This window comes from Streptosporangium canum (assembly GCF_900113865.1).
Lineage (GTDB): Bacteria > Actinomycetota > Actinomycetes > Streptosporangiales > Streptosporangiaceae > Streptosporangium > Streptosporangium canum.
This window is the reverse complement of the sequence record NZ_FOQY01000019.1, coordinates 55,236-112,743: the sequence shown is the minus strand read 5'-3', so window position 1 is coordinate 112,743 and position 57,508 is coordinate 55,236. Positions and strand designations below refer to the sequence as shown.

Below are 57,508 nucleotides of genomic sequence, written 5' to 3'. Positions count from 1 at the left end.
CCGGGAGGTCCGCCAGCGGGGCCGGCAGCGGGTGCAGCCGCCGCGGGCCGACGAGCCGCGAGGGCGAGGCGCGCTCGCTCCACACGGGGTCGAACAGGACGCGGCGTCCCTCGATCTCCACCAGCGTGGTGGCGTGGCCGTACCAGACGACGCTCAGCCCGCCCGCGGACGGCGGGGTGGCGGGGGAGGTCACCAGCGGGATCGGCCCGCCCGGCTTCCGCCCGTCACGATTGAAGATCAGCTCCCGGAGCGTCTCCGGGAGGCTGCTCACCGGCGGCGCGTGGGAGCCGGGCACGGAGTTGTGGAAGACGCCGTCGTGGAAGCGCGGGGAGCGCAGCATCCGGGCCAGCCGCTCTCCTGTGGCCCGGCCGCCCAGTTCCGCCGGGATGTCCCGCACTGCCCATCCCACCGCGGCCAGCGCCAGCCCGCCCGCGACGAGACGTCCCAGCGATTCTTTTCCCGCCATCCAGCAACACTCCTTGAAAGTCGGCCCGTTCCTGCAAACTGATCACCAGCCGCCGGAGTTCCCACCCATGGATCACGGGCCCTCCGGCGTTCCCGGCCGCCGCAGTACGCGCCGGAGGGCGACGCGGGCGACGCTCCTACGCCAGATGGCGCTCGATGGTGGCCACCTTGGCGTCCATGCGACCGCCCTGCCCTTCGCGGATGTCCGCCTTCAGCACCAGGCCGACCCTCCCGCACCGGGCTTCGACCGCCGCCACCGCATCCTTGACGACGCCCATCACCTGATCCCAATCGTCCCCCTCAACCGTGGTGAACATCGCATCCGTACGGTTCGGCAGACCCGAGGTGCGCACCACCCGCACGGCCTCGGCGACCAGCTCGCCGACGTCTTCCCCCGCGCCGATCGGCGTCACGCTGAACGCCACGAGCACCGACATGATTCTCCTTTCGGACCTTCTTGGCTGGCACCTACAGTAAGGGCCACCGCCGTGGGGCCGGAAGATCGTCGGGTTCACCGACGGCACTTACGGGTCCACCAAGGACATCAAGCCCGGCACTTACCACACGGGCCGGACCGTCGACTGCTACTGGGAGCGCTCGACCGGCGCAGGCGCCACGATCGCCAACGACTTCGTGAGGAACGCGCTCCACGGCGTGCGGGTCACGCTCCAACGGGGTGGGGGGTTCATGAGCGAGAGCTGTGGCATCTAGGTGCGCACGTAGCCCAGACGCGTAAGGGCCTCGTCTCCCGACCGGGAGATGAGCCCTTCGTCATCCCTCAGATGGCGTGCTGGCCGGTTCCATGATTCTCTGACGGGAGACGACGACGGCCGGTATGAGCTCGCTCGCGGGGACGAGCGCCCGGCTCATTCGCCCTTCGCCAGTTCCGCGGCCAGGACCATCACCTGCCCGGTGGTGGCGTCCGCCCCAAGCCGCTGGCGGGCCGCGTTCATCCACACGTCGAAGTCGTCGCGTCCGGTCAGGTAGTGGTGAGCGGCCTGGACCTGCGGTGAGGGCCCTGCCTCGCCGGGAGGGCGGATGGTCAGGGCGGGCCGTCGCAGCCCCGGCCGGGACGACAGGCTCGCGAGTGTCTCCCGCAGCGTGGCCAAGTCCCTGGCGGCATCCAAGGTGCGCTGGTGCATCTGCGGGGTAGTTGGAGGCGCCGAGGCGGTGGCATGGCGGCACTGCGGGCAGGCCGGGGTGTCGGTGCCGGGCCGTGGCAGGTGGCCGCCGGGAACGCCATGCGGGCAGGGCGGCCGGGCGACCTGCCTGGCGTAGCCGGGCGGGATCGGCGTCGACGACGGTCCAGCGGCGCGGGCTCCGGAGCGGACACGATTCATCAGCAGCGCCAGGTCTCCGTTGTCTGCCAGCCGCGCGACGTAGGCGGCCAGGCTGCGGATACCGGGGTTCTCACTTTTGATGATCGCAATGATCTCTCTCGTCTCGTCGGCCGTCGCTCCGACGGTGTCGGCAATCTTCTGCTCGGCCGCGCTGAGAGAGGGAGATTTTACGGTACGGAACGGAGAGGGCGGGACTGTGGTCCCGCCTGGCGTCCCTGCAGTCCCGCCTGGCCGCCCTGTGATCCCGCCTTCGGGGACTGTGGTCCCGCCTTCACCGGAAGGCGGGACTGGAGTCTCGCCTTCTGCCACCTGCGGTTCTTCCTTAAGGGGGGACGCTGCTCCCTTCTTGAAGTGGGACTGTGGTCCCGCCTTCGCCTGCTCGCATCGGTGGCACGCGCATCCGGGTGGTGGAGGGAACTGCGGCAACCGGTAGAGCGGCACCTGGCTCGGCACCGAGTAGTACGGCCGCCCGTCCCGGCCGATGCCGAGAGGCACCCTCGCCTCAATGCCGCGGTCCGCGAGACGCTCCAAGGCCTTGCGGACGCCGCTCGACGACATGCCGCGCGTGCGCCTGGTCATGGTGGCGGAGTCGATCTTCCGAACATCGCCGGGGAACCGGGTCTCCTCCGCGATGGCCATGAGGACGAGGCCCTCGGCCGCAGTCATGGCAGGCGCATGGTCGAAGACGTCAAGGATGTACTGGATGCCCAAGGGGCCGTTCCTCCTGCTGCGCTCAGGGGAGTCACTCCGGCCGGGCGGTGTTGGTAGCACCGGACAGCCGTACACGAGCGGCTAGCTCTCGGGGGGCGGGGTGTAGGTGTAGTCGGTGGGCAGCCGGCCAGTCGACTTGGCCCATTCGATGACGTCGGCCAGCCACCACCAAGCGCGGTTGGAGATCCGGCCTTCGGGGTCGGGGAACTTCTCGACGCGTATCCATTCGGCGGATCGCCGCCGCCACGTCATCACGGTGTTCTCCGAGACGTCAAGGGCGGTGGCGATGCCGTCGATTCCGACGGGGATCCAAGGCGGTTGAGGACGTGACATGCGATCACCCTAACGGGTGATCGATTCGCCTGCCTAGTGAAGGCGCATCGGTAAGTCATTCATCCTGGAGGAGGGAGGGACGAACCCAGACGCACCAATGAAAAACGGGCCCGCCCGGTGCTACCAACACCGGAGCAGGCCCTTGACCTGCCACCCGAGCACAGCGGGTGGCGGATCCGCAGCCACCCTACCTACTTGTCGATCAGCAATCCAACTGGTGAGAGGCTACCCGCGCTCCCGGCGCGCCCGGCGGCTACCAGTCCACCCAGACCGCGGTCGCGTCGTCGTGCGCCTTCGCCGCCGGGTACGGCGGGCCGTACTCGACCTCCGCTTCGCGCACCTGGGCGATAAGCTGGCCGGAGCCGTCCGCCGCCGCGGTGGCGACGAGCTGCTCCCAGCTATGGCCGTAGGCTTCGACCAGGCGAGTCACCCCGTCCGTGAGCAGCAGCGCGCCAGTCACCGTGGCCAGCGGAACCGACCCGGTGAGCGCTTCGTAGGCGGCCTGCGGGTTCGTGCTCGCCACCCAGAACCCATCGGAGTGGTTACGCAACGACCGGACCAGTTCCCGACTGTAGGGGCGGCCGCTCGGCAGGTGATCGGTGCGGTCGTCGTCGACCACCGTGAGGGTGCCGTCGGCGCGCTGAAGCGCGATGGGCGAGTCGCATAGGACCAGGTAATCCACCGTCTCGTCGCGCTGCCGCAGGACCGCCACCGTGGACGACGGCGAGTCAGGATTGGCCAGATCGCACGTGTCGGCGTGGACGGCCATTGTCATCTTGATCGCCTCGGCGAGAATGTCCGGCAGACTCACCGCAGGCTGAGTCACCAACCCGTGAGCGAGGGCAGCGGCCAGGCGCGCCACCAGCCACGGGACATCGTGGATGCAGCCGGAGTCGACGCCATGCGCGGCGGTGGCGCCGTCGAGAATGGCGACCCACGTGGGGCCGCCGATCACATGATCTTCGTTGTGCGGCCGGCCAGGGGCCGCGACCGTCTCGTAGGTGATCTGCACCAGGTGTCCTAGCCGGGGATCGACAAACGGTAGAAGCGAAAGCGGAAAGCGATTACTCCCCGCACGTGCGGGGAAGACGCTACACCGAGCTGACCCAGATCAGCGTGAAGCGGCTCACCTCCACAGGCGCCCGTGGGGGCGAGCCGCAAGATCACGGGCTTAGCGACCCGTACAGAGCGTCCTCCCCACGCACGTGGGGGGTGAGCCGGAATTCGCGATCCGGAGCAAGGACGGCTCGGCGTCCTCCCCACCACGTTCCGTGAACCTTCCACACAAATTGCGCCTGAGCCGATACCAGTCGAGACAGACCGGTGTGCCCCAGGCCTCGTTGTGGTGGAGCTGCTCGTCGCCGATCTGGAAGGCGAGCATCCCCGGCGACAGGCCGATGCCGAAGGCGTCCAGCCCCAGGCGGTGCAGCATGTCCGTCATTCAGCCGGGCCCGCGGCCCACATCGGCGACCGGACTGTTGGACCGGACAGGTGGCCTGGTCGATGAGAACGAGTTCATGGAATAGCCTGAGGACCCACCCTCGGTCGTGCAGAGCGGCTTCGCCGAGGTCACGCAGCTGGTAGACGGTGCTGGCGGTCCGCAGCGGCCAGTACAGCTCGCGGTCAGGTCGGCACGCAGGTGGCCGGGCAGCGCATGTTCCTGCGCCCAGGTGCGCAGGCTGGCCTCTTCGATGTCGGCATCGGTGGCATCGAAACAGTCAGGGGTGATCCGATTGCACCAGTACGACCCGCGCTGCACCGCCCCGGTATAGGTATCAGGGGCTCAGCCACAACGGGCCCGGTCTCCGAAGAGACCAGGCCCGTTCAGTTCTCAGGTACGACCGTAGGCGGAATGATCAGCCCGCCACGACCAGCGAACCCGGGGACGCCGACGCGGGGTCGCCTTGCGCCAGGTGGGGCTCAGGCTGCTGGGAGCGTAAGTGCTCGGCGAGAGCAGTGATGCGCCGCAACGGTGCCAGGTCCAGCGGCGGTACTTCCCCGGAGCCTGTGAGCGTTTCAGCGCCCGCCCGGATCGCTGTCTGCAGCGGCGAGTCCCCGAGGACCTGGTCATGAAGGACGTCGCCGTCGCGTTTCACGGTGACGCGATGCTGGTTGCGGTCCAACTGCCACCCGCCGGCGGTGGTGACCGGGTCGAGGTGGACGGTGACGATAGTGCGGCCGGCGTGGACGGTCAGGTACCGGTGCCGGTCGTCCGCGGGGCGGATACCCCGCCGCCACTCCCCCGCCGTGTCCTGCGGGGTAGGGCTGAGCACGACGGCGGGGCTGATGATGCTGGAGTGCAACTCCACGTGCACCGGGGCATCGTCTGCGGACGGAGTGGCGTGCTCGGTAAGAGCCGACACGAACAGGCGGGGGTCGTAGATGGCGCGTAGCGTCGCCTGCCGCGGACTGGTGGCGAGGTAAGCGGCGAAAGCGTCGGCTGGCAGGAAACGGCGCAGAACGGCAAGCATGTGCAGCCACTCGTAGCCGAGAACGCCGTAAGAGCGGTCAACGAAGCGGCCCGCGGCGATGTCTCCGGTGCGGTCCTTGGTGAAGGTGACCGCGATGTGATGCGGCGCCACGCCAGGCTCGTACTTTTCGAGGAGGTCGGCGGCGACGCCGAGCGCGTGGGCGTGCCGGTACTGGTCGATGACCAGGATGCGGGCGGCAGGGTGCGCTTTCAGCAGCCCGGCGAGGGCGGTGATCTCATGGCCTTGGCAGGCGGGTTTCTCCAGCAGGATCCGCGCGCCGGGGTCGTGGCTGAGGATCGACCCCAGTACCGGCAGATGGTCGGCGGTGGGGCAGCACACCGACCACAGGCCGACGCCGGTGGCGACGGCCTTCGGCAGGTCGTCGACGCCGTGGCGGAACGTCCGATACCCCTGCGGCAAGTCCTGATGCTTGGGGTCGACGATGCTGAGTTGGGCGCCGGCATCGGTGAAGAGCTGGGCGTGCATGCGGCCCGCGGTGCCGTAGCCGACGACGCACACCGTCATTCTGGCCAGCGGCGTGGACCCGGCGGAGGTGGGGCGGGCGGCCGCACCGGCGGCCAGGTAGATGTCGTAGTAGGCGTCGTACAGGCCGGAGCCGGTGATGACGTCGTCGACGACGCTGGTGTGCACGCCGGGCGGCAGCGTCGCGACTTGGGCGCAGAGGGCTTTCGCGGCAATGAGCGTCCCGGCCCGGTAGGCGTCGTAGCCCTGGTTGGGGATGGCGTCGGACTCGAACAGATTCAAGGATCGGCCGTCGCCGAGAACCGTCACCTCCGTCCCGGAGGGCAGACGGTAGCGGCGGCCGACGCCGGGAATCTCCTCCGCTGCGGCGGCGAACGCGGGGTCGGCGGCCAGCAGTGAGAAATCTTTGGTGGCGTACGGGGCGAGCACCGCCCCGTCGGGCAGGGCGTCCACCGCTTCCGGGGTGAGGGCGTCTTCACCGGTGGTGCCGACGAGGAGGATCGGCCGCACGCTGCGCAGCGCGTCACCGACGGTGCGGTAAGTGGGATGTCCGGCCTCGGCGGCGGCGATCAACGCGAGCGGGGCGGGGTCGACGACGTGGACCCGGCAGCCTTGGGCGCGCAGCGCGGCCGCCAGCCGGGAGCCGAGGGTGCCGTAGCCGAGGACGAGGACCGTCCGGCCGATGACCTTCACCGCAGGCAGCAGCTCGCGCAGCCGCCTCAGGCACGAGTCGGCGATCTCCGGGTAACCGAGGTTCGTCTTCAGCGCCGAGCGGGCCAGGTTGAACACAGGGATGCTCAGCGGTCCGGCGGCGGCGATGCGCTTGAGACCGGACACGGTGAGCTCCAAGGCGGCATCGACCTGGCGGGACGCGTCGGCGTGGCCGTACCCCTGGGCAATGAGGCCGCCGTCGTCGATGACGAGCACCTTCCGCCCGGCGGCGTGGGCGGCGTCGATGAACGCGTCCACTCCGGCGAGGGCCTGGGCGAGTTCGTCGGCGTGGCCAGCGGGCGCGTTGATCGCCGTGTTGTCGAGCAGGCCGCTGCGGCAGCCGCGCGCGAGCAGGGTGGCGTGGATACGGTCACGGTTGCGGGTGCGGTCGCCCTTGGCCAGCGCGTAGATCCATTCGGCGGGGACGCCAGCCTGCTGCAGCGCCAGCAGGAAAGCGAGGGTGTTCTCCACGTAGTGATCACGGAAGATGACCGCCCAGTCGGCGAGGTGCGGGTCGTGAGTGGCGTGGCGGGCCAGCAGCGGCATAGACGCGCCGATCTGCAGCAGCTCAGCCGGGTCGTAGCAGCGCAGCCGGTCGCGCAGCCACCCGTGCAGGGACGCCGCGGCTTCCCCTCCGCCGGGGTGGACGTCGAGGAGGATCTCCAGGTAGTCGGCGGGCAGGACGTGGCTGAGCGTGTCGGGCCGCTCCGGAGTGCGGGGGTGCCAGCGGACGGTGACGAGGGGCGCCCCACCGGGAGAGGTGGTGAGCGTCAGGGCGTGCGGGTCGACGTGGTCGACGTGGAGATCGTGGCGGGCGGCGATGTCGGCCGCGCCGTCGGCGAGGACGGCGGGTGGGATCGGCCCGCGAAGGACGTCCCAGGCAGCGGAGGCGCGTAAGGGAACGGTGTCCAAAGTCACGAAGATCTCCTTGCAGGATCGGGGAACGGAGTGGGGAAGGCGGAGGCCGGGTCAGTTGGCCGGTTCCGCCAGGAGGTCGTCGGTTTCGGCGAGCTGCGCCAGCAGCACACCGGCGGTGTGGTGGCGCAGCAGCCAGAACTCATCCAGATCGGCCTGGAACAGGCCCGGCTTCAGGTAGTGCTGTTTGACGCCGTAGAGGCTGGTGAGCAGTTGCAGCAGCGCGACCCGGCCGCAAGCCCGCACATCGACGGCGGGCACGGCCGAGTGAGCATCCCGATAGGCGCGGATGAAGGTGGCGGCGGAGTCCGCCCATCCCGGGTCGTCGGCGACGGTGTTGGGGTAGAACGCCATCCGCCCCAGGTCGTAGGAGAGGAGGAACGGCGGGTTCGGCGGCCGGTAGTCCAGCACCGCCGACAGCGTCTCGCCCTCGAACAGCAGGTTGACCGGCGAGTAGTCGCCGTGCAGAACCTGCACGGTCAGCTTCTCGGGCAGGTCGTCGAGCAGGCCGGGCACGCGGTCGAGCATGCTGCGGCGTTCCAACAGGGTGCGCTGTGCTTCCACGTCGAACGTGTCGGCGACGCCGTCGCGAACGCGCCCGGCGATGATCTTCAGGAGCTTGTCGATCGTCGCGGCCAGCCCGTCCACGTCGGGGGTCCGCCAAGCCTGCACTGCCGCGTCCGGGTCAGGACCGGTCGGCAGGGGTGCGAACAGGGCGTGGATGCGGCCCAGCGCGTCACCGGCAGCGGTCATCTGCGTTGCCGACAGACGCGTCTCGACGCGGCCGGGCATCCACTCCCACACCGACACCGGCAGTTCCCCGCTGGCGTCGATCACCTTCCCCTTTTCGTTGGGCAGGACCTGCGCGCCGGGGATGCCCGCTTCCACCGCCAGAGTGGACAGGCCGATCGCTTCCCGTTCGGCGCCCAGGTCGGTGCCGGCAGGATAGTTCTTGACGAACGCCTCCAGCCCGTCGTCGCAGGCGACGCGGAAGTTCACGGTGCCCTGCCCGATGGGCAGCTGCGTGATGGTGCGCACCTCCAACCCGTAGGAGGCGGCCAGGACGGCGGCGACCCGGCCGCCCAGGTCGGAGCCCGCAGGACTGGTCATGGCGTCGGACACGTTGATCCCCTTGTGATTGTGAGCTGGGTGAACATTCGCTGGTAGGTGTCGGTGATGGCCCGCCACCGGGCGTTGCCGTCGAGCATGGGACGGCGGCCACGGAAGCGAGGCATCGCCTCAGCGTCGGCTAGTGGCCCGTCTCCGAACGTTGACCGGGTATCGCCACCGGATGACCGGCTCCCGCCGGATCAGATTTCCCCGGCAAGGTTGTGTGACGGCCCACTAGCACCTGGCCGGGGCCCTCGCCGGCGAGGTACAGCCGCGCCGGATACCCGGCGGTCATCTCCACGACGGCCGGCAGATCCGGTGCGATGACCGGAGTGCCGAACGTCAGCGCGGTGCCGACCGAGCTGGGGTGCAGGACGTTGGTGAAGAACTGCCACGCCCCGTCAGCGCGGTAGGGGCACAGCGCCGCGTCAGCCGCCCGGTACAGCCGATGTGCGTGCTCGGGCAGGATCCGGTGCGGGTGGACATGAACCCGGCCGCCGCTGGCGTTCGCCGCCGCCATGACCTGCCTGGCGAGGGTGTCGTCCCGGCAGGGGCCGGCCACGACGAGGTGGGCACGCCGGGTGTGGGCGATGAACGCCTCCACCACGGCCGGCAGATCCTTGTAGGCGGTGATGTTGCCCATGACCAGCACCGCGTAGGGGGCGGACCGCAGGCGGCCAGTCAGAGCCTGCACCGGTTCGGGTACCGGTCCGAACCCGGGTGGGACGGTCAGCCCGGTCCAGCCGGTCACAACGACCGGTGCGCTGGTCAGCCGCGCCACGTATGCGGCGTCGGAGCAGGTGTGGGTGAGGAGTGCGTCCGCCACGCCCAGCACGCCGAGCGCGGCGTACCAGTCGGCGTCGCCCGGTGCGCCGCCGTCGATCGGCAGCAGGTTGTGCACCGTCCACACGATGCGCCACCCGCCGCCGTGCAGCTCTGACAACCGGTCCAGCATGGTCTTGGCCGCATTCAGGGTGCGTTGCCCTCCGGCCGCCAGGTAGAGGCGTTTCAACCGGTGCAGGTTGATCACCCCGGGCTGGGCGGGCCGGGTAGGGATGTCGTCGAGAGTGGGGACGAAGCCGAGCGGCAACCCGGACGGAGCGTGCCGGTGCAGCTCAGCGAAGTACGGGCTGGGCCAGGTGGGATAGTTCGTCACCACCACCCACCCGCTGTCGGGTACGGGGGTCATTGCGGCTCCAAGGCGAAGACGAGCTGCTGCCACCAGGCGACGGCTGCACGGTAGCGGGCCAGGCACACGGCCGGTGTCCGGTCGCCGCCCGTCCATTCCACGGCGACCTCCATACGCTGCCCGGTGATGATGCGGTCGGCGGCCAAGGCGGCGACCAGGGTGTGACCGGGCGCGTCCAGGCCCGCATCGTTGTCGGACAGGTGCACCACCTGTGTGCGGTCCAGCAACAGTCCAAGGCGAGCCGCCGTCGCATGCCCAGTGGGGGTAGCGGCGGCAAGCTGCGCGGTGTCGGCCAACAGCCGCATTCGCGGGCAGGAATCGATCAGGGCGGTCAGCGCGGCGAACGCGCCCGGTGCCAGCCAGCCCGGATGGTGCAGCTCCACCAGCAGCGGCATCGGGCCGCCGGCCAGCGCAGGCATCGCTGCGGCTTCAGCCAGTACCCGCACGGCCAGCGGGGTGCGCGCCAACAGCCGTACCCATCCGGCACCGAGGACGTACGCCGCTTTGGCCAGATGGGCGAGTTCCGTAGCCGCCCGCTGGCGGCGGCTCCTGTCGCCGGTGAGCAGGTCGGCCAAGTCGACGTCGGCGGTGACACCGGTGATCGGCACCGTGTCCGCAGCCGTCTTCGCCCACGCCAGCACCGTCCGCGTCGGCTGGGCGGACAGGTGCATGCCGCGCGGTCCGCCCCGCAGATGCAGAAACGGGACACCATGGGCGGCGGCCCAGCGGAGCATGTCCGGCACATCGAAGCCACGCACAGAAATGCTGTACAAGCCGACCGGGGCGATGATCATGACACCTCCCACGAGAAGATCACCACGGGTTCGGGTGATCGGGGCCCGTCCAGCCCGGCGTACAGGGCGGGCGCCTGCGTGCCCGGCACGAGGTGGCACCAGGAGTCGACCAGGTCCGGCGGCAGGCCGTTCAACCAGGTCGCCGCCGCGGTGTAGGCGTCCTGATAGCGGCGGGTCGCGGCCGCGCTGAGCTCGTGCATCCCCACAACCGTCCACCCCGACCGGTGAATCAGCAGCGATGACAACCTCCCACCCAGGGCAGGGGTGCCGAGCAGACCAAGAGTGCCACGTGGGGTGAGGAGCCGCGCCGCGCGGCGCGGAGTCCCAGCCGCGTCGATGACGAGCGCCGTCCGACCTCGGCTGATCACGGAAGCACACTCAACGCCCGGCGCGTAGCTGATCGGCGGCTGCCGCCGGCCCGTCAGCACCTGGATGCGAGCGGCGCCTCGGCGCCGCAACTCCAACGCGCAGCCCAACGCGACCGGGCCGGAGCCGACCACCACGGCGTCGTCCAAGCTGACGCCGGCGGGCACCTGGTCCAGGCCGAGGACCGCCATCTGCTGGAAACGCGCCACCGCCGCCGCTTGGATCCGGGTGCCGGGCGGGGCGGTGATGGTGCCGCCAGTCGACGGATCGAAGCAGGCGCCGTGCGGCACCGCCGCCAGCACCCATCCGGCGGAATGGTCACCGCCGAACGTCATGTAGCCGGCGTGGCGGGGCCCGTCAAAGCCAGTCGTGGCGTACAGGTGGCGGCGCTCGGTACCGGGGCTGAGCACGCTGAACCGTCCGCAGATCATGCCGGTCGGCGCCGGTACGGCGGGCAGCAGGTGAGCGTGGCCGTCGACCAGGCGGATCCGCGGTCCCGCGTATCGGCACACCAGGGGGCGGGCGGCGTCAACGCTCATGACAGCCCCTCCAGGTAAGCGGGCAGGTCACTCAGGTGGGTGATGACGCCGATGGCCGGGTCCAGTCCTTCGGGGCGGCCCGATGGGCTGATCAGGGTGGCGCGCATGCCGTAGGTGTACGGGGCGACGGCGTCCTTGGCGGGGGTGTCCCCCACAAACATGATCCGTTCCGGCGGGCAGCCGGAGGCGGCGATCACCGCGGCGTAGCACCGCGGATGCGGCTTACGGACGCCCAGCGTGCTGGACAGGACGAGCGCGTCGAAGCAGTCGCCGATGCCGGCGGCGTCCAGGGTGCGGCGGCGTACGCTCTCCGGGCGTTGCGTGTCGCACGCCAGCACGCACACCAGCCCCATCCGGCGCAGTTGCCGCAGCGCGTCGGCGGCCCGCGGGTCGACGTCGGCGTCCGGAACGGCGGTGAACACCGCTTCGGCGGCAGCCGCAGGGTTAGGCAGATGTACTCCGCTGCGGCGCAGTTGCTCAGCGAACGGTGTCTGCTCGCCCCGCTGCCGGTCGGCGGCCCGCACCTGGCGGGTCACGTCGTCGAACGCGGCGGCGAACCCGTCGGGGATCACTGTGCCAGGTAGGCCGTGCAGCGCCTCAGCTATGATCGCCGCGTCCGGGTTCGGGCCCGGCCGTGCCAGGGTGCCGCCGAAGTCCACCGCCAGCGCTTCCACTCTCATGGTCATGCCCGCCCCCACGGTGTGAACGATTGTTCGATGTGTGCGGCGATCTCTGCGGGGGCGCCCCGCGCCGCGTACAAGCCAACCCTCCCGGTCAGGGTGTGGACGTAGCGGATGCGCTGCCGCTGGGCGGGCCCGGTTTCCAGGAGCCGCAGCGGCTGCTCGCCGCTGTCGAGGACCCGATCCAGGAGATGCCCGCTGGCGTGCAGCCACACCGTGGCCGCGGTGTGCCGGTCCACCCGTTCCATCGTCCCTCCGGCGGCCAGAGGATCACCGTCGACGTCGACCAGCACCGCCCCGGCCACCGGCAACCGGGTAGGGGCCGCAAGCGGCAGCGGACCGCTGCGGCACAGGTCAACAACCTCGGCCCCCTCCTCGGGCAAGCCCAGTTCGGGGAACCAGCGACGCACCGAGGCTCGCCGTCCGAGGACCGCGCTGGTGCCGCCCCGCACGGTGGGTCCGCCATCACTGGCGACGTCGACCAGGGTCACGTCACCGGCCAGCCAGTTCCAGCCGCGTGCCGCGAGCGCCAGCCCGGTGAGGGTCTTGCCGGAGCCGTGGCCACCCAGCAGCAGTACCGCAGCACCGCCGGGGCGGCACATGGCGACGGCGTGCACGCACACGGTGCCACGCGTCAGGTGCAGCACATGCAGGTGAGCGTTGATCAACCGGCGAGCGTCTCCCACATCGTCCGGCACGACCACCCCGGCGATAGCGGCGTGGCTGCCTTCCTGCAGAGGTTCGCTGGACGTTCCGGGAACGTGCGGCGCGATTCGAGGCCACGCCGCGATCAGTTTGTCGCCGACGACGGCCGCCAGGACGCGGCCGGCGCTGCGCACCGCCACGATCCGCTGGGTTTCCGCTGTGGTCATCACCGGAGCTTCACCCCCGGTAGCCACACCGACAGCGCCTCCCACACCGGCGCGTCAGGCAGCGCCAGCGGGTCGCTCACGGCCAGCCGCACACCGGGCGCCCCGAGCGTGGAGCCCCAGTTGAGGTCTGGCCAGCCGACGCGGGCCGAAGGTGGGCCGCCGGTCAGACACAGCAGGTCGGTGGAGTACAGCCGCTGCCCCGGAATGTTCATCGCCTCCGCCACCACCGCCGTCAGATCAGCCGGGTTCAGCGGGGCGGCCCACGCGGCCGGACGATGCGCTCCCTGACCCGGCTTGGCCGCGGCGGTCACGTGCACCACAGCGCCCAGCCGGGTCGGCGGCGCGTACACGAAGACGGCACGATGCTCGGCAGGGGTGAACAAGATCCTCTGCCGTGTCCCCTTCACCAGCAGCGGCCGCCCCTGCGCTTCGCCTGGGGCGGCGAGTTCCGCAGGAAGCGCCGCGCGGGTCGGCCAGCCCGCCACGATTCCATCGGGCCCGACCAGCACCAGGTCGTCAGCCATGAACCGGGCGTTGAGCTCCGTGCACGCCCGATGCGCGAGCGTCGATTTCCCGCCGCCTTGGCCCGCGACGAACAGCACCGCCACCTCGTCGACCACGACCGCTGAGGCGTGCAGCATCCGCCATCCGCTGTCCAGCAGCCGACAGGAGAAGTACAGCCGGGCCACCCAGTCCGGCCAGTGACGGCCCGGCCCCATTCCGGGAACCACGACCCGGGTCATCCGCCGGGTCCGGTCGACCTCCAGCAGCGCCGCCGGAGTCCCGGGCCGGTAGCGGCCCAGCAGGCGAAGCAGCCCGTCCGCCGCGTCGACCACCGCCAATTGCGGCCCATCGCAGGGAGAGGCTAGGACAGGCCGGTCGGCGAACAACGCAGCAGCGGCGGCTTCGCCGGGAATCTCAACCCGCTCGTCTCGCTCGGCCCGCACCGTCCAGTCCGCATCCGGGCCAGCGGCGGCCACCACGCACGGAGGAGTCATCGTCGCCAGTACGCCCGCCACCAGGTCGACGTGTCCTGACACGCGCAGCCGCCACTCGCCCAACAGCAGGTCCGCAACCCGCACCGGGGCGGCCTCCACCATCGTTGTCATTGAGTCGTCCAGGTGTCGGAGGTGAGCACCTCCGCCAACGCCCGCACCATCCGGCCCGGGGTGGCCGTCCGGCTTTCCTCGCCCAGGTCGACGCCCAGCGCGGTGAGCATCTCGGCGGCGGCCGTCTCTGCCGCCGCCAGGTCTCTGGCCGGGATGGCGCACTCGGCCGGTGGCCGCGCCGGGGGAAGCTGGGTGATCGTCATCACGTGTTCCTTTCCGTGGTGAAGTCGGCGGGATGCATGGTCTGGGCCGCCAGCTCCGCGGTGGCCGCGCCAGCATCCCTCTTCCGCCTTCTCGTGGTCAGTGGCCAGCGGGTGTAACGGGATGTGGTCAACCGCGTGCAAACGCTGACCATCCGACTTACGCTCCGAACACCCACCTGTAGGGATGGTCGCTCGCGAACGGCCGCCAACCCAGAGGTCGGGTGTTGCCGCAACACGCCAGCAACACGGCAGGGAGCCGGTATCCATGCATGAACCTCACAGCGCGGCTCCGCGCATGTTCGGCTTGGTCCTGCATCATCTACGCGAGCAGGCAGGTCTGTCGCAGCGGGAGCTCGGCAAGCGGGCGCTGTACGACCACACCCGCATCTCCCGCGCCGAGAAAGGAGAGATCCTGCCCGCCGCCGAACAGGTCGAAGCGCTCGATGGGGCGCTCAGCGCGGGCGGGTTGCTATGCGCTCTCCGTCACGCCGCCGGGCCCAGCGGCGTGGCACCGTTCCTCGGCGTCGCTGGCGTATACGACAGCGAACCGGTCATGCTGGACATGCAGACACCGGATGGAAGGAGCGTGCGCGTGACCCTCTCACGACGCGAGTTCGCTCAGCTACTAGCCAGTGGAACACTCGCCTCGGTCCTGCCCGGCCTAGGTGACCCCGACCAGGCGCAGCGGATAGCGCGCGTGATCGACCGGCCATCCCGTATCGACGACGACGTCATCGACTACTTCCGACGGGTCCTGGCCGAGCACTACAGCGCCGACAAGATGATCGGCGCCCGCTCGCTGCTGCGACCGGTACTCGCGCAGATCGACGTTCTCGACGATTTGCGGCGCGGCGCCGGAGCCCGCCACGCCGAACCGCTGCTGCAGGTCCTCGCCCAGTACGCCGAAATGGCCGGCTGGCTACACCAAGACCTCGGGCAGTTGGAGACGGCCATGCACTGGTCGCGGCGGGCCGCCGAGTGGGCGCAGTGTGCCGGCGACACGCAGATGGCCGCCTACATGCTGGTGCGGCAGTCGAACATCGCGTGCCTGACCGACGACTACGCCGCGGTGGTGCATCTGGCCGCGGCGGCCCGCCGTAGCCCGTCTGGGCTGGAACCGAAGCTGTCGGCGCTGGCCGCCCAGCAGCAGGCGCGCGGCCTGGTGATGCTGGGCGAACACAACAAATGCTTCACCCTTCTTGATGAGGCCACCGATGTACTGCATGAGCACCCGCAGGTGTCTCACCCGCAGGTGCCGGTCTACCTGCACTATTACGACCTGGACACGCTGCAGGAGCAGTCCGCGGCCTGCTACCGGGCCGCCGGCCGCGCTGACACAGCGGCGACCATCCTTGAGGAACAGATCGGGAAGCTGCCGAAGAACCTGACCCGCGACCGTGGGCACCTGACGGCGAAGCTCGCCGTCGCCGTCTCCCAATCCGAACCGGATCCGGGCCGGGCCACCCATCTGGGGCAGGAAGCGCTTAATGTCGCCCAGAGCACCGGGTCGGCGCGCATACGCCGCGAGTTGCGCGCCTTGGATACAGAGCTGACACAGCGGTGGCCGGACCACGCCAACACCCGAAGCTTCCACGAGATGCTGGTTGCAGTGTGACTCAGGCGGTGAACGGCTCCTTGAGGTCGATGGACGCCGGATGGACGGGCCGCGATCGGCCGAGTTGTCACCGCGTCCGGAGCGGCCGGGGAGTGTGAGGGGCTGGAAGGCCTCTCACCTGAGGTTTGGGGCGAAGCCCCAAACGAACACAGCCCGAGCATGAACCGCGCGCAGCGCGAAGACCCGGCGAGGTCCACGGGCGCGGGCCGCGCTACTCGATGTTCAGTGATCCACAGAACAGGCCCTAGATTCCCCCGGTCACGGGCACCGATTCGGGCACGGTGACGGCCGACCGGTCCCCGCGCCGGGCGATCCCGGGCCGGGTCACCCGCATGATCACTCCGAACTTGTTCCCGTGCTCCCCGATCAACCACTTCTGCAGCTCGGGCCAGCGCTCCCGCCCGTCCGGATCCCAGCTGGGCACGGCACAGCGGATGCACGGTCCGGTGTGGTCGCCGACCACCGCGAGTTCCACCTCGCCCACGGTGAGCGTGGTGCCGGGGCCCCAGCCCTCCTCGGCGAACGCGGGCGCGTCGAGTCCGAGGTGCAGGTTGGGGCGGAACCTGCGCAGGTCGACCGGTCGGCCGAGCTCCGCCTCCAGCGCCACCAGGGAGGCCTCGAAGGTGACCAGCACGGTCGGGCCGCGGTCCTGCTGCCCGTCGGCCGCGCGCAGGCGCAGCGGCGTCCCGAGCGACCGCGCCAGCGCGCCGGCCAGGCCGGGGTCGTGCCACTGCCAGACCGTCCCGTCCGGAGCGGTCAGCTCCGGTGTGTCACCGCTGCCGTAGCCGGCGCGCCAGTGAAGCATCCCGGACCGCCGGCGCACGGTCAGCACCTTGCCGGCGTGGTCGTCCCGGTCGTCGACGAGCGAGTAGGCCCGGTCGCCCGCCATCCCCCGGTCATCGAACAGCGCCTCCTGGAGTTCCTCACCCCGCAGCGACTTCACCGGCCACCTCAGCAAACGCCGCAAACTCCCACTGTGCGTCTTCATGCTCCAAAAATAGCGATCATGTATACATGAAGGCACGAACTCCCCGCACCATCCTGGAGGCCGAGGCGATCCAGGACGAGCTCCGGCCGCTGCTCGACCTGACCGGACCGGGCCCCCGCGCGCCCGCCACGGTCGCGGGCGTGGACGTGGCCTACGACGGGGAACGGCTCGCGGCGGCGGTGGCCGTACTGGACGGCAGCACGCTGGAGGTCGTCGACCAGGTGACCGTCGGCGGCCGGGTGGCCTTCGACTACGTCCCCGGGCTGCTGGCCTTCCGGGAGGTCCCCGCTCTGCTGAAGGCGCTCGACCGCCTGACGGTCATCCCCGACCTGGTCGTCTGCGACGGATACGGCCTGGCCCACCCACGCCGCTTCGGGCTGGCCTGCCATCTGGGCGTGCTGACCGGCCTGCCCACGATCGGGGTCGGCAAGACCGCCTTCGTCGGCTCCTACCCCGATCCCGCCCCCGAGCGGGGCTCGTGGACCGATCTGACCCTGGACGGCGACGTCGTGGGCCGCGTGCTCCGCACCCGGCACGGCGTCAAACCGGTCTTCGTCTCCGTCGGCCACCGCGTCGACCTCGACACCGCCTGCCACAACGTCCTGGCCCTGACTCCTCGCTACCGGCTGCCGGAGACGACCCGCGTCTCTGACCGGCTTTCACGGTTAGCTTTGATCGAAAATGTCACCTTCGACTGATTTGATCCACTCAGCACTACGAGATGGGAACGACAGTGAGCGACAACGAGTGGGTCGGTGGCGCGGGCGCCTGGAGTGACACGAACCTGGCGGAGATCCAGGAACGGCTGGCCGACGGGTTCGATCCCGGCCAGCGGCTCTTCTGGCTCCGTTCGACGCCCCTGCACCAGGCCGCGCAGGAAGGGGCGATCAAGGTGATCGAGTTGCTCCTGGCCTCGGGAGCCGAGGTGGACCCCGCCGACAGCTACGGGGCCACTCCCCTGTGGGAGGCCGTACGCCATGGCCAGGACGACGCCGTCCGGCTCCTGCTGGCCGCGGGCGCCGACCCCTGGCGGCCGTGCATCGCCGGACGCTCCCCCGGCCTCCAGGCGCTCTTCACCGACCTCGCCGACCTGTTCGCCCACCTGCCCGGCGCTCCCCGCGTCAGCCCGCGGCTCCGCGAACTGCAGGAGACCGTCGACGACATGATGTTCTCCTACGAGGACTACAACGAGGGGTTCTGCATCGCCTTCGTCGGCGAGATCGCCGAGGACGAGGTCATCCGCCGGCTGGGGGCCGATCCTGGGCTCTGCCCGCCGGTGGAGGCCGGGGCCCTGTGGGAGGCCGAGCACGCCTCCCCCACCGAGCTCCTGCGGGTCGCCAGCCCTCCCGGGGGCGGGGTCGTGCTCATCCAGCCGGAGGGCGTCCTGCCGGTGCACGACGGCGTCGCCCGGCGGGTCACCACCGGCGGCGGAGTCCTGGCCGGCGCGTTCCCGCTCGCCGGCACCTCGGTCGACATCTGGCGGGACGGCTTCAGCATCGCCCGGCCCTCGGTCCACGAGCAGCTCAGCGACGACAGCCTGTTCGAGCTGTGGATGTGCCGGTTCGGCGACTGCGGCGCGCACCCGTCCGTCTCCATGGAGCGCATCCTGGCGCTGATGACGCTCCTGACCGCCACCTACGTCACCGAGGAGTGGCTGTGGAGTGCTCCGATGAGACTGGTCCCGGTCGACCTGCGGAGCGGCGGCCAAGGTGGATAGAGTCGCAAAACCATGAGAAAGCACACGATCACCGCACTGTGGGAAGAGATCCCCGACGACGCCGACGATCTCGTCCTGGTCCGCGGCGGTTTCCGGCTCTACCTGTGCCTGTGCGGTACGCACCTGGCGGACCGGGCGGCGGCGGAACTGCACGCCGCGGAGACCAACCAGTGCACCACGTGCCTGGGCTCCGCCACCGAGGAGATCGTGCCGGGCTTCTCCCAGGAGTGCACGGCCTGCGCCGGGACCGGCCGGCGCAAGGCACAGCTCACCTGGGAGCTCGCCTACGTCGAGGCCGAAACCATGATCACCGTTGACCTCGTCCGCACGGTGATCGCCCCGTTCACCGAGCCGTTCCAGCTCTCCCAGGTGGCCGACACGGTCCGCGCCGCCCTCGGCCTGCCGGTCGGCCGGCTGCCCGTGGGCCCGCGCGTCCGCGACGTCCTGCGCCAGCTCGAGGCCGCGGGCGAGCTCACCCTGGTCTCCGCCCCGGACGAGCTGCTGCGCGGCACCACCGTCGTGCTCTACCGCGACCCCTACTGGCAGCACGTCCTCGAATAAGCACCCCTTCCCTTACCTCGAGGACCCGCGAAGCTCCCGGCCCACGGCCGGTAACCATCCGCCCGCCCGGCCAGGTGTGCCGCTACCTCAGCCCTTGATGAAGCGACGGGTCATATACCGGCGGACGGGCGGTAGAGAGGCCAGCCGCAGCGGTAGCAGGCTCAGCCAGAGCAGCACGGGGTTGGCGGGGGCGTAGACGCCTTTGACCCGGCGGCCGAGCTTCTGTTTGCGTTCGGCTTCGGGCCGGATGGCGGCCTCCCACACGCCCAGCGCGGCGGGGATGTCGCCGGGGTGGGCTGCCAGTTCGGTGCCGAGCCGGTCGGCGCCGCCGACGGCCAGCGCTGAGCCGTACCCGGCGAACAGGGTGACGCACCAGGCGGCATCGCCGAGCAGCACCACCCGGCCTTTGCTCCAGGACGGGGCGACGACCTGGCTGATGGTGTCGGAGTAGACCGAATCGGCCCGCTGGAGCCCGGCGAGGGCTTCGGGGATGACCCAGCCGAGATCGCCGTAGACGCGTTCCAGCTGGGTGGCGACGTCCTCGCCGGGGCGGGCGTGGCCGGCGCGGTAGCCGAAGAAGGCGACGTTGCGGCCGTCGGGGATGCTGATGACGGCGGCGGTACGGCCGCGCGAGGACAGGGTGCCGGTAGCGCCGGACGCTATGGTTGCGGGCCGCCGGTCAAGCATGAAGACGGCGACCTTGTGCTCCAGGTCGAGCAGGAAGTCCTCCTCCGGGCCGAACAGCAGGGCGCGGGTGGCCGAGTGCAGGCCGTCTGCGCCGATCAGCAGGTCGGCCTCCTCGATGGCGCCGTCGCTCAGGGTGACGCGGACGGCGTGGTCGTCCTGGTCGATGGCGGTGAGGGTGGCGCCGAAGCGGATCTCGGTGCGATCGTGGACTCGCTCGTAGAGGACGGCTTCGAGGTCGCCGCGCAGGATGGTGATCGAGCGCGGTCCGGTGGTGGCGGCGATGGTGGCGCGGTCGAGGGCGAAGCGGCGCGATCCGTCGCTCTTGTGGTAGACGAGCTCGGTGGTGTCGAACGCCTTGGCCCGCAGGTCGTCCACGATGCCGAGGCGTTCTGCGGCGTCGTAGCCTATGCCGCCGAAGGTGACGGCGTAGCCGCCGCCGCGGCGGGCGGGCGCGCGTTCGACGATGAGGGTGTCCCAGCCGATCTGGTGCAGGCGCAGGGCGGTGGCCAGGCCGGCGATGCCGGCTCCGATGATGATGGCGCGCATGAGAGGTGGTTCTTCCTTAGTGGGAGAGCTGGTCGAGCAGCCGCTGTTCCGCGGCGGCATCCAGCCAGGTGTCGGGGGAGGGCGCGTCGGCGCGGGGTGCCGGGTCGCCTTCGGCCTGGAGCCAGGACCAGGTGTCGGCGAGGGTCTCGCGCAGCGGGCGCGTGGTGAGGCCTTCGGCCAGGGCGGCGCGGACGTCGGCGTCGTGCATGCCGCTCGGTGCGCTGCCGTCGGGCAGCCGTAGCCCGAACTCCATGCCGAGCGGCAGGCCGTGTCGCAGGAGCAGCTCCGGCGGCGCCCACACCAGTTCGGTGTCGAAGCCGGTGACTTCCAGCGCCGTGGTGAGCAGGTCGCCGAGGGTGATCGCGCCCGGCGGGCCGGTCACGGTGAAGGCGCCGCTCAGGCCGCGTTCGGCGGATTGGAGCATCCAGGTGGCCAGGTCCCGGACGTCGAGGTACTGCAGAGGCGTCTGGGCGGGAGCGGGGGCCAGGACGCGCCCGCCCTTCTCCAGGCGGCGCAGCCACCACGGGATGCGGCCGACGTCCTCATACGGGCCGAGGATCATCCCTGCTCTGGCCAGCAGCGCCCGCTCGCCGAAGGATTCCAGAACGGCGAGTTCGCCGCCGCGCTTGGCGGCGGCGTAGTCGGCGTCGTCCGTACTGCCGGGATCGCCGTCGACCAGGGGCGCCTGCTCGTCGGCACCGGCGGGCCAGGGCCAGCGGTGTACGCCGCGGCTGGAGACGTACCCGTAGTGCCCTACGCGATCGGACAGCAGGCGGGCGGCCTCGCGCACCACCCGCGGCGCCCAGGCCCAGGTGTCGACGACCGCGTCCCATTCCCGGCCGACCAGCGCCCGGCGGACAGCCTCGGGGTCGGTGCGGTCGGCGATGAGCGCCCGTACCCCGGGCGCGGGGGCGCGGCTGAGTCCGCGGTTGAGCGTGCTCACCTCATCGCCGCGCTCCAGCGCGGCCTCGACGATCGCGCGGCCCACATGGTGGGTGCCGCCGAGAACAAGTAGTTTCACGATGCTCCTGGGGTGAAGGGCAGCCAGCGGGCTGACGGGTGCCGGTGATCGTGGAAGATCTCGTGTTCCGAGGCGCGCAGGCCGCGCCCGGCAGGGGTGGGGTCCGCGGCGTCGTAGCGGTAGCGGCCGGGAGAGCTCTCGAGCACCCGGTGACGGAGGGCGGGGCGCACGCCGTACAGACGGCTGAGCAGGGTCATGGCCGGTCAACTTCCTGTCGACGCTGATGAGAGGTCACATCGCCGACCAGGCTTCCCGGCACACCGTCGCCCCTCTCACGAGAGGCCAATACGAGGAATATACCGAACTTTCAGAAATTTCTGAAGAGTCAGGGTGTTCGGTATCCTGTTTCTCCTCAAGGAGGCGAACACGTGGACGACCGGTATGAGCAGTGGCAGGCGGCGGAACGGCTGGCCGTGACGCTGATCGAGGGCGGGCTGCAGCGCATGGCCGCGCGCACCCTGGCGGTCTTCCTGTTCACCGACCAGGACAGTGTCACCGCCGGCGAGATCGCCGACCGGCTGGAGGCCAGCGCGGGCTCGGTCTCGGGCGCGATCAAATCCCTGCTGACGGTCGGGCTGATCGAACGCCTGCCGTCGCCCGGTAGCCGCCGTGAGCACTACCGGCTCCGCGACGACGCCTGGGCCACCCTGTTCACCAGCCAGAACACCGTCATCCAGGCCATGCTCCAGGCCGCGGCCGCCGGGATCGCCGCCACCGATGAGGGCGATCCCGCTCGTCAGCGCCTGGCGCGGATGCACGCCTTCTACGAATTCCTGCTCGGCGAGCTCCCCGCCCTGCTGCACCGCTGGCACCAGCGGACCGGCTGACCCCGGCCTGAGACTCGGCAAGCGGTAGCCGCGCTCAGCCCGCGGCGGGGAATTCGCGGATCTTCGTGGTGATGCGAGGGCAGTCAGGGCCGAACCAGATCATGTGCCGGCAGGTCACGTGAGGTCGGAGCACATGGGACCGACTTTTCGAAACTTGGGTCTTACCGGAAAGATTCTTTACTATTAACCTTTCGGTGTGGACCTAGAAGTGCGTCATTTACGAGCTATCTGTGCGATCGCCGAGTCGGGCAGCATTTCCAAGGCGGCAACCGCCCTCAAGATGTCGCAGCCCGCGCTTGCCACGCAACTGCGACGTATCGAGCGGATGTTCGGCGGGCCACTGTTCGAGCGGGGCCGGGAGGGGGCGCGGCCCACACAGCTCGGCACATGGGTGCTGATCAGGGCGCGGTCGCTGCTGCCGGCGTTCGACGAGCTTCGGCGGGACGGCATGCGCTACGCCGAGCAGGCCGCGGAGAAACTCAAGATTCGGCTGGGCTGTATGTCCAGCCATCTAGCGATAAATGTCATTAAATGCCTTAATGAACTGCTGACCGGTGCCGACATCACCGTCCGCACCGAGGAGGCAATGGACCTGCTGCCCGGACTGCTGGAGTCCGAGCGCCTGGAGCTCGCCACCCTCGGCGACTATCCGGGACACGAGCTCCTTCCGCCTCCGGGCGTGGTGTACGCGGGCGTGGCCGTCGAGCCGATCTTCGTCGGGCTGGCCGTCTCCCACCCGCTCGCCCAGCGGGAGGAGATCGAGCTGCGGGACCTCGCCGCCGAGGACTGGACCCTGCACGCGCTGGCCGAGGCGGGACACCGCGAGCACTTCTGGGCGGCCTGCGCCCGGCAGGGCTTCGCGCCGAAGATCGCCTACTCCGCCGACCTCAGCCTCGCCATCGACCTCATCTCCTCCGCCCGGTGCGTGGGCATGTTCCAGGCGACCAGCAAGGGCTACCCGGGGATCGTGATCCGGCCGCTCGCCGGAACCCCGCTCCGGTTCCGGCACATGATCGGGTGGACCGAGCACGGACCGGTCGCCCGGCACGGGCCCGACCTGGTCCAGGCGGTCACCAAGACCTACTGGGCCGAGGTGCGGCGCGCCCCCGTCTACGCCTCCTGGCTGAAGCGCCATCTGCCGCTCTCCCCACCTGTTTAACCGCCTATATCGCGAAGTTATGGATTTTCGTGGGGTACTCGCCCCGCACTCACGGTGTCAGCTTTGGTCCAGCCCAAACCGTCAGGGCTCCTTGCATCCCTCTAACCCCCCAAGGGACACCGAGAGGAGTCACCCCGCGTGAATCCCAAGGTCAAACTGGGCGCGGTCGCCGTACTGGCCGCCGTCGCCATGACCGCCACCTCGGTGGTGAGCGCCGCCGGCGCCGCCACAGCCCCCGCGGGCATCGTCGCCCGCACCATATCCGCAGATCCCCCGGCGTTCGCACCGCCGGACCCCGAATCCCGCAAGCGCGCGATATCCATCGCCGACGGCGCCCTCGCCGCCAGGTCCGACGTCCTGTTCAAGGCGGCGGAGGACGACTTCACGCTGACGAACACCGTCGCGGGAACCCGCGGCCTGCAGTACCTGACCTACTCGCGGACCCACCGCGGGCTGCCCGTCTACGGCGGTGACGTGGTCGTCACCACCGACAGGACGGGCCAGGAGGTCGGGTCCGTGGCCTCGGGCCAGCGCGCCGAGATCAAGGTCGGCGTCAAGAGCAAGGTCGACGCCGCCGCCGCGGCCGTCACCGCCCGCGGCGAGCTGCCGACCGTGGAGAGCGTGAGCACGCCCCGGCTGGTCGTGCACGCGGCGGGCAAGCAGCCCAGGCTGGCCTGGGAGGTGGTCGTCACCGGCGCCACGAAGGACGCCCCGAGCGTCCTGCACGTCTTCGTGGACGCCCTCGACGGGTCGGTCGTGGACTCCTACGACGACGTCCGCGCCGGCACCGGCAACGGCTTCTACAACGGCAACCCGGTGACCATCCAGACCTCCGGGTCCGGCGGTTCGTACTCGATGACGGACAACACCCGGCCGGGCCTGCGCTGCGGCGGCCAGAACGGCTCGGCCTACACCGGCACCGACGACGCCTGGGGCAACGGCCAGGGCACCAACCTGGAGACCGCCTGCGTCGACGCGCTGTACGCCGCCCAGACCGAGTGGAACATGCTGCGCGACTGGCTGGGCCGCAACGGCTTCAACGGCTCCGGCGGCGCCTACCCGGCCCGCGTCGGCCTCACGGACGTCAACGCCTACTGGAACGGCTCCTACACCAACTTCGGCCGCAACCAGGCCAACACCCAGCAGGCCACCCCGATGGACGTGGTCGGCCACGAGTACGGCCACGCGATCTTCCAGTTCTCCGGATCGGGGGGCGCGGGCAGCGGCAACGAGGCCGGCGGCCTGAACGAGTCGACCGGTGACATCTTCGGCGCGCTGACCGAGCACTTCGCGGCCAACGCCTCCGACCCGCCGGACTACCAGGTCGGCGAGGAGGTCAACCTGGTCGGCCAGGGGCCGATCCGCTACATGTACAACCCCTCCACCAACGGCGACCCGAACTGCTACAGCTCCTCGATCCCCAACACCGAGGTGCATGCGGCGGCCGGACCGCAGAACCACTGGTTCTACCTGCTGGCCGAGGGCACCAACCCGGGCGGCGGCAAGCCCTCCAGCCCGGTCTGCTCCGGCCCGTCCAGCCTGACCGGCATCGGCATCCAGAAGGCCGGCCAGATCTTCATGTCCGGCCTGAACAGCAAGACCACTCCGTGGACGCACGCCAAGGCCCGCTCGACCACCGTGGCCGCGGCCAAGCAGCTCTTCCCCAACAGCTGCGTCGAGGTCAACGCGACCAAGGCCGCGTGGACCGCCGTCAACGTCCCGGCGCAGAGCGGCGAGCCGACCTGCACGGTGAACCCGCCCGGCAACGACTTCTCGCTCACGCTCAGCCCGACCGCGGGCAGCGTGCAGGCAGGACAGTCCGCCACCACCACCGTGCGGACCACGGTGACCGGCGGCAGCGCCCAGTCCATCGCGCTGCGGGCCTCCGGCCTGCCCTCGGGCACGACCGCGTCCTTCAGCCCGGCCACCATCACGGCCGGCCAGACGTCGACGCTGACGCTGGCCACCTCGGGGAGCACCCCGGCCGGCACCTCCTCGGTGACGGTCACCGCCGACGGCGCCGACGTGGACAGGACGGCGGGCTACTCCCTGACGGTCGGCACCGGCAACCCGCCGACCGGGGCACCGGACATCCCGGTGGCCAACGTCACCGCGCACCTGAACCAGCTGCAGTCCATCGCTTCCAGCAACGGCGGCAACCGGGCCTCGGCCACCTCCGGCTACACCGCCTCGCTGAACTACATCAAGGGCAGGCTGGACGCGGCCGGCTACACCACCACGGTGCAGAACTTCACCTACAACGGCCAGACCCACTCCAACCTGATCGCCAACTGGCCGGCCGGGCCCGCCAGCCCGACGATCATGCTCGGCAGCCACCTGGACAGCGTCAGCTCCGGACCCGGCATCAACGACAACGGCTCGGGCTCGGCGAGCCTGCTGGAGGTCGCGCTGACGCTGGCGAACCGCAACCCCACGCTGGACAAGCACGTCCGCTTCGCCTGGTGGGGTGCCGAGGAGCTGGGCCTGCGCGGCTCGCAGTACTACGTGCAGAACGGCGGAGCCACCGGGGTCGAGACCTACCTCAACTTCGACATGACCGCCTCGCCCAACCCGGGCTACTTCGTCTACGACGACTCCCCCGCCATCGAGAAGATCTTCAAGGACTACTACGCCACCCTCAACGTCCCGACCGAGATCGAGACCGAGGGTGACGGCCGCAGCGACCACGCTCCGTTCAAGAACGCGGGCGTCCCGGTCGGCGGCGTCTTCACCGGCGCCTCCAGCGTGAAGAGCTCGGCGCAGGCCACCAAGTGGGGCGGCACCGCGGGCCAGGCCTTCGACCGCTGCTACCACTCCGCCTGCGACACCACCTCCAACATCAACAGCACCGCGCTGGACCGCAACGCGGACGCCATCGCCAACGCCCTGTGGAAGCTCGCCGTGGGCGACACCCCCACCCCGACGGACGACTACTCGATCTCGGCGAGCCCGTCCTCGGCCTCGGTGCAGCCCGGCCAGTCGGCCGGCACGACGCTCAGCACCCAGGTGACCTCCGGTAACGCCCAGGCCATCGCGCTGAGCGCCTCCGGCCTGCCCGCCGGCGCGACCGCGTCCTTCAGTCCGGCGAACATCAACTCCGGCCAGTCCTCCGCGGTCACGATCGCCACCTCGGCGAGCACGCCCACGGGGACCTACACCGTCAACCTCAACGCGGACGGCGCGAGCGCCGACCGCTCGGCCACCTTCACCCTCACCGTCGGCGGCGGGCAGGGCGGCACCACCTGGCAGACGTGGACCCTCTACGCGGCCGGGGACACCGTGACCTACAACGGCGTCGGCTACCGATGCCTGCAGGGGCACACCTCACTGCCCGGATGGGAGCCGCCGAACGTCCCGGCCCTGTGGCAGCAGCTCTGACCGGATGACGACCCCCTAGCGGAGTACGGCGGGCGGGCATGGCCGCCCGCCGTACTCGTTTCCCGTGAGCCGCCCGGCACGCTGTGATTGGACTACCCGAAAAGGGTAGGTATGCGCTGCTGAATCACGGGAAGTTGCGCCGAGGTCGAGGACGAGGCGGTCATGATGATCCCCAGCCGATTGCTCACGTTGCCGGGAGACCCGCGATATGCCGGACAGAGTCGTACAGGTCGGCACCCCGCAGGATGAGCACCGGGGCCCGGCCGGGCGGCGCGTCGACCGCGCGGCGGCCGGACGGGGCGGACCCGCGCCGGTGGAAGGCGCTGACCGTCTGCCTGGTGGCCGGCTTCATGACGCTGCTGGACGTCAGCATCGTCAACGTGGCGCTGCCGTCCATCCGCAGCGGGCTGCACGCCCCGCAGAGCGACCTGCAGTGGGTGGTGTCGGGCTACGCGCTCACCTTCGGGCTGGTGCTGGTGCCCGCCGGGCGGTTCGGCGACATGCGGGGCAGGCGCGACGCGTTCGTCCTGGGCGTGGCGCTCTTCACCCTGGCCAGCGCGGCGGCGGGAGTCGCCCAGAACTCGACCTTGCTGGTCATCGCCCGGCTCGTCCAGGGAGTGGCGGGCGGAATTATCAATCCGCAGGTCAGCGGCCTGATCCAGCAGCTTTTCCGGGGTGCGGAGCGGGGCCGGGCGTTCGGGCTGCTGGGCGCCGTCATCGGCATCTCCACCGCGATCGGCCCGCTTCTCGGCGGGCTGCTCATCCACCTCGGCGGCGGGCAGGACGGATGGCGCCTGGTCTTCTACGTCAACGTGCCGATCGGCATCCTGGCCATAGTCCTGGCATACCACTACATCCCGCACCGGACGCGGGAGGGACGGCGGCGGGAGAGCATGGACCCCGTGGGCGTGCTGCTGCTGGCCGCGGGCGTCGTGCTGGTGCTGCTGCCGCTCATGGAGGGGCAGCAGCACCAGGGCGGGGGGAGGTGGCTGCCGCTGGCCGCCGGGCTCGTCGTGATCGCCGCCTTCATCGGGTGGGAGCGCCGGTACGGACGGCGTCGCGACCCGATGGTCAACCTGTCGCTGTTCAGCAGGCGCTCCTACGCCCTCGGCGCCCTGATCGCGGCGCTCTACTTCGCCGGCTTCACCGCGATCTTCTTCGTCCTCACCCTGTACCTGCAGGAGGGCCTGCACTACTCGGCCCTGGCGGCGGGCCTGGCGAGCACGCCGTTCGCGGCCGGATCGGCCGCGGCCTCCGTGCTGGGCGGCCCGGTCGTCACCCGGTTCGGCCGGCCGCTGGTGGCGCTGGGGCTGGTGCTGGTCTCCGTCGGGCTGGCCGCCACGGAGCTGGCCGTACGGCTGGTCCCCGGCCCGCAGGTGGCCTGGGCGATCGCGGCGCCGCTACTCGTGGCCGGGCTGGGCAGCGGCCTGGTGATCTCCCCGAACCAGACGCTGACGCTGTCGGAGGTGCCGGTGGCCGAGGCCGGCACCGCCGGCGGCGTGCTGCAGACGGGGCAGCGGATCGGCACCGCCGTCGGCATCGCGGGGATCGGCTCGGTGTTCTTCACCGGGGTCGCCTCCTCGCACGGCGACTACGCCCTGGCGTTCCGGCACGCGCTGCTGGTCACCATCGGCTTCGTGCTGGTCGCGCTGGCCGTGGCGCTGGCCGACGTGGCCGCCGACCGCCGCGCCCGCCGCAGCCGGGCGGCCGCGCGGTGAGCCGGCGGACCGGGGCGGACAGGCAGGCGGAGACCCGTCCGGTGAGCCGGTACGGCGGGCAGACGTGGGGGTCTGCCCGCCGTACCACCCCGGCGGGGACCGCCCGATGAGCCGGTACGGCGGGCAGGTGTGGGGCCTGTCCGTCGTACCACCCCCATGGACGCCTGCTCCAGCGGGCCACCGGCACCGTGGAGGTGACGCCCACCCGCCGGAGCCGCTCGATCAGCGCGTCGCGAGCCAGGCCGAGTGATTGCTCGAACAGCCCGGCCAGGTCACGTGCGAGGTTCGTGTGGTCCTCGGCGACGTGCTCGTATACGTAGTCGCATCTCTTTTCGCAAACCCCCGAGTCAACCTTGCGTAATCATTTAAACTCTCTACGTGACCATTTACGCTGGGGGCATGAGCAGACCGGGGAACGCATCCGACGCGGAGGCAGTCGACTACGAGGCCATCCGGCGGCGCTTTCCCTGGGTCGGCTGCTTCGACAGCGGCGAGGACGACCTTTCATCTCGCTACCGGGACATGATGGCCGAGGCCCTTCGCGACCGGGAGATCGTTGAAGCGATCGACGCTGTCCGGCATCGTCCGTGAAGAGACTTCTCTGCGATTCAGGCCCACTGATCGCCACCAGCGATCGAAGAGACACCCATCACAGCCGATGTGTCCGGATGCTCGGATCCTGGCCGGGAAGCCTGGTGATTCCCGAACCGGCTCTCGGAGAGACCTGTAGCTTTCTCCGGAACAACGTGCGACGGGGCGCATTCCTCGAAGCGACGCTGCTCGAACAGCTGACCACCGGCGACTACGAGATCGTGAACCCCACGCAGGCGGATCGACAGCGGGCCACGGAGCTTGCCCGGCACATGGTCGCGGCACCGCTCGGTTATGTCGACGCCACAGTGATCGCGATGGCGGAGCGCCTCCACATCACCGATGTGGCCACAACCGATCTGAAGTTCGTCGGCATGGCCCAGGGCATCACGAAGATCAGACCCCTCGCCTGGCCGTTCCACGAGTCGCACTGAGCGCCCGAGCGCTCATCGAGGTCAGCTCCCGTCGGTGGATGAGGGGTGAATCTCCCTCCCTGTACTCACTTGCCGGACTTCTCTTCCCTGCAGGTTCCGGGTGCGGAGGCGGTTGACGATGCCCGAGGCCAGGAGATATTGGGCCGCGATGTAGGTGGCCATGACCACGAGGCCGTTCATCGGGGGGAGGGGAAGGTCCGCCAGGTCGAACGCGATCAACGTGTCGGACAGCAGGAACAGGGCGCCGCCGGCTCCGATCCGCAGGCCGTGGCCGGCCGCGGTGACCGCGGTGGCGGTCAGCAGCAGCGAGTATCCGGCCACCGGCAGGCGCAGGTCGCCGAGGCCCGGCCAGAGGAAGAACACCAGGGCCGCCCAGACGACGGCGTAGGCCACCGGAATCACCGGGCGGCGGCGCAACCCGTCGAGTGCTCCCTCCCGGACGAAGTAGGTCACGTAGCAGACGTGCGCCCCGGCGAACAGGGCCATGCCGGCGAGGAAAAACCCGTCGATCTCCAGGGCCACGTCACCGCCCCAGGAGAGCAGGAGCGCCGCCACCAGCGGGCGCGGTCCCCGCCGTGCCAGCACCCAGGCCGTGAGCAGCGGCATGACCAGCGCCTTGGTCAGGGAATTCATCGGGTCGGCGCCGGCGGCGACCAGCGCCAGATGAACCGCGGAACAGACCCAGAAGGCGATCAGGACAGCGCGGGAGAGCAACCCGGCCCGTAGAACATCATTCTGCACATGTGGATGCTAGGGCCTGCGGTCACGGTGATCCAAGCCACCCGGGTCATGAAAACGACCAGCGACCGACCACTTCGGGCGAGCCGTCCTCCACACCATGGCGAACGCATAGGCATCGGCCTTCCCTCCTGCCGCACCAGGGCGTTTCCTGCTGTCCACGGTCACCGACAGCGAACGGAGTGTGTCCATGCGGCCAGCCGGCAGCATCCCCCCAGGTGCCCCCGACCACCCCTCCCCGCCCCTGCCCCCTGCGGTGGAGCGCGGTGGGCGACGCGCCGGCGCGGCAGGACGAGACGACATCCGGGTGCTGGTCAGACTCCTTCAGCCGGGTTCGGCCTCGCGCCGGGCCCGCGCCGTGGTCCGGGAGGTGCTCGGGCAGGCCGGTCTGGACGGCGACGCCATCGCCGACGCGGAGCTCATCGTGGCGGAGCCGGCCGCCAATGCCGAGAAGCACGCCCGCCCGCCGTACGAGCTGCGCGTCTACAGCCTGGACGCCGTCCCCGCCTGGTGCGAGGTCGTCGACGGCGACCCCGACGTTCACGAGGTCCGCATCATCCTCGATCTCCTGCACTCCGTGAAGGAGATCGGCCTGCCTCTGCTCGCCGAGAACGGCCGCGGCCTGCTCATGGCACACCAACTCTCCGGCGGCCACTGCCATGTCCGTTCTACTACGGCCTTCACCACCGGAACCCCGGGCAAGGCCGTCGCCTTCGCCCTTCCCGTCCCCTCAGGCGACCGTCTGGCTTTTCCGTCTCCGGGCAGAGACAACTGAGAACGCGCTCGGTCCTGCCGTCCGGGTGTGGTCGCGCGCATGGCCCGGCGACCACACCCGGCGGATCAACCGGACTACTCCGAGAAGCCGTTGCGCCTCAGCCGGTCGATCAGCTCGTCCATGGTCTTCGGCTCCAGCCAGGGGGACTGTCCGGCGACCCCCAGCGGCTCCTTGCCGCCGACAAGGGCGGACTGGCCGGATTTCTGCTGGGCAAGGAGAGGATCTTCGAAGACCAGGCCCTGCGGCGGGACGCTCATCAGGCGTGCGTGCGCGGGGAGCCGTCCTCCGGCGTCGTGCACCTTCTGCTCGTGCGCCGGCCTCTCCGTCGGGAAGACCATGACCCTGGTCCCCGCCGGAATCGACTTCGCGAAGTCCTCCACCGACTTCTCAGGCTTCCACTTCTCAGGCGAGAGGGAGTCGTCGCGGATGACCGGCCCCTGGTCCAGCTCGACGAAGACCAGGCCTCCCGGAATGGAGTCCCGCCCCTTCACGCCCTTCAGGGCATCGATGACCTTGACCTTCATCACCACGCGGTAGTCGAGAGGCCCTCCCTGATAACTTTCCAGGACGGGACCCTGCTGCCAGCCGTCCACCACTCCGGCCGCGACGATCGGACGCTGTCCGGCCAGGGCCTCCGGCGAAGGCGCGGGATCGTAGTCCGCTTCGGCCCCACGGAGAACCGACACGTCAAGGGATCCGCCGGAGGGTTCCTTGGCGCTCGCCTCATACCCATGACTTGACAGCGCCTCGGCCTTCTTGCCGCTTTCTTCGTGAGCTGCGCATCCGGTCAGCAGCAGGGCGGACGCGAGTAGAGCGGTGATGCCAGAACGCTTTTTCATCGTCACCTTCCCTCCGGCTCAGAACCACGCATTTATGTGATCCTTGTGATGCTGATTGTATTGCCAGGTCCACGACCCGGACGCGCCAGGAAGACTGGCGCTTGTCACAGATCCGCTCGCCTGACAGTCATGCGGCTGTCCCGCCTCGCCCGGAAATTCCGGAGGGTTGAGATTGGGATTGTAGTGCGCGAGCCCGACACTGTGCCCGAGCTCATGACAGACCGTCTTGATGTACTGGTGGTGAGGGTCGGCCGAGACGTCGATCGTCTCGTTGTTGATCCTGATGTGCCACTGGTCGCACCATCCAGGCTGAGAAGCGGTTCTCACCTTGCAGACGGCCTGCCCGTAAGCGTTGTCGACCCAGACCTGGAACCAGGCCGCGTCAGTGGCCGGATCCCCGTCTTCATTGGAGTTCTTGATGTCGCAGGGAGACTCCAGATACGTCCCTTCGACGTCGGTGCTGTCCGCCAGATAATTCATGGCACCGGGGATGTACGATTTCACGCCTGCCCCTACCGACGTGGTGTAGCAGTAAGTGTGAACGGTTTTGTCCGGAGGAACCCCTCCCCACGGCCAGAGGTCCGCCGAAGCGGGTGCGATCGATGCCATCAAAGTGACCACCGTCGCGATGACAAGGAAGGAAAGTCGACGTCCGGCACGCACTAATCGCCCTCCTGGGGAATCGAAGCGTTTTCCTGACCCGAAAAGTCATGAACAGAGCATGTCACCCGTCATATGGTGACTATCGCAATCAATGCTCGCAAGACTTGATCTTCGTCCGCTCCGATGTTATTCGCAGAGCGCTGCTCTCACGGAGACACGGGAAACAAGGTTCTTACGCGACATCGGGATCGCCGGAAACGAGATTCCCGAGCCACCCCGACAACAGGGGCCATCAGGAGCGACACGGCACCCGAGGCTCCGGCGCATCGCCTCCGGGCCGCCCCTCGCCCCGGCACAGGTCGCCCGGCGAGACCTCCAAGCGTCCTGGGCGACCCGCGGCTCCCGGCCGGCGTGGCGCCCGCCGTCCTGCCCGGTCTGTGCCGGGTGGCGCTGGAGAGCGCCTTCGTCGAGATGGCCCGGCGACGGCTGCTGACCGCCGACGCCGACCACGACGCGGTCGAACGGCGCATCTCCGAGGCGCGCCGGTCGTCGGCCATCGCCGCCGTGGCCCTTGGTGTCGAGTCGAACGAGGTGGTCGGCTGGCTCAACGACAACGTCGGCGGGTGGGCCGGGGACGTGTTCCGGGCCTGCAACAGGGGTGCCCACACCCAGGGAGCCTTCGAGGCCGCTTTCCGCGGCACCGGAAAGGACCCGATCGAGTACGTGACCAAGCTGGCCAGGCATCTGCGCGAGGTGAACTGACATGCCGACCTACACGCGTCTGCTCGACGACGCCGACACGGTTCTCCGCTCCGAGGGCTCGGGGCCGTGGACGCGGACGACCGCGTTCCTGCTCCGGCAGGCGCTGGAGGCATGCGTGTGCGACTTCTGGCGTCACACCCAGCCGGGAGTGGAGCGATGTCGCGTGCGGACGCAGGTGCTCTGCCTGGCGGAGTATGCCGATGAGGCCACCGCCAGACGTGCCTCAGGAGCGTGGGCCGCGCTCAGCGCCGCCTGCCACTACCACGGCTACGGATTCAACCCGACAGTCGGTGAGCTGCGCACTCTCCATGATGAGGTGCGTGTCCTCGCCGAGCGCCTCAGCCCGGTTCCGCGGTCATCCTGACGGTTCGAGCTCCATGAACCGGGGTTATCGCTTGTAGGCGATCCCGCCGTACATGAGCTGCTGGCCCACCGTGAGCCTCCCGGGGACGGGTCCCTCGGGCCGCCACAGGGGCAGGGGGACGACACCCGGTTCGAGGAGCTCGAAGCCGTCGAAGAAGGCGGTGATCTCCTCCGGCGTCCGGAACCGGCCGGTGCCCAGCAGCGCGAGATACTTCTGCTCGGCGTCGCGCGACTCCTGGGTGGAGGCGCAGAAGTGGGTGATGAACAGGTAGCTGCCCGACGGGACCGCCGCCATGTAGGCCTCGACGATCGCCCGGGGGTCCTCGTCGTCGTGCAGGTGGTGCAGGATGCCGACCAGCATCACGGCCACCGGGCGGCCGAGGTCGATGAGGCTCTTGAAAGCCGGGTCGGAGAGGATGGCCTCGGTGTCGCGCAGGTCGGAGGTGATGACCGCCGTGCGGTCGTTCTCCGCGAGCAGCGCCCGGCCGTGGGCCAGCACCATCGGGTCGTTGTCGACGTAGACGACCCGCGACTCCGGGTTGGCGCGCTGCGCGACCTGGTGGGTGTTCTCCTCCGTCGGCAGCCCCGAGCCGAGGTCGACGAACTGGGTGACGCCCTGGCCGGACAGGAAGCGCACCCCCCGGCCGAGGATCTGCCGGTTGTAGGCCGCCACGTCGTAGATCTCGGGGATGACCTTCACGATCTCGGCGACGAAGGCGCGGTCGACCTCGAAGTTGTCCTTGCCGTTGAGGACGACGTCGTAGGCCCTGGCGATGCTGGGCCGGGTCGTGTCGATGCCGGCGTTCCGCTCATTCGGCTTGTCCGCCACAGGAGTCCTTCCTCACTGTCCCGGGATGATTGAAATGATCATAAGTGCTGAGAAGCCCGCGAGATCCGTCTTGTGCCCATGAACGGAGGGCGACTTTCCGAATCTGTACGGATGGCACCGTGAGGCGGACGAGCGCGGACACCCCGGCCCCGGACTTCGAGCAGGCGGGCGGACGGACAGACACGCAGGCGGGCAAGCGAACGGGCGGACGGGCGGACGGGTGGGCAGGGACGCCGCCGCCGTACGAGCCCGCGTGCGGGCCTACTTCGGCGAGCGGCTCAGCACGGTGAAGGTGATGCCCGCCCGCCGGAGCCGCTCGATCAGCGCGTCTCCCATCGCCACGGCCGTGGTGACCTGGCCGGAGACCGGCGGCAGGTCGTCGAAGGCGAGGCAGAGCGCCGACTCGGCGAGCATCTTGGCGGTCTCGTCGTAGCCGGGGTCGCCGCCCGCGACCTCGGTGACGACGCGCTCGCCGCCGCCCCGGCCGAGGAAGGTGACCTTGAACCAGCTCCCGGCCCGCTGCTCGGGGGTGGGTCCGTCGCCGGGCGAGATCCGGCCGAGCAGCCAGGAGCGGACCGGGGGGATCTGGGCGAGCGCGACGAGGGCGCCGGCACCGGCCGCGAGCCCCAGCGCGGCGGGCAGCCGCCTGACGGCGATGTGGTGGCGGTAGGTGAAGTCGGGGCCGTAGCGCTCCAGCGCGCGGGCCGAGCGCGCCACGATCTGCGGGTCGATCGTGGGCAGCGGCAGGGCCCAGCCCCCCACGTACCGGGGCGTTCCGGCGGTGCCACGCGCCCGCCGGCCGGTGGGCCGTACTTCGACCTCGCGCCGGGCGAGCGCGGCCCGAGCGGTCTGCCGGGCCCGGGAGACCGCCGCGAGGGCGGAGTGGACGGTGCCGCCCGAGGGCCTGCCGTTCCCCCGGATGAACCCGCTCACCTCGATCGGCACCCCTTCGGGGAGCCGGTTGACGGTGAAGTAGGCGCCGAGATCGTGCGGGACGGAGTCGAACCCGCAGGCGTGCACGATCTTCGCCCCGCTCTGCCGGGCCCTCTCATGGTGCCGGGCGAACATGAGGTCGACGAACTCCGGCTCGCCGGTGATGTCGGCGTAGTGGGTGCCCGCGGCGGCGCAGGCGGCCACGAGCGGCTCGCCGTAGGCGACGTAGGGGCCCACGGTGGTGGCGACGACCCTGGCCTGCCCGGCGATCCGCGCCAGGGAGGCCGGATCCGTCACATCGGCGTGGAGCAGCGGCAGCTCGGGCAGGCCGATGCGCTCCCTGACCGCTTCGAGCTTGGCCCGGCTGCGACCCGCCAGTGCCCAGCGGCAGCCGGGAGCGGCGTTGCGCGCGAGATACTGCGCGCTCAGCGCGCCGGTGAACCCGGTGGCGCCGAAGAGCACGATGTCGTACGGACGGTCGTCAGGCATGGGCTGAGACTCTCTCCTGGAAGGGCCGGGTGCAAGCCGTACAGACCGAATGTGGTTCTGATCACCTCGCCGTGATCATCCCCGCCCCGCCGGGAAGAGGATCCCGGCGGGGCTCGCTAAGCCGGCCCTCAAACCCGGCCGGCGTTCCAGGACGCCTGGACCAGTGCCTGGTCCGCGGCGGCGAGGTGGATCGCGGCCGCCAGCCATGCCCAGGCGTACCCGTCGGGACCGGAATCCGTCGACCGTCCGAACACGTCGCGGCTCCGGCGGTCGGCCTCGGCGGTGAGCGCGGCGGCCAGTTCGGCGGCGGCCTCGAACCCCGCCCGGCGCAGCGGGGCCCCTTGGGCATGGGAGTCACCGCCGCGCGCGTGTTCGGCGACCGCCCGCCGTCCTCCGGCGACGGCCAGCTCGACCAGCCGGCGGACCCGCCACAGAGGGGCGCCGGCCACCGGGTCCACGTCCGCCTCGGAGGCCGCCTGCCACGGCGCACAGGCGTCGTGCGGCGGGAGATGAGAGCCCTGCAGGCGGTCGTACCCGAGGTCGGCACGGCCCTGCCATCCGGCGGGAAGACGCAGCGTCGCCTCGGCCCCGGGCACCGGCCCGATCGCGAGCGGGCGCAGGGTGGCCGCCCGGTCGGGATCCAGCCTGCCGACCACCCGTACGAGGGTGCCGGGCCGGGACGCGAGCTGCCGCAGGTTGGCGACGTGGGCCAGGTCCGGATGGGAGGCGGCCGGAATGAGCCGGATCAGCGGGCCGTCAGGCCGCACGACCGGCGGCGGACGCCGCGCCGGATCGTCGTCCGCCGGATCGGATCCCTCCGATGGCGCTCCGGCGGGCGACGGCCGCCGCGCAGGGCCGTCGTCTTCCGACTCGGATCTCTCCGACGGCACTCCGGCGGGCAGCAGCTCACGGGCGAGTACGTGATCACCCGCGGCGCCGACGATCATCAGATCGCACCCGACCGGCTCGTTGGCTCGCTCCGCGGCTTCCGACTCGTTCCAGACCTGCCCGGAGAGCCGCGCGCCGACCGCCTCCGCCAGCGGTCGGGCGAACAGGGCGGCCAGCGGTCCCGCCGTCCACGACATGCCGTCGATCGGGGTGGCGCGCACGCCGCCGCCCGCGCCCAGACGGCCGTCCGGCGAGATCGTCGCGCCGGCGATCAGCAGTCCCGACCGCGCCAGCTGCGCGTGGTTCAGCATGGCCGGGCCGATGGCGACGGGCGCGGTGGCGGCGCCACGGGCGCGGGCCGGCCCGCCCGGCTTGACGTCGGCCACCGAGAACCAGCGGCCGTCCTCCGTGACGAGATGGGTGACCACACCTCCGTAGCCGGTGCCGCTGATCACCGGCTCCCGGAAGACGCCGTGGACACGCAGGCTCCCGCCGGGCTGGTAGCTCCGGCGGACGCTGCCGACCAGCGCCGGGTCGGGGTCGGCCGCCGCCAGCCTGCCCGCGACGAGCAGGAGCTCGCGCAGGGCGGCCACCAGGTCGGCGAGGCGGTGGCCGTCGTGGCGGTCACGCGCCGCCCGCAGGCCGCGGACGACGCGCAGGGCGGCGGCCTCGGCCCTGGGCAGCCCGGCCAGACGCGCGGTGTGAGCGGCCCTGAGCAGCTCCGCCTGGGGCACCGCGCCGGCCGCGGGCACCCCGGCCGACAGCGTCGCGGCGGCGGCGGCCCACAGGCCCGAGGCCGCCGCCACCTGCGCGGCAGTGGGTCCCGTGGTCGTGCCGGCCGCGCCGGCGCCGGCGTCCGTACCGGCGTCGGCGTCGGCCACCGGGCAGGCGCTGAGCACGGCCGCGCGATGCAGGCAGCGTGGCGCCAGGAGGCAGCTGCAGCACGCCTGGCCGTCGTCGGCGATCGCGCCGGACGCCCCCGGCGAGAGGGTGACCACCGCGTCCTCGCCACAGCTGATCCGGATGTTCCCGCCATCGGCGACGGCGGGCGTGGCGGCATACTGCTCGATCGCCGCGTCCAGCTTCTTGCGGAGCCTGGAGGTGAGACCCTCGACGGCGGCGGCGACCACGTGCGGTGCCGCCGGCGGGAGCTGTCCGGCCGGGGGGACGGTTGATGTGGGGGAATTCACCGGGACTCTCCGCGGAGGCGGTCGCCCACCCATCGGGCGAGGGCGAGCGGGCTGAGGGCGGCGACGGGCATGCCGGCCGCGACGAGCTGCTGGGCGACGGGGAGCGAGTAGCGGGGAACGCCGCTGTCGTCCAGGGCGGCGCACCCCATCAGGTGGACACCGGACCCGGCCAGGGAGCGGACCTCGCCGAGCAGGCCTCCGATCGGGTAGCCCTCCTCGAAGTCGCTGACGACCACGACGAGCGTACGGCTCGGCACGGTGACCAGCGAGCGGGCGTGGGCGAGCCCCGCGGCGATGTGCGTTCCACCGCCGACCCGCACCTCGAGCAGCAGGGAGAGCGGGTCGGTAACCCGGTCCGTCAGGTCGATCACCTCTGTGGAGAACGACAGGAAGTGGGTGGAGAGCGTCGGCACGCCCGCCAGCACCGCGGCGGTCAACGCGGACCAGACCACCGAGGCCTCCATCGAGCCGGACACGTCGACCACGAGGATCAGCCGCCAGTCGGCCTCCCGGCGGGCGCGGGTGCTGAACACCGGCCGCTCCGGGACGACCACGAGCCGGCCGTCGCCCATGCGACGCGTGTACGGCAGGTTGGCCCGCAGGGTGCGCGGCAGGTCGAGCCGGCCGCCCGGACGGCGCGTCGGACGCGGCGTCGCCAGCCCGCTCAGGGCGGGCCGCAGCCGGGTCGCGAGCTCCCGGGTGAGCTCGGCGACCAGACGGCGCACGAGTGGCCGGAGCTTGGCGAGCCGCTGCTCGGGCAGGCCTCCCGCCAGGGTCAGCACGGAGGTCAGCAGCTCGACGGATGGCCGCACCGCGGCCGGATCGAGTTCGGTGAGCACGTCGGTCCGTCCGGCGTCGGCGGCCCGGGCCAGCACCTCCTCGCGCACCTCGGTCCCGAAAAGGACCTCCAGCTCCTCGGCCCACTCGCGAGCGGTGGGGAAGGAGTCTCCCCGTCCGCCGGAGTCGCCCCCTTCCCCGGAGCCCTGCCCGAAGTGGTCCGCGCCTTCACCCCGGCCCGTCCCGTACAGCTCGTCCAACGCGCGCGCGTAGGAGCGGGCGCCCGCCGGGAGCCGCTCTGGCTCCCTGCCGAGCAGCAGCCGCCACCGGTCGGCCGGCGTGAACCTCCGCCGGGCGCCGTGATCCGGCTCGGTCACCACGCCCGTCTCCGGCGGCGTCGGCGTCCGCGTACTCTCCGTCACCACGTCCGTCTCCGGTGGCGTCGGCGTACCCTCCGTCATCACGCCCGTCTCCGGCCGCGCCGACGCCTGCGGGCCCTCCGCCTCCTCGCTGTCCCGTGCGGCCCGGCGGTCCGGCACGGGTGGCTCCGGCGCGTCGGATGACGCGCCGACCAGGGCGGGAACGGAGACGGGGAGCCGGAGCGCGCGCAGCGCGGCCAGCCCGGCGGAGTCGGCGGCGTGCCACAGGGCGAGCAGCCCGGGCGGAGCGCTCAGCGCCAGGTCGAGCCTGTCTCCGAGACGCTCGGACACGGCTCCCAGCAGCCGGGTACGGCCGGCGGGGGTGAGGGTGTCGAACCCCCCGCGCAGCGCCGGCAGCCGGTCGAGGAACTCCCGGTCGGCGAGGCCGTCGACGCGGTCCATGAGCGGGTCGAGGGCCGCCGGCGCCGACTGGAGCAGCGGTCCGGCGGCCGTGAGCACGCCGGTCAGCAGGCGGCTCAGGCGGTGGCGGCCGTCCGGGCCGGTGGCGGCGCCGACCCATCCGGCGGCCCGGGCTCCGAGAGTGCCGGGGCCGTCGAGGTCGAGCAGGACCCGGGCGGCCAGGGCCGCGCCCTGGATGAGGGGGGAAGCGGTGCGCGCGAGCGCGGCCAGGGTGTCGTCCATCCGCAGGCCGAGGCGCTCCTCACCGGCCCGGGCGGCGAGGGCGACCAGGGCGACCGCGTCCTGTGGCTGGTCGCTGCCGGCCAGGCCCGGCAGCGCGCGGACCGCGGCTTCCAGCAGGGTGCCGGCCAGCTCGGCGGCCTGCTCGCGGCCCTCCGGCGTGGTGCCGGGAAGGTGTTCGCGGCGCAGTGCCTCAAGCAGGTCGAGAGCGTCGAGCAGTTCGGCGAGCGTGGCGGTGGCGGGGAGCGCGACGGCTGCGTCGGCGAGGCGGTCGGCGACCAGTTCCGGCAGGTCGCAGCGGGCCGCGGCGCGCAGGCCGCTGAGGATCAGGCCGCAGGTGAGCCCCCCTTCGGCGGACTCGCGGCGGAAGGTCTCGCGCAGCGTGCCGGCCGCGGCCTGGGCGAGGGTGACACCGCGGACGCCCGCCAGGTCGAGCAGTGCCGGGACCGCGGGAGTCCAGGAGAGCCGCCACCTGGTGGTGAGCGCGGTGGAGTCACCCGTCCCGGTCACCTCGACCGGTTCGCCGTAGCCGACGCCGCAGAGCAGCAGGCGTTGCAGCGCGACCTCCCGGCGCGCGTCCAGATCGGAACGGAGCGGGTCCAGGCGTACTTCACGCCGTTCGGGGTTGTCCGGGCACGGGAGCCGGAGCGCGGCGAGATCTGCCTCGACGGCGGGGCCGAGTCCCGAACGTGGCGTGCCGGGCGCGATCCGGCCACGGTCGGCGCCGACGAACACCGCGTCGAGGGCTCGGGCGAGGGCCCGCCCCCGGCCCAGGGGCTCGCCCTGGCCGAGTACGGTCGTCACCGCTTCCAGCAGCTCGCCCCGTCCCGGCGAGGGCAGGCCGCGCAGCCGCGCCAGATCGCAGGCGAGCCGCAGCGTCTCGACGGCCTCCCCGGTGCCCGCGGTGTGCCCGGCGGAGCGGAGCTCCCGGCACAGACCGGTGATCGCGCGGGCGGCGCCGTCCCTGACGCGGTCCGGGTCGCCGGCGGCCGTGAACACCGTCTGCTGCCAGCGGGGGTCGCGGATCCCCGCCGGGTAACCGGATCGCGAGTCGAGCAGGTCGAAGGCGTAGGGGACGAGCGAGGTGGCGGCCGGCGAGCCGGCGCGTGCGGACGGGGCGGCCGGAGACGGGGCGGCCGGGGGGGAGGCGACCGCGCCGTCCGTGGCCGGTCGCCCGGATGTCGCGTGGCCGCCTGCCGTACCAGGCGACGCGGCGGCGCCGTCCATGCCGGCCCGCGCCGGCTCCGCGGTGTCGGGAATGATCAGCGCTGGAGCGTGGAAGGCGCCGACCACCGCCGCGACGCGACGGCCGCCGGCCGCGGCGTCCGCCAGGACACGGCGCATGTGCGCCTCGCGCGCCATGTCCCTGGCCGGCACGCCGCCCGCGGCCTCGGCGTCCCGGCGCAGTGCCCAGCCGACACCGAGGGCGGCACGGCGCACCGCTTCGGGTTCGCATCCGGGAGCGAGGACCTCCACGGCCCGGTCCCACATGTCGTCTCCCTCGCGGCCGGTGCCCGAGGCGGCCAGCGCGGCGGCGAAGGACGTTCCCCGCGAGGCCGCACCTGCCGGAACCGCGTCCACGTCCGTATCCGGGCCCGTACCTGCCGGCCCAGCCGGGCCGGGGGGCCGTACCGCGCCGGTCTCCTGCGCCGTGCCGGAGCCGGACGCGTACGCCGTGTCGGACGCATGCCCCGTGCCGGAGCCGGCCTCCTGCGCCGTGCCGGGCGCGTGCCCCGTGACGGACTCCTGCGCCGTGCCGGGCGCGTGCCAGCCGGGGTCGGACAGCGGGAGGTCACAACAGATCACCTCCGCTCCGCGCTCCCGGGCCCAGCGGATCGCCACCAGCTCCGGGGAGAAGTCGGCGAAAGGGTAGAAACCGAGCCTCCCCTCCCCGTCGGTCCCGGCGAGGGCGACCGGCGCGAGGGTCTCCGGGTCGGCCAGGTGCGCCAGCCACGGCTGGAAGTCCACCGGCAGCTCGACGCAGACCACCTCGGTGCCGGCGGCCTCCAGCAGCGCGGGCACGACCACGGCCAGCGCGGGACTGTGGTGGCGCACTCCCAGCAGGTACGGCCGGGCGGAGGCGGCCAGCGCGGCGACCGCCCGCCGGGGATCGGCGTCCCGGCCGTCGGGGGCGGACCGCCGTACGTCCTGGCCCGTCTCCGGTTCGCTGTGGCAGCTCAACGGAGGTTCTCCCGCAGGTCCCAGAGCCGGCGCCACATCGCGGAGCCGTCCTCGGCGCGACGTCGCACCGGGCCGTCCCAGTAGCCGAGCAGCCGCCCGTGGTCGGCCTGGTCGTCCTTGCGGACGACGCCGAGCAGGTGTCCCGGCAACAGGTCGAGGACGTCACCGCCCGGCAGGTAGGCCGCGGCGACCCCCAGTGAGGCGGCGACCTGCACCGCCTCGGCGGTGGACATCACCGTGCCGGGACGCTCCACGTCCCAGCCCTCGTCCGAGCGGCCGGAGCGCAGGTCGCGGAAGACCGTGACCAGCGCGTCGAGCACGGCGTCGTCCACGCCGAAGGCGGCCCCCGCCCGCTGCACGACCGAGGTGGCCTGACGGCGCACCAGGGAGGTCTCCGCCTCGGCGTCCGCGATGGGGTCGACGGTCTCGAAGTTGAACCGCCGCTTCAGCGCGGCCGACATCTCCGAGACACCGCGGTCGCGCAGGTTGGCTGTGGCGATCACACTGAAGCCGGGGGTTGCCGCCACCTGGGCGTCGGCGGTGCCGGCGAGCTCCGGCACGCTGAGCCGCCTGTCGGACAGGATCGACACCAGGGCGTCCTGCACCTCGGGCAGGCAGCGGGTGATCTCCTCGATCCGGGCGACGCGCCCCGCGCGCATGGCCGTGAGCACCGGGGAGTCGACCAGTGCGGTCCGGCTCGGGCCCTGGGCGAGCAGCAGTGCGTAGTTCCAGCCGTAGCGGAAGGCGTCCTCGGTCGTTCCGGCGGTGCCCTGCACGGTGAGCGCGCTGGTTCCGCACACGGCGGCGGCCAGCAGCTCCGACAGCATCGACTTGGCGGTGCCGGGCTCGCCGACCAGCAGCAGGCCGCGCTCTCCCGCGAGGGTCACCACGCACCGTTCGACCAGGGCGCGTTCGCCGACGAACTTGGCCGCCACCCTCAGCCGGGCCGGAGTGCCGTCGCCGGCCGTCCCGCGCCGGTTCTTCGGCAGTTCCAGCGTCTCGTCGCCGCTGCCGCAGACGAAGGTCACCACCGCGCGTGGCGTCAGCGCCCAGCCCGGTGGGCGGGGGCCGGCGTCGTGGGCGGCCAGGAAGGCGAGTTCGGTGGCGTACCGTTCCTCGGCCGCGAGCACCTGCCGGGCCGGAGGGACCGTCACCTGGTCGTCGGTCATGGTCATAAGGGGAAGTCCTTGTGCTCTGGATGATGATCTGTGAAGTGCCGCCCGTGACGGGCGGTCCGGCCGGTGCCGGGTGTCTGCCTCGCGCGGCGGCGCGGTGAGGGCCCGGTCCGGTCCGGCGGCGCGGGTGCGACCGCCGGACGGGTCCGGGATCGCACCCGCCCCGCCGCCCGGGTTCAGCGGCGCCTGCCGCGCCTGACCCTGAGCTCCTCGAACCGGGGGGCGTCGCCGTCCCGGACCCGCTGCCAGGCCCTGCGGTACAGGTCGGCGGCGGGCTGGATCGGCACGAGCGGTGTGCTCCGGCTCCCGATCAGGTCGAACAGGGGGAGTTTCCACTGCTCCAGCGGGAGGCACGGCGCCTTCAGCTCCGTCCAGCCGCCGGGCAGGAACAGCGAGCGCCCGGCCCGCGCCCGGTTGGCTTCGACGACGAGGCCGGTGGCGGCCAGCTCGGCGCGCGCCTCCTTGAGGCGGGCGGGCTTCCAGCCCGTCCACCGGGCGACGTTGCGGTCGGTCGGATCCGGCATGGCCAGCAGCGTCAGGTAGAGGGCCGCGGCGTCCTCGCCGAGGCCGTGCTCCTTCGCCGCTTCGACGACCAGTTCGGGCGCCGACCGGGTGGGATCCTGCGGCCACCACGTGCCGTCCGCGTCCCGCTCCCCCTCCACGGGGTCGCCCGGATCGGCCAGGAGCGCCTCGAACCGCGGGTCACAGGCGGTACGCAGCGCCACCTCGGCCGGGAACGATCCCTCGGAACCGACCAGGGCACGCAGGTAGGGATCGTCTCCGGCCGTGTCCAGCAGGGCCGTACGGATGCCCGGCGCCGGGCGGGTGTCGTAGGTGGCCATGATGACGGCGCCGTATCTCTCGTAGCCCTCGCCGATCTCGGTCGGGGCTCCGGCGGCCTTGCGGAACCCGGGCAGGTCGACGTAGCGGCCGAGGTCGAGCATCAGGTCCGGACCGGCCAGCCGGTCGCGGACCATGGCCAGCGCCTTCGGCAGGGTGGCGCGGATCGGGTCTCCGGCGGGGAGCCGGTGGGCGAGCCAGCCCGCTGTGGCGACGACCGTGACGAGCGTGCTCGCGGTGAATCCGGTGGCCTGCCCGTCGACGGGTCTGACCCGGTCGCCGTTGACCTCCCAGACCAGATCCCGGCTCAGCTCCGGCTCGGCGGCCGGGTCGGCGAGGGCGCGCAGTGCCCAGCCCGCGTTCCCTCCCGCCTTCACCGCGCGGGCCGCCTCACCGAGCAGCCATTCGGGGATCGCCACCTGCCGCCCCACCTCGCTGTTCCACACCCGCGCCGCGCCGGCCGCGTCCGGGCCGTCCGTCCAGAGCCGGGCGGGGTCCTCGGGCAGGAGCGCCGCGACGACCGCGCGCCGGGCGTGGTCGCTCACCTTGCGCAGCTCGTCCTTCGCGACGGCGGCGTCGGCGACCTTCACCCCGAGCATGGCCCGCGCCTCCTTGGACAGGAAGGTCCGCTCGTAGGCGTCCACGTACGGCAGGCCGGCCACGACCAGCCGGGCGGTCGTCGGGGAGACGCCGGTGAGCCGGGCGAACTCCTCCGCGGCCTCGGGCCGCCAGGGCGCCGGGCCCCGCTCGGCCAGCTCGGTGAGGAACGCGTCGAGCCAGCCCGCCCGCCGGTCCTCGCCGACGGGGGACGAGGACCGGACGGTGTAGGGGCGAGGGACGTCGAAGCGGCCGGCCGGGTCGTGGAACAGCGCCGTCCACACGCAGCCGGAGTCGTCCGGGGACGACCGGTTCACGAAGGCGAGGAGCGCGCCGTCGCCCAGCGGCAGCACCCCGAGCCAGGTGCCGGGACGCAGGTTGCCGTCGACCATGGGCAGGTGGTCCCTGTCGAGGTGCAGCGACATCCGGCGCCACCGGGAGGGGGCGGCCGCGGTGGGCAGCCCGAGATCGCGCAGTTCGCGCAGGAGCGCGTGCAGCGCGGCGCGGTGTTCCTCCTCGATCGCCACCGCTGCGGCCCGGAACGCCAGGGCGGCGGAGTGGTCGAGCAGGGGGTCCCAGTGCAGGGACGCGGGCGGCGACTCCGGCAGGTCGAGGTGGAGGCGGGCCGGGGCCGTCTCCGGGGCGTCGGCCGCCAGCGCCTGCCCGATCGACCGGATCTGCCGGAAGGCGCCGTCCAGGTCCTGGCCGTACCATGAGTGGGTGGCGGAACCGCCGAGGCCGCTGAGCGCCTGGCCGAGCAGCCGGTCCACCGGGCCGGTGGGCGACTCCTCCCGGTGGCCACCGGCGAGCGCCTCGGAGAGCCGGGCCGCGACGGCGTGGAGCTCGGCCTGCCGGGCGGCGGCGAAGCGCACGACCCCGGTGATGCCGGTCACCAGCGCGTCATGGCTCACCTGCGGCAGCAGGGCCCGGATCCGCGCCCGCGACTCCTCCTCTCCGGTCTCGCCTCCGGCGTCGACCGCTTCCAGCAGGGCCGCCGAGGTGTCCCGGTCCATGCGGCGCAGCAGCGCGGAGCCCTCCGGATCCCTCGGCTGGAGGCAGTGCCAGTAGCGCGGCGGCGGCAGGATGAGCGTGCCCGCGGCGAAGGGGCCGGGGACGTCGTCCGTCTTGGCCACAGCCGTAACGACGCCGTCCTGGTCGACCAGATTGACCTGGTAGCCCCCGTTCTTCACGACGGCCCGGGGCCGGTCGTCGCCGGGGAACGTCAGGGCGCGCAGCGGGGCTCCGGAGTCGGCTCCCACGGTGACGGCGCGGCCGGCGAGGTCCTCACCGCGCATCGATCCGTCGGGCAGCCGCACCACCCGCCAGCCGAACAGGCCGCCCACCGGGGTGCCGACGGGGGTGGCCTCGTCCGAAGGGGCGGGCAGCAGCCAGCCCGCCTGGAACGCGCTGCCCGCCGGGGCGGTGCGGAGCGCGTCGGCGAGGAAGCCGGGCATGCCCTTCCTGCCCCGCTCCCCGCTGAGCGGGTGGTATTCGTACCATCCGGTGCTCTCGTGGTCCGAGCCGTCCCAGGTCCACACCCAGAACGAGGTGCCGTCGGTGATCACCGACCGTTCGGCGGGCACGGCCGTGTCTCCGGGGTGCAGCACCCCCCAGCCGGTCGTCCGCCCGCCGCCGGGCAGCGGCAGGGTGGCCGGGTCGTCGCCTCGGTACCAGTTCAGGCGCGTGCCGCGGGTGCTGCCGTCCCCCTCCAGCAGATGGATCCGGTCGGCCGAGGTGTGCCAGTATCCGCGCAGCTCGCTGCCGAGCTGCCGGGAGTGCCAGTAGACGAGCAGCTCGCCGTCCACGTAGTGGAAGCCGTGGTCGTCGCCCCAGGTGTCGCCGGCCGGGACGCGCAGGTCGTGGGTGAGCACGGTGCCCTCGGCGCCGAGGACCCGGACCTGCGAGGATCCCGCGACGATCAGGTGCGGCCAGGCGTCGGCGACGACGAGGTCGTCGACGTCCTTCCTCGGCACGAGGCTTTCGGCCGCCTCCTCCCAGGCCGGCCAGCCCAGTTCGTCGAAGAGCCCGGCCCGGAGCGTCCGGGCGAGCACCAGCGCGACGTCCGCCCCGGCGGCCTGGCGCACCTCCTCCTCGGCCAGGAGCAGCGCCTCGCCCGGCAGCCAGGACAGCCGCCGCATGGCGTCGGGCAGCTCCGGCAGTCCGGCGGCCGACGACCGCAGGGCCACCTTCCGCATCCACTCGGCGAGCATCGGCCGCCCGCCGGGGGATTCGGCCAGGACGCGGATGGCCCGCCGTCCGTGCTCGTTGTCGCCGAACCCGTCGGCCCCGCGCTGGAAGGCGGGCCGGAAGCGGGGGTCGGCGGCCAGGGCGAGCAGGTCGCGCCGGTCTTCGCCCTTCGCCCAGGGCACCAGGTGCAGCGACCGGCGCTCGTCGGGGTCGGCCACCGGGATGTCCAGGGCGAGCAGCAGGTCCAGCAGGTCGACGTCGTACTCGGCCGTCGGCGCCTTCCGGTCCGGCTCGGCGAGCTCGGCCCGCAGCCGGTCGGCCACCCGCTCCACCAGCGCGTACAGACCGGGCAGGCGGGGTGGGATCCCTACGGCGCGGTTCCGGGCCCGCAGGAACCTGTCGAACCAGCCCGCGGTGCCGTCGGCGGGCCGCTCCCGCTCGGGCACCTCGCCGCCGGCCAGGCCGGCGGCGGCGCCGGACTCCTCAAGGACCTCCAGCCACAGGCCCGCCAGCTCGCCGTCCATGACCTGCGGCATGCTGTTCAGCAGCGTCCCGCGGACCTCGGGCTCCCGCCGGCCCAGCGACGCGATCGCCTGGTGGTGGGCCTTCCACCAGCCCACGGCGGCCCGCTGGGTGGCCGGCAGGCCGAGCAGCTCGGCCAGGTACGCCTGCTCCTCCCCGTCCGCGTCCGCGCCGGCGGCTCTGGCGAGCCTCCGCAGATCGTTCGCCATCTGCGCCGACGGCGGCAGCCCTCCCGCGGTACGCCGTACGCACAGCCGCGTGAACCGGCGCAGCGCCTCGTCCGCAGGCAGCCGGCCGGCCAGCTCCTTGGCGTATCCGGAGAGCACCTTGACCGGCAGCGCCCCCGCGAGCGCGAACTCCAGGAACACCGCGTCGAGCCGGTCCTCGTCCACCGCGAGGCCGTGCTCCGCCTCGGCCTTGCGCGCGTGGGCGAACATCTGCGCGGCGTAGGTGGTGTTCTCCACCGTCAGGAACACCCGGCCGGCCTGCTCGTAGAACGTGGGCAGGAAGTGCGGGACGGACGCGGCCAGCTGACCGGCGAGCTGCTGGTAGGCGTCCAGCGCGGCCTTCGGCTTGGACTTCGCCTGCCGGGCCGTACGCTCCAGCTCGGGCACGACGGCGAGCGCGTGATGTCCGTCCTCGGGGTGGTGCACCAGCACCCATTCCGGGAAGCCGAGGGAGCGTCGCGCCCCCAGCCCGACGACGGCGGGCTCCCCGTCCGGCTCCAGGCCCAGGAAGCCCGCCGCCAGGTCCTCGGCCGCGCCGAGCTCCCCGGCGACCAGCCGTACGACCACCCGGCCGTCCAGCCCGGGGTGACGGTAGCGCCGGGCCGTCAGCGGCACCGCCCGGTCACCGGCCCCCTCGGTGTCCGGGGGCAGCACCGCCCCGGCCTTCAGCAGTTCCGTGGCCTTGGCCTCCACCGGCGACATGTCCCCGCTCACGTGTCCTTCCCCTCTTCCACCTGCCGGCCGGCGTACAGCGCCGCGGCCATCCGCATACCCTCCGACCAGGCCACCGGGCCGACCTCGCGCAGCGGGAGCGACCGGCCGTCCTGGTCGTGCCAGGTGAGACCGCCCGTCGTCGTCTGGCCGTCCCAGTACGGCTCGCCGATCCACACGGCCGCCTCCGCGATCCGCCCGGCATCGCGGACCCGGCACGTGGCGTAACCTCCGGACACCCGGTAGCCGAGCGAGGTGGCCCGGGCCGCCAGGCCGAACCGGGAGGCGTACTTGCCCCCGGCGAACTCCGTCACGTCGGTCGCCTTCTCCCCGCGCTCGGCGAGGTCCGCGGGCCTGTGCCAGGTGGCCCGGTGGATCTGCTCGACCTTCTGCACCACGCCCAGCTCCGCGGCGAACTCCCTGAGGTCGTCCAATTCGGGCAGCAGCACGGGATGCGGCAGGGTCACCGTCCGCGGCGACAGCCGGACGGTCTCGCCGTCCAGGTTCACCACCCGCAGCTCTCCGGAGTCGGTGGCGTCCCGCAGGAAGCCGACCTCGTCCGGGTCGTCGCCGACCACGGCCAGGTCCCGCAGGGCCGACTGCCACGCCTCGTCCGGCCACACGCGGGCCAGCAGCCCGGTCGGAACGGGCAGGGACGACACCATCCACATGTCCACCTGTGCCACGCACGCGGCGGCGTGCCGGTCCAGCCATTCGGCGAAACGGCGCAGCCGGTCCACCTCGGGATGCTCTCGCAACGCCTTGGGCAGCGACTTCAGCTGCCGCCCCGCCGCCCTGCCCGAGGTGGCTCTGGCCGTGATCCGGCCCTCTATGAGGGCGACTTCGTACGCGTCGCCCACCGCCAGCCAACCCAACGGTTTCACCTTTCGCCGTCCATGATCTGTCACATTCTGCGGGGGTTCACAGCACCTGCCGATGTGATGCGCGGAACGCTAGCGACCCTGACCGACAAACGCGATCACGCGCCCGTCGCTCCACGGCCGGGGGACCCGCCGCACGGCCCGATCGGAGGCGAGGGACGGCGGCGCCCGCCGACCACGGGCGGGCTTCCGCTCGCCGGCCGGGTAACCCGCAAAGCCAGTCAGCAGTACATGTCACCCCGGAGATCCTCCCCTTATGTCATTGATTGGTAGGTTCGGGTAAACAGCCGCTACATGCACAAACGGAGGAAGGTCACGGTGGAGGTCGAGCAGACGGCACTGCCCGGAATCGGACTACGGCACGAGTTCACCACTCGTTCAGGCCGACGGATCGGGATCGTCTCCCACCGGACGGGCCGCCGTGACTTAGTGATATACGACCCAACCGACCCCGATCGCGCGTGCGAGACCGTCATGCTGAACGACGAGGAGGCCGACGCGCTCTGCGAGCTGCTCGGCGCGCCGCGTATCGTGCAGCGTCTCAACGCCCTGCACCGCGAGGTGGAGGGCCTGGTCAGCCTCCAGCTTCCCATCCTGCCCGGCACCTCCTACGACGGACGGCCGATGGGTGACGCGCGTGTGCGCACCCGCACCGGCGCCTCCATCGTGGCCGTGGTCCGTGCCGGGCAGGTCTTCGCCAGCCCCGGCCCCGGCTTCGTGCTCGCCGGCGACGACGTGGTCGTCGTGGTGGGCAGCCCGGAGAGTACCGCCACCGTCGCCGACATCCTGACCAACGGTTAGGGCAGCGGGTGCACGACACGGCAACTCTGATCCTGGAACTCGGTGCCGTCCTCCTCGGGCTCGGCATCCTCGGTGCCCTCGCCATGCGCGTCGGCATCTCCCCCATTCCCCTCTACCTCCTCGCGGGCCTGGCCTTCGGGCAGGGCGGCATCCTGCCTCTGGCCACCAGCGAGGAGTTCATCTCGGTCGGAGCCGAGATCGGCGTCATCCTGCTGCTGCTCACCCTCGGCCTGGAGTACAACGCCGACGAGCTCGTGACGAGCTTGAAGGGCAACGCCCGTGCCGGGGTCGTCGACCTGGTGCTCAACGCGGCGCCCGGTGCGATCGCGGCGCTGCTGCTCGGCTGGGGCCCGGTGGCCGCGGTGGCCATGGCCGGCGTCACCTACGCCACCTCCTCGGGCATCACCGCCAAGGTCCTGTCCGATCTGGGCTGGATCGGCAACCGGGAGACCCCGGTGGTGCTGTCCCTGCTGGTCTTCGAGGACCTGACCATGGCGGTCTACCTGCCGATCCTCACCGCCATGCTGGCCGGAGTGAGCTTCGTCGGCGGCGCGATCACCGTGGGGATCGCGCTGGGCACCGTCAGCGTGGTGCTGCTGGTCGCGCTCCGCTACGGCCGCTTCATCGAGGCGTTCATCTCCAGCCCCAACTCGGAGGTGCTGCTACTGAAGGTGGTCGGGCTCGCGATGCTGGTCGCCGGAGTCGCCCAGCAGCTCCAGGTCTCCGCCGCCGTCGGGGCCTTCCTCGTCGGCATCGCGGTCTCCGGAGAGCTGGCCGAGGACGCCCAGGCGTTGCTGAGCCCGCTCCGGGATCTGTTCGCCGCGGTCTTCTTCGTCTTCTTCGGCCTGCAGACCGACCCCAGCAAGATCCTTCCGGTCGCCGGGCTGGCCGCGCTGCTCGCCCTGGTCAGCATGATCACCAAGCTGCTCACCGGCGCCTACGCCGCCCGCCGGGCGGGGATCGCCAAGGCCGGACAGGCGCGGGCGGGCATCGCGCTCATCCCCCGCGGCGAGTTCAACATCGTGATCGCCGGGCTCGCGGTGGCCGCCGGGGTCCATCCCGACCTCGGCCCGCTGGCCGCCGCGTACGTGCTCATCCTCGCCGCGTTCGGCCCGCTGGCCGCGCGGCTGGTCCAGCCCCTCATCACCGCCATCGCCAAGCGCGCCTGAGCGCCTGGCGGCCGTGTCCGGCGCGCGTCCACCCCAGCGGAGCGCGCGCCGGATGCGGGGTCCCCGATCGCCGGTCGCGCTCTCAGCCGCCGACCCACTCCGCGGCGAGCGGCTCGTAAGAGCGGACCCGGGCGGCGCCGTCGAGTGCGACGGCGAGAGGGAGAAAAGCTGCCGACATATCCCGACGATAACACCAAAACCCGAAATTCCTACATGTTTAGTTGGATTTATGGGGGGATTGACCGGACGGGGTCCTGTCGCCCACGCTGCGTTTGAGCCGATCAACAGGAGGGCCCATGCCGCACATCGACCTGCCCACCGACGCGCCTGGAATCGGAGGGCTGTTCCACTACCGGCCGCAGACCGCCCTGCCCATGGCGCAGCTCGCCGAGGTGCTGCTGTGCGGTGAGCACTCCCTGTCCCGGGGCGAACGCGAGCTGATCGCGACCTATGTGTCCTCGCTGAACGACTGCGGGTTCTGCACCCGCTCGCACGCCGCGTTCGCCGCCGCGCAGCTCCCCGGCGGCATGGACCTGGTCCGCCAGGTCACCGACGACCCGGACGGCGCCCCCGTCACGGAGAAGATGAAGACGCTGCTGGACATCGCCGGGGCCGTCCAGCGCGGCGGCCTCGAAGTCACCCCCGACCACATCACGACCGCCAGGAAGGCCGGGGCCACGGACGTGGAGATCCACGACACCGTGCTGATCGCGGCCGCGTTCTGCATGTTCAACCGCTACGTCGACGGCCTGGCCGCGCTGACCCCGGAAGACCCCGCCGTCTACGAGTCGATCGCCGAACGCATGGTGATCGGGGGGTATCTGCCCGCCGCGGCCGCCCCCGGCGGCTGAGGACCGGCCGCCGGGGAATCCGCCCGCCACAGCGTCCAGGCCTTCGCCCGGCATGGCCGGCCGGAAGACCCGCCGCTCAGGTGACCGAGCCGGCCAAGGAGGTCTATCTCAGCGGGACGTCGTGACCCCGGGCTCGCCGAAGTGGGCGGCCGCGACCCTTCTGGGCACGACCATCCGCCATGCCTCCTCGACGAGCTCCCGCGCCTCGGGCCCGTCGATCGCGCCCAGCCACACCCGCACCCAGTTGTAGCGCTCGTCGGAAGGCCGGGGCAGGTGGAACTTCCCCGGTTCGGCCGCGATGAGCGCCGCCCTCTCCTCCTTGGGGAAGGCGAAGCCCATGGAGGTCTCGTCGGGCGAGATCGCGGCGTAGACGATCCTGCCCACCCGGAACGTCACCCGGTCCCTGACGATCCTCTCCTCGGTCCGCGGCAGCGCCATGGCCACGCGGCGGACGTCGTCGCCCGTGATCACCGGGACGCCTCGTCGAGGGCGGCGGTGAGGCGGCGCAGGGTGCCCTGCAGCTCGATCGCCTCGGCGGGATCGAGACCGGTGGCCTCGAAGATCCTGGCGGGCACCTCCAGGGCCCGCCGCCTCAGCCCGGCACCCTCGGGCGTGAGCCGTACCAGCACGGAGCGCTCGTCGGCGGCGCTGCGCTCCCTGCGCACCAGCCCCGCCGCCTCCAACCTCTTGAGCAGCGGCGACAGCGTGCCCGAGTCGAGGCGCAGGGCCACGCCGAGCTCCTTGACCGTGACCGGCTGGCGCTCCCAGAGCACCATCATCGCCAGGTACTGCGGATAGGTCAGGTCGAGCTCGCGCAGCTCCTTGCGGTAGACACCGTCCAGCGCCCGCGACGCGGCGTGCACGTCGAAGCAGAGCTGGTTCTCCAGCAGCATCTTCACGACGGTCAGTCTACCAACTTGACCGCCATCAACTCAGTTGTGCACAATCAAGTTGCCAGCAACCAAAAAGGAGACTCCATGAGCACGCTGTACACGGCCGTCGCCACCGCCTCCGGGCGCGAAGGGCGGGCGGTGAGCTCGGACAACCGCCTCGACGTGACGCTCGCGCCGCCGAAGGAGCTCGGCGGCTCCGGCGAGGGCACCAACCCCGAGCAGCTGTTCGCGGCGGGCTACGCGGCCTGTTTCGCCGGCGCGCTCCAGCTCGTCGGCAGGCGGATGAAGCTCGACGTCTCCGACGCCGCCGTGACCGCGGAGGTCGGCCTCGTGCCCGACGGCCAGGCCTTCGGGCTGACCGTGACGCTGCGGGTCGAGCTCCCCGAGGAGCTGCGGGGCGAGAGCGGCACCGCCCTGGTGGAGGCCACCCACCAGGTCTGCCCCTACTCCAACGCCACCCGGGGCAACGTCCCGGTCACCCTGGTGATCGAGTAGGGATCACGCCCGGCGGAGAGGGCGGCGACCGGCGAAGCCGAGGTCCTCGCGGTGATACCAGGCCAGGTCGCGATCCCCTTCGAGCCAGCACAGCCGGACGGGCACCCCGTCGAACACCGAGGGGAAGTCCACCAGCAGGGGCGCGACCCCCTTGATCTCGATGCCGTGCGCCTCGAACCAGCCGAGGATCTCATCCAGCCGCGCCTCGAAGGCCTTCGCCTCCGGCAGGCCGCCGGACTCCGAGACCCCGTGCTCGCGGAGGTCCCGCGCGAGCTCGGCGAGGTCTCCGCGGAGGCTCACGAATTCGTCGGCCCGCTCCAGCAGCGCCGGCATCAGCGCCCGCGCCTGCTCGACGGTGAAGATCCTGTCCACCCCTGAACGTTAGCGCCTCACCGGCGCATCCGGCCGCCGCCCTCATCGCCCGCGCGACCCGGCGGCCGTCCCCGCCGACCGGCCGCACCGGCCGCACCGGCTACACCGGCGACATCTCCGGATCGGCGCGTTCGGCCGGCGGGGCGGGCGGGTCCTCGTCCAGCGGGGTGGTCTCGTCGAACGGGACGCGCCCGGCCAGCACCTCGGCCGCGCGTTCCCGGTCGAACTCACCGGTCCAGGTGCCGACCAGGACGGTGGCGACCGCGTTGCCGGCGAAGTTGGTCAGCGCCCGCGCCTCGGACATGAAGCGGTCGATGCCGACGATCAGGCCGACGCCGTCGACCAGGTCGGGACGGTGGGACTGCAGGCCCCCGGCGAGGGTGGCCAGGCCCGCGCCGGTGACCCCGGCGGCCCCCTTGGAAGCAATGATCATGAAGACCAGCAGGGAGACCTGCTCGCCGAGCGAGAGCGGGGCGCCGGTGGCGCTCGCGACGAACAGGGTGGCCATCGTCAGGTAGATGGCGGTGCCGTCGAGGTTGAAGGAGTAGCCGGTCGGCACGGTGATGCCGACGACGGGACGGCTCACGCCGAGATGCTCCATCTTGGCGATCAGCCGTGGCAGGGCCGACTCCGAGGACGAGGTGCCCAGGATGAGCAGGAACTCCCGGCCGAGGTAGCGCAGCAGGGACAGCAGGTTGACCCGGGCGACCAGCCAGAGCATCGGCCCCAGCACGCCCAGCACGAACACCAGGCAGGTCACGTAGAAGGCGAGCATGATGACGCCGAGGCTCGTGAGCGCGTCCACGCCGGTGGCGCCGACGACCGCGGCCATCGCGCCGAAGGCGCCGACCGGGGCGGCCCACATGATCATGGCGAGGATGCGGAAGACGAGCCGCTGGATGTGCCCGATACCGGCGAGGACGGGCACTCCTCGCGTCCCCATGGCCTGCAGGGCGAATCCGGCGAGCAGGGCCACCAGCAGGGTCTGCAGCACCTGGCCCTCGGTGAAGGCCGACACCAGCGTGGTCGGGATCATCCCGAGCAGGAACGTGACCGTGTCGCTCTCGCCGCCCTTGGCCGCCTCGGCCTCGGCGCTCCTGCGGAGCTCGTCGGTGAGCTGGAGGCCCTGGCCGGGGTCGATCAGGTTGCCCACGGCCAGGCCGATGCCCAGGGCGACGGTCGACATGACGAGGAAGTAGCCGAGCGCCAGGCCGCCGACCCGGCCGACCTTGGCGGCCTGGGTGACCGATCCGACGCCGAGCACGATGGTGCAGAAGATGATCGGGCTGATCATCATCTTGATCAGCGCGACGAAGGCCGTGCCCAGCGGTTTCAGCTCCTTGCCGAGTTCGGGGGCCACGAGCCCGACGGTGATCCCGGCGATCACCGCAATGATCACCGCTATATACAGATAATGAGTGCGATCTCGGGACATAGTGGACTCGCGATCTTGTCGATCTAGAGGAAAACTCTGGTCGAGCGACTATGCGTCCGCCGTGTGACCCAAGTCACTGTTGCGTACATTTTGGTCGTGGACATGAGGGAGCTCCCGGGACGGGTGCGCCGCTGGAGCCTGGCCCGGCAGATGCTGGCGCTGCAGATCGTCGTCGTCGGGGTCACCGTGGCGGGAGGCGCGGCGCTGGCCTTCCTCCAGGCCCGCGACCTGCTCGTGGAGGAGGCCGCGGGGAAGGCCAGGGCGGTGACCGTCAGCGTGGCCGACTCCCCCTCGGTCCTGGCCTCCCTCGGCGACTCCGCCGCGCTCCAGCCGTACGCCGAACGGGTCCGGTGGGAGACCGGGGTGGACTTCGTCACGATCATGAGCACCGGCGGGCTCCGCTACACCCATCCCAACCCGGCCCAGATCGGCCGCCGGTTCCTCGGTACTACCGCGCCCGCCCTGGAGGGCCGGACCTTCACCGAGACCTACACCGGCACCCTCGGCTCCTCGGTGCGCGCCGTCGCCCCGGTGCGCGACGCCGCCGGGAAGGTGCGGGCCCTGGTCAGCGCGGGTATCACGGTCGAGAGGATCGGCGTCAGGCTCCGTGGGCAGATCACCGGCGCGGTGTTCATCGGCCTGCTCGGCCTGTCCACCGGTGGCGCGGGCACCTATCTGGTCGGCAGCCGGCTGCGCCGCCAGACCCGCGGGATGGGCCCCGCCGAACTCAGCCGGATGTACGAGTACCACGACGCGATCCTGCACGCCGTACGGGAGGGGCTGCTGCTGGTCGACGACGCGGGCGGGCTGACGCTGTGCAACGACGGCGCCCGGGAGCTCCTCGGCCTGCGCGGCGAGGCGGACGGGCGGCACGTCACCGAGCTGGGCCTGCCCGCCTCCCTCACCGAGCTGCTGGTGGCCGGGGAGAACCGGAGCGACGAGATCCACCTGACCGGCGAGCGGACGCTCGTGGTGAACGTCGCCGTGGTCCGCTCCGGCAACCGCTCGCTCGGCACGGTGGTCACCCTGCGCGACCATACCGAGCTGCAGTCCCTGACCGGGCAGCTCGACGCCGAACGCGGCTTCGCCGACTCCCTGCGCGCCGCCGCGCATGAGTCGGCCAACCGGCTGCACACCGTCGTCACCCTGGTCGAGCTGGGCCGCGCCGAGCAGGCGGTGGCCTTCGCGACCGCCGAGCTGAGGGCCGCGCAGCAGCTCACCGACCGGGTGGTGGGCGCGGTGCGCGAGCCGGTGCTCGCGGCGCTGCTGCTGGGCAAGAGCGCGGAGGCCGCCGAGCGCGGCGTGGAGCTGGTGATCAGCCCGGACACCGAGCTCGGCGACATCGGCCTGGACGACCGGGACCTGGTGACGATTCTCGGCAACCTGATAGACAACGCGGTCGAGGCGGCCATGTCGGGCGTCCCGCCCGCGCGGGTGGACGTCCGTCTGCGCGCCGACGAGACGACCTTCCTGCTCAGCGTGGCCGACAGCGGCCCGGGGATGGACGCCGTCACCGCGAGGGAGGCCTTCCGGCGGGGCTGGACCACCAAGGGCGACGGCCGCGGGCTCGGGCTGGCCATGGTGGGGCAGGCGGTGCGCCGCCTGGGTGGCGCGATCGATGTCGGCGGCGGCCAGGGAGCGGTGTTCACCGTACGGCTGCCGCTGCGGGGGAGGGAGGTTCCATGATCTCGGTGCTGGTCGTCGAGGACGAGGAGATCACCGCCGAGGCGAACCGCCGCTACGTGGAACGGGTGCCCGGTTTCCGGGTGGAGGGGGTGGCCAGGTCCGGCGGGGAGGCGCTGCGTTTCGTACGGCGCCGCCCGGTGGACCTGATCCTGCTCGACCTCTACCTGCCCGACATGCACGGGCTGGAGGTGTGCCGGGCCCTGCGGGCGGCGGGCGTCCTGTCCGACGTCATCGCGGTCACCTCGGCGCGCGACCTGTCGGTGGTCCGGTCCGCGGTCTCCGTCGGCGTGGCGCAGTACCTGCTCAAGCCCTTCACGTTCGCCTCGCTCAGCGAGAAGCTCACGCGCTACGCGCGGTTCCGGTCGTCGGTGGAGGGCTCGGGCGAGGTCGGCGGCCAGAGCGAGGTGGACCGCGCGCTGGCCGCCCTGCGGGGCCCGGGGCACAGCCCGCTGCCGAAGGGGATGACCTCGGTCACCCTCGACGCCGTGCTGGCCGAGCTGCGCAAGGCCCCGCAAGGCGTGTCGGCGCAGGCGGCCGGCACCGCGATCGGCATCTCGCGGGTGACCGCCCGCCGCTACCTGGAACACTTGACGGACAGCGGCGTCGCGCGCCGGGTCCCGCGGTACGGCGGGGTCGGGCGGCCCGAGCTGCTCTATCGAATCGTTTGAATTCCGATGTGTCAGCGGGGCGGCAGACCTGGTAGGACAG

53 protein-coding genes (1 of these 53 running past the window's edge) are annotated in these 57,508 nt (G+C 71.7%); 20 read left to right on the top strand and 33 right to left on the bottom strand.

Annotated elements, in window-relative coordinates:
- Positions 1-466, bottom strand: the beginning of a protein-coding gene (locus BM085_RS25855) for an MBL fold metallo-hydrolase (RefSeq protein WP_093889495.1). Its footprint begins 650 nt before the window's first position; 466 of the gene's 1,116 nt are visible here — the first part of the coding sequence; the start codon lies at positions 464-466; its stop codon lies off the left edge, out of view.
- Positions 467-602: 136 nt separating this feature from the next.
- Positions 603-902 carry an MTH1187 family thiamine-binding protein gene (locus BM085_RS25850; protein WP_245789698.1) on the bottom strand — a complete coding sequence of 100 codons (300 nt, stop codon included), beginning with the start codon at positions 900-902 and terminating at the stop codon, positions 603-605.
- A gap of 64 nt (positions 903-966) precedes the next feature.
- Here BM085_RS25850 and BM085_RS47695 point away from each other — a divergent pair, with 64 nt between their 5' ends.
- Positions 967-1,176: an Rv1352/Rv1906c domain-containing protein gene (locus tag BM085_RS47695; RefSeq protein ID WP_483883304.1), complete on the top strand. Its 210-nt coding sequence runs from the start codon at positions 967-969 to the stop codon at positions 1,174-1,176.
- 155 nt (positions 1,177-1,331) lie between these two features.
- Here the strand turns inward: BM085_RS47695 and BM085_RS43390 are convergent, their stop codons facing one another.
- The 13 genes from BM085_RS43390 to BM085_RS25785 all read right to left on the bottom strand — a co-directional run bounded on the left by BM085_RS43390 (position 1,332) and on the right by BM085_RS25785 (position 14,291).
- The gene (locus tag BM085_RS43390; protein WP_143121071.1) at positions 1,332-1,805 is read right to left on the bottom strand and encodes a hypothetical protein; all 474 of its coding nucleotides are present in this window, start codon (positions 1,803-1,805) and stop codon (positions 1,332-1,334) included.
- Between the two features lie 792 nt (positions 1,806-2,597).
- Entirely contained in the window at positions 2,598-2,849 is a 252-nt protein-coding gene (locus BM085_RS25840) for a hypothetical protein (RefSeq protein WP_093889493.1), read from the bottom strand.
- A 253-nt stretch (positions 2,850-3,102) separates the two neighbouring features.
- A complete protein-coding gene (locus BM085_RS25835; protein ID WP_093889492.1) occupies positions 3,103-3,861 on the bottom strand; it encodes a protein phosphatase 2C domain-containing protein in 759 nt (252 codons plus the stop codon).
- Positions 3,862-4,020: 159 nt separating this feature from the next.
- Positions 4,021-4,281, bottom strand: coding sequence for a hypothetical protein (locus BM085_RS25830; protein ID WP_093889491.1), 261 nt, complete (start codon positions 4,279-4,281; stop codon positions 4,021-4,023).
- A 424-nt stretch (positions 4,282-4,705) separates the two neighbouring features.
- Positions 4,706-7,432: a hypothetical protein gene (locus BM085_RS25825; RefSeq protein ID WP_143121070.1), complete on the bottom strand. Its 2,727-nt coding sequence runs from the start codon at positions 7,430-7,432 to the stop codon at positions 4,706-4,708.
- Positions 7,433-7,483: 51 nt separating this feature from the next.
- Complete coding sequence (locus BM085_RS25820) at positions 7,484-8,551, bottom strand: phosphotransferase enzyme family protein (RefSeq protein WP_218158826.1); 1,068 nt, start codon at positions 8,549-8,551, stop codon at positions 7,484-7,486.
- A 127-nt stretch (positions 8,552-8,678) separates the two neighbouring features.
- Complete coding sequence (locus BM085_RS25815; RefSeq protein WP_093889489.1) at positions 8,679-9,728, bottom strand: glycosyltransferase; 1,050 nt, start codon at positions 9,726-9,728, stop codon at positions 8,679-8,681.
- The gene (locus tag BM085_RS25810; protein ID WP_218158825.1) at positions 9,725-10,522 is read right to left on the bottom strand and encodes a TIM barrel protein; all 798 of its coding nucleotides are present in this window, start codon (positions 10,520-10,522) and stop codon (positions 9,725-9,727) included. Before BM085_RS25810 ends, BM085_RS25815 begins: the two co-directional genes overlap by 4 nt.
- Positions 10,519-11,427: a hypothetical protein gene (locus BM085_RS25805; protein ID WP_218158824.1), complete on the bottom strand. Its 909-nt coding sequence runs from the start codon at positions 11,425-11,427 to the stop codon at positions 10,519-10,521. Before BM085_RS25805 ends, BM085_RS25810 begins: the two co-directional genes overlap by 4 nt.
- The gene (locus BM085_RS25800) at positions 11,424-12,113 is read right to left on the bottom strand and encodes an HAD family hydrolase (protein WP_143121069.1); all 690 of its coding nucleotides are present in this window, start codon (positions 12,111-12,113) and stop codon (positions 11,424-11,426) included. Before BM085_RS25800 ends, BM085_RS25805 begins: the two co-directional genes overlap by 4 nt.
- Positions 12,110-12,979 (bottom strand): hypothetical protein, encoded by an 870-nt coding sequence (locus BM085_RS25795; protein WP_218158823.1) that lies wholly within the window; start codon positions 12,977-12,979, stop codon positions 12,110-12,112. The genes BM085_RS25800 and BM085_RS25795 overlap by 4 nt, the downstream gene beginning before the upstream one ends.
- The gene (locus tag BM085_RS25790; RefSeq protein WP_143121068.1) at positions 12,979-14,088 is read right to left on the bottom strand and encodes a phosphoenolpyruvate carboxykinase (ATP); all 1,110 of its coding nucleotides are present in this window, start codon (positions 14,086-14,088) and stop codon (positions 12,979-12,981) included. The genes BM085_RS25795 and BM085_RS25790 overlap by 1 nt, the downstream gene beginning before the upstream one ends.
- Complete coding sequence (locus tag BM085_RS25785; protein WP_093889486.1) at positions 14,085-14,291, bottom strand: hypothetical protein; 207 nt, start codon at positions 14,289-14,291, stop codon at positions 14,085-14,087. Before BM085_RS25785 ends, BM085_RS25790 begins: the two co-directional genes overlap by 4 nt.
- Positions 14,292-14,556: 265 nt before the next feature.
- Here BM085_RS25785 and BM085_RS25780 point away from each other — a divergent pair, with 265 nt between their 5' ends.
- A complete protein-coding gene (locus tag BM085_RS25780; protein WP_177245266.1) occupies positions 14,557-15,906 on the top strand; it encodes a helix-turn-helix domain-containing protein in 1,350 nt (449 codons plus the stop codon).
- Between the two features lie 244 nt (positions 15,907-16,150).
- Here the strand turns inward: BM085_RS25780 and BM085_RS25775 are convergent, their stop codons facing one another.
- Entirely contained in the window at positions 16,151-16,873 is a 723-nt protein-coding gene (locus BM085_RS25775; protein WP_245789697.1) for an MOSC domain-containing protein, read from the bottom strand.
- Positions 16,874-16,920: 47 nt separating this feature from the next.
- On the opposite strand from BM085_RS25775, the gene BM085_RS25770 reads away from it, so the two are divergent.
- From BM085_RS25770 to BM085_RS25760, 3 genes are read left to right on the top strand one after another with little or no spacing between them, the layout of a single operon-like run.
- A complete protein-coding gene (locus tag BM085_RS25770; protein ID WP_093889483.1) occupies positions 16,921-17,592 on the top strand; it encodes an endonuclease V in 672 nt (223 codons plus the stop codon).
- 35 nt (positions 17,593-17,627) lie between these two features.
- Positions 17,628-18,611, top strand: a complete 984-nt coding sequence (locus BM085_RS25765; protein WP_177245265.1) for an ankyrin repeat domain-containing protein — start codon at positions 17,628-17,630, stop codon at positions 18,609-18,611.
- A 12-nt stretch (positions 18,612-18,623) separates the two neighbouring features.
- A complete protein-coding gene (locus tag BM085_RS25760) occupies positions 18,624-19,172 on the top strand; it encodes a hypothetical protein (RefSeq protein ID WP_093889481.1) in 549 nt (182 codons plus the stop codon).
- 87 nt (positions 19,173-19,259) lie between these two features.
- Here BM085_RS25760 and BM085_RS25755 read toward each other — a convergent pair whose 3' ends face one another.
- The 3 genes from BM085_RS25755 to BM085_RS25745 are packed head-to-tail and all read right to left on the bottom strand — an operon-like array spanning position 19,260 to position 21,623.
- Positions 19,260-20,405 carry an FAD-dependent monooxygenase gene (locus BM085_RS25755; RefSeq protein WP_093889480.1) on the bottom strand — a complete coding sequence of 382 codons (1,146 nt, stop codon included), beginning with the start codon at positions 20,403-20,405 and terminating at the stop codon, positions 19,260-19,262.
- Between the two features lie 16 nt (positions 20,406-20,421).
- Positions 20,422-21,426, bottom strand: coding sequence for an NAD-dependent epimerase/dehydratase family protein (locus BM085_RS25750; RefSeq protein ID WP_093889479.1), 1,005 nt, complete (start codon positions 21,424-21,426; stop codon positions 20,422-20,424).
- Positions 21,423-21,623: a hypothetical protein gene (locus tag BM085_RS25745; protein ID WP_093889478.1), complete on the bottom strand. Its 201-nt coding sequence runs from the start codon at positions 21,621-21,623 to the stop codon at positions 21,423-21,425. Before BM085_RS25745 ends, BM085_RS25750 begins: the two co-directional genes overlap by 4 nt.
- Positions 21,624-21,794: 171 nt before the next feature.
- Between BM085_RS25745 and BM085_RS25740 the strand changes: the two genes are divergently transcribed.
- The 6 genes from BM085_RS25740 (at position 21,795) to BM085_RS25715 (ending at position 29,533) form a co-directional block, all read left to right on the top strand.
- Positions 21,795-22,253: a GbsR/MarR family transcriptional regulator gene (locus tag BM085_RS25740; RefSeq protein ID WP_177245263.1), complete on the top strand. Its 459-nt coding sequence runs from the start codon at positions 21,795-21,797 to the stop codon at positions 22,251-22,253.
- A gap of 196 nt (positions 22,254-22,449) precedes the next feature.
- Complete coding sequence (locus BM085_RS25735; RefSeq protein ID WP_245789696.1) at positions 22,450-23,412, top strand: LysR family transcriptional regulator; 963 nt, start codon at positions 22,450-22,452, stop codon at positions 23,410-23,412.
- Between the two features lie 138 nt (positions 23,413-23,550).
- On the top strand, positions 23,551-26,790 hold the full coding sequence (locus tag BM085_RS25730) for a M28 family peptidase (RefSeq protein WP_093889476.1): 3,240 nt from the start codon (positions 23,551-23,553) through the stop codon (positions 26,788-26,790).
- Positions 26,791-27,035: 245 nt separating this feature from the next.
- Positions 27,036-28,508, top strand: coding sequence for an MFS transporter (locus BM085_RS25725; protein ID WP_093889475.1), 1,473 nt, complete (start codon positions 27,036-27,038; stop codon positions 28,506-28,508).
- Between the two features lie 399 nt (positions 28,509-28,907).
- A complete protein-coding gene (locus tag BM085_RS25720) occupies positions 28,908-29,099 on the top strand; it encodes a hypothetical protein (protein WP_143121067.1) in 192 nt (63 codons plus the stop codon).
- On the top strand, positions 29,096-29,533 hold the full coding sequence (locus BM085_RS25715) for a type II toxin-antitoxin system VapC family toxin (RefSeq protein WP_093889473.1): 438 nt from the start codon (positions 29,096-29,098) through the stop codon (positions 29,531-29,533). Before BM085_RS25720 ends, BM085_RS25715 begins: the two co-directional genes overlap by 4 nt.
- A 21-nt stretch (positions 29,534-29,554) precedes the next feature.
- On the opposite strand, the gene BM085_RS25710 is transcribed toward BM085_RS25715, so the two are convergent.
- Complete coding sequence (locus tag BM085_RS25710; protein ID WP_218158822.1) at positions 29,555-30,274, bottom strand: lysoplasmalogenase; 720 nt, start codon at positions 30,272-30,274, stop codon at positions 29,555-29,557.
- A 304-nt stretch (positions 30,275-30,578) separates the two neighbouring features.
- Between BM085_RS25710 and BM085_RS25705 the strand changes: the two genes are divergently transcribed.
- Positions 30,579-31,046: an ATP-binding protein gene (locus tag BM085_RS25705; protein ID WP_093889472.1), complete on the top strand. Its 468-nt coding sequence runs from the start codon at positions 30,579-30,581 to the stop codon at positions 31,044-31,046.
- A gap of 74 nt (positions 31,047-31,120) precedes the next feature.
- On the opposite strand, the gene BM085_RS25700 is transcribed toward BM085_RS25705, so the two are convergent.
- Positions 31,121-31,885, bottom strand: a complete 765-nt coding sequence (locus tag BM085_RS25700; RefSeq protein WP_143121065.1) for a hypothetical protein — start codon at positions 31,883-31,885, stop codon at positions 31,121-31,123.
- An 18-nt stretch (positions 31,886-31,903) separates the two neighbouring features.
- Positions 31,904-32,548, bottom strand: coding sequence for a hypothetical protein (locus BM085_RS25695; protein ID WP_177245262.1), 645 nt, complete (start codon positions 32,546-32,548; stop codon positions 31,904-31,906).
- 351 nt (positions 32,549-32,899) lie between these two features.
- Here BM085_RS25695 and BM085_RS25690 point away from each other — a divergent pair, with 351 nt between their 5' ends.
- Both BM085_RS25690 and BM085_RS25685 read left to right on the top strand, forming a co-directional pair.
- The gene (locus BM085_RS25690) at positions 32,900-33,250 is read left to right on the top strand and encodes a hypothetical protein (protein ID WP_093889469.1); all 351 of its coding nucleotides are present in this window, start codon (positions 32,900-32,902) and stop codon (positions 33,248-33,250) included.
- Position 33,251: 1 nt separating this feature from the next.
- Positions 33,252-33,614, top strand: a complete 363-nt coding sequence (locus tag BM085_RS25685) for a hypothetical protein (protein ID WP_093889468.1) — start codon at positions 33,252-33,254, stop codon at positions 33,612-33,614.
- Positions 33,615-33,638: 24 nt separating this feature from the next.
- Here the strand turns inward: BM085_RS25685 and BM085_RS25680 are convergent, their stop codons facing one another.
- From BM085_RS25680 to BM085_RS25650, 7 genes are all read right to left on the bottom strand, one after another.
- A complete protein-coding gene (locus tag BM085_RS25680; RefSeq protein WP_093889467.1) occupies positions 33,639-34,442 on the bottom strand; it encodes an SAM-dependent methyltransferase in 804 nt (267 codons plus the stop codon).
- A 261-nt stretch (positions 34,443-34,703) separates the two neighbouring features.
- Positions 34,704-35,864 carry a saccharopine dehydrogenase family protein gene (locus BM085_RS25675; protein WP_093889466.1) on the bottom strand — a complete coding sequence of 387 codons (1,161 nt, stop codon included), beginning with the start codon at positions 35,862-35,864 and terminating at the stop codon, positions 34,704-34,706.
- 128 nt (positions 35,865-35,992) lie between these two features.
- Entirely contained in the window at positions 35,993-37,942 is a 1,950-nt protein-coding gene (locus BM085_RS25670) for an SWIM zinc finger family protein (protein WP_093889465.1), read from the bottom strand.
- Complete coding sequence (locus BM085_RS25665; protein ID WP_218158821.1) at positions 37,939-41,958, bottom strand: vWA domain-containing protein; 4,020 nt, start codon at positions 41,956-41,958, stop codon at positions 37,939-37,941. Before BM085_RS25665 ends, BM085_RS25670 begins: the two co-directional genes overlap by 4 nt.
- Positions 41,955-43,133, bottom strand: coding sequence for an AAA family ATPase (locus BM085_RS25660; protein ID WP_093889464.1), 1,179 nt, complete (start codon positions 43,131-43,133; stop codon positions 41,955-41,957). Before BM085_RS25660 ends, BM085_RS25665 begins: the two co-directional genes overlap by 4 nt.
- Before the next feature lie 176 nt (positions 43,134-43,309).
- Positions 43,310-48,220 (bottom strand): DNA-binding protein, encoded by a 4,911-nt coding sequence (locus BM085_RS46890; protein ID WP_281249867.1) that lies wholly within the window; start codon positions 48,218-48,220, stop codon positions 43,310-43,312.
- A complete protein-coding gene (locus BM085_RS25650; RefSeq protein WP_093889462.1) occupies positions 48,217-49,092 on the bottom strand; it encodes a DUF4132 domain-containing protein in 876 nt (291 codons plus the stop codon). The genes BM085_RS46890 and BM085_RS25650 overlap by 4 nt, the downstream gene beginning before the upstream one ends.
- A gap of 300 nt (positions 49,093-49,392) precedes the next feature.
- Between BM085_RS25650 and BM085_RS25645 the strand changes: the two genes are divergently transcribed.
- The 3 genes from BM085_RS25645 (at position 49,393) to BM085_RS25635 (ending at position 51,919) form a co-directional block, all read left to right on the top strand.
- Positions 49,393-49,899 (top strand): cation:proton antiporter regulatory subunit, encoded by a 507-nt coding sequence (locus tag BM085_RS25645; protein ID WP_425443278.1) that lies wholly within the window; start codon positions 49,393-49,395, stop codon positions 49,897-49,899.
- 8 nt (positions 49,900-49,907) lie between these two features.
- Positions 49,908-51,068 (top strand): cation:proton antiporter, encoded by a 1,161-nt coding sequence (locus tag BM085_RS25640; protein WP_093889461.1) that lies wholly within the window; start codon positions 49,908-49,910, stop codon positions 51,066-51,068.
- 296 nt (positions 51,069-51,364) lie between these two features.
- The gene (locus BM085_RS25635; protein WP_093889460.1) at positions 51,365-51,919 is read left to right on the top strand and encodes a carboxymuconolactone decarboxylase family protein; all 555 of its coding nucleotides are present in this window, start codon (positions 51,365-51,367) and stop codon (positions 51,917-51,919) included.
- A gap of 108 nt (positions 51,920-52,027) precedes the next feature.
- Here the strand turns inward: BM085_RS25635 and BM085_RS25630 are convergent, their stop codons facing one another.
- Together BM085_RS25630 and BM085_RS25625 are read right to left on the bottom strand one after the other, a co-directional pair.
- Entirely contained in the window at positions 52,028-52,390 is a 363-nt protein-coding gene (locus BM085_RS25630) for an MmcQ/YjbR family DNA-binding protein (RefSeq protein ID WP_012890534.1), read from the bottom strand.
- Positions 52,387-52,812, bottom strand: a complete 426-nt coding sequence (locus tag BM085_RS25625; RefSeq protein ID WP_093889543.1) for a MarR family winged helix-turn-helix transcriptional regulator — start codon at positions 52,810-52,812, stop codon at positions 52,387-52,389. Before BM085_RS25625 ends, BM085_RS25630 begins: the two co-directional genes overlap by 4 nt.
- Positions 52,813-52,896: 84 nt before the next feature.
- Between BM085_RS25625 and BM085_RS25620 the strand changes: the two genes are divergently transcribed.
- On the top strand, positions 52,897-53,307 hold the full coding sequence (locus BM085_RS25620; protein WP_093889459.1) for an organic hydroperoxide resistance protein: 411 nt from the start codon (positions 52,897-52,899) through the stop codon (positions 53,305-53,307).
- A gap of 3 nt (positions 53,308-53,310) precedes the next feature.
- Here BM085_RS25620 and BM085_RS25615 read toward each other — a convergent pair whose 3' ends face one another.
- A complete protein-coding gene (locus BM085_RS25615; protein WP_093889458.1) occupies positions 53,311-53,679 on the bottom strand; it encodes a DUF2203 domain-containing protein in 369 nt (122 codons plus the stop codon).
- A 100-nt stretch (positions 53,680-53,779) separates the two neighbouring features.
- Complete coding sequence (locus BM085_RS25610) at positions 53,780-55,078, bottom strand: cation:dicarboxylate symporter family transporter (protein ID WP_245789695.1); 1,299 nt, start codon at positions 55,076-55,078, stop codon at positions 53,780-53,782.
- 138 nt (positions 55,079-55,216) lie between these two features.
- Here BM085_RS25610 and BM085_RS25605 point away from each other — a divergent pair, with 138 nt between their 5' ends.
- Both BM085_RS25605 and BM085_RS25600 read left to right on the top strand, forming a co-directional pair.
- Positions 55,217-56,800, top strand: coding sequence for a sensor histidine kinase (locus BM085_RS25605; protein ID WP_093889542.1), 1,584 nt, complete (start codon positions 55,217-55,219; stop codon positions 56,798-56,800).
- Positions 56,797-57,468, top strand: coding sequence for a response regulator (locus BM085_RS25600; RefSeq protein ID WP_093889456.1), 672 nt, complete (start codon positions 56,797-56,799; stop codon positions 57,466-57,468). Before BM085_RS25605 ends, BM085_RS25600 begins: the two co-directional genes overlap by 4 nt.
- Positions 57,469-57,508: the final 40 nt, after the last annotated feature.

What these genes read in the sequence shown, in the direction of transcription:
- BM085_RS25645 (WP_425443278.1), top strand. Translation starts at nt 49,393, where the DNA reads ATGCACAAACGGAGGAAGGTCACGGTGGAGGTCGAGCAGACGGCACTG.
- BM085_RS25720 (WP_143121067.1), top strand. Translation starts at nt 28,908, where the DNA reads ATGAGCAGACCGGGGAACGCATCCGACGCGGAGGCAGTCGACTACGAG.
- BM085_RS25605 (WP_093889542.1), top strand. Translation starts at nt 55,217, where the DNA reads ATGAGGGAGCTCCCGGGACGGGTGCGCCGCTGGAGCCTGGCCCGGCAG.
- BM085_RS25660 (WP_093889464.1), bottom strand. Translation starts at nt 43,133, where the DNA reads ATGACCATGACCGACGACCAGGTGACGGTCCCTCCGGCCCGGCAGGTG.
- BM085_RS25815 (WP_093889489.1), bottom strand. Translation starts at nt 9,728, where the DNA reads ATGACCCCCGTACCCGACAGCGGGTGGGTGGTGGTGACGAACTATCCC.
- BM085_RS25790 (WP_143121068.1), bottom strand. Translation starts at nt 14,088, where the DNA reads ATGACAACGATGGTGGAGGCCGCCCCGGTGCGGGTTGCGGACCTGCTG.
- BM085_RS25760 (WP_093889481.1), top strand. Translation starts at nt 18,624, where the DNA reads ATGAGAAAGCACACGATCACCGCACTGTGGGAAGAGATCCCCGACGAC.
- BM085_RS43390 (WP_143121071.1), bottom strand. Translation starts at nt 1,805, where the DNA reads ATGAATCGTGTCCGCTCCGGAGCCCGCGCCGCTGGACCGTCGTCGACG.
- BM085_RS25830 (WP_093889491.1), bottom strand. Translation starts at nt 4,281, where the DNA reads ATGCTGCACCGCCTGGGGCTGGACGCCTTCGGCATCGGCCTGTCGCCG.
- BM085_RS25785 (WP_093889486.1), bottom strand. Translation starts at nt 14,291, where the DNA reads ATGACGATCACCCAGCTTCCCCCGGCGCGGCCACCGGCCGAGTGCGCC.
- BM085_RS25755 (WP_093889480.1), bottom strand. Translation starts at nt 20,405, where the DNA reads ATGCGCGCCATCATCATCGGAGCCGGCATCGCCGGCCTGGCCACCGCC.
- BM085_RS25770 (WP_093889483.1), top strand. Translation starts at nt 16,921, where the DNA reads ATGAAGGCACGAACTCCCCGCACCATCCTGGAGGCCGAGGCGATCCAG.
- BM085_RS25635 (WP_093889460.1), top strand. Translation starts at nt 51,365, where the DNA reads ATGCCGCACATCGACCTGCCCACCGACGCGCCTGGAATCGGAGGGCTG.
- BM085_RS25795 (WP_218158823.1), bottom strand. Translation starts at nt 12,979, where the DNA reads ATGACCACAGCGGAAACCCAGCGGATCGTGGCGGTGCGCAGCGCCGGC.
- BM085_RS25800 (WP_143121069.1), bottom strand. Translation starts at nt 12,113, where the DNA reads ATGACCATGAGAGTGGAAGCGCTGGCGGTGGACTTCGGCGGCACCCTG.
- BM085_RS25810 (WP_218158825.1), bottom strand. Translation starts at nt 10,522, where the DNA reads ATGATCATCGCCCCGGTCGGCTTGTACAGCATTTCTGTGCGTGGCTTC.
- BM085_RS25745 (WP_093889478.1), bottom strand. Translation starts at nt 21,623, where the DNA reads ATGACCCTGCTCAGCCGTCTGTACGGCGTGCGCCCCGCCCTCCGTCAC.
- BM085_RS25805 (WP_218158824.1), bottom strand. Translation starts at nt 11,427, where the DNA reads ATGAGCGTTGACGCCGCCCGCCCCCTGGTGTGCCGATACGCGGGACCG.
- BM085_RS25625 (WP_093889543.1), bottom strand. Translation starts at nt 52,812, where the DNA reads ATGCTGCTGGAGAACCAGCTCTGCTTCGACGTGCACGCCGCGTCGCGG.
- BM085_RS25850 (WP_245789698.1), bottom strand. Translation starts at nt 902, where the DNA reads ATGTCGGTGCTCGTGGCGTTCAGCGTGACGCCGATCGGCGCGGGGGAA.
- BM085_RS25620 (WP_093889459.1), top strand. Translation starts at nt 52,897, where the DNA reads ATGAGCACGCTGTACACGGCCGTCGCCACCGCCTCCGGGCGCGAAGGG.
- BM085_RS25675 (WP_093889466.1), bottom strand. Translation starts at nt 35,864, where the DNA reads ATGCCTGACGACCGTCCGTACGACATCGTGCTCTTCGGCGCCACCGGG.
- BM085_RS25780 (WP_177245266.1), top strand. Translation starts at nt 14,557, where the DNA reads ATGCATGAACCTCACAGCGCGGCTCCGCGCATGTTCGGCTTGGTCCTG.
- BM085_RS25725 (WP_093889475.1), top strand. Translation starts at nt 27,036, where the DNA reads ATGAGCACCGGGGCCCGGCCGGGCGGCGCGTCGACCGCGCGGCGGCCG.
- BM085_RS25840 (WP_093889493.1), bottom strand. Translation starts at nt 2,849, where the DNA reads ATGTCACGTCCTCAACCGCCTTGGATCCCCGTCGGAATCGACGGCATC.
- BM085_RS25685 (WP_093889468.1), top strand. Translation starts at nt 33,252, where the DNA reads ATGCCGACCTACACGCGTCTGCTCGACGACGCCGACACGGTTCTCCGC.
- BM085_RS25700 (WP_143121065.1), bottom strand. Translation starts at nt 31,885, where the DNA reads ATGAAAAAGCGTTCTGGCATCACCGCTCTACTCGCGTCCGCCCTGCTG.
- BM085_RS25600 (WP_093889456.1), top strand. Translation starts at nt 56,797, where the DNA reads ATGATCTCGGTGCTGGTCGTCGAGGACGAGGAGATCACCGCCGAGGCG.